Source organism: Arthrobacter sp. SO5, from assembly GCF_020532805.1.
Lineage (GTDB): Bacteria > Actinomycetota > Actinomycetes > Actinomycetales > Micrococcaceae > Arthrobacter.
In genome coordinates this window covers 1-50,819 of sequence record NZ_MQTQ01000001.1, presented here as the reverse complement: position 1 = coordinate 50,819, position 50,819 = coordinate 1, and the positions used below count along the sequence as shown (strand labels likewise).

Here is a 50,819-nt window from a genome sequence, read left to right as displayed (position 1 = left end):
CCCCCACCCCCCAGAGCACGGCCCCGGCCGTGGCCAGCCAGAGGTTACCGGCCAGCACGAAGAGGCCCAGCCCGGCGGCGGCCGCGGCCATGCTGGCTCGGAGCACAACCACCCTGCCCCAGGCGTCAATGGCACGGCCGCCGAAGAAGCGCATAGCCGTCATCGCCAGGACAAAGGCGGCGAACAGCAGGGCACCCGTGGACTGCGAAGCACCCAGTCCGTCGACTGCGGCCTTGGCGATCCAGTCGTTTCCGGCGCCTTCGGTCAGTGTGGCGCCGAGGACCACGACGCCGATCAGCAAGGTCCGCCCGTCCCGCCACGCCGAGCGGTCTTTCACCGGCGCCGCTTCCCCGCCCGCCGGAACTTGTGCGGGCAGGTGCGGCAGGAAGTAGCGCGGGGCAAGCATCGTCAGCACGGCCACGACGGCGGCTATCACCAGCAGGTGGACCGGGAGCCCGATGCCGGCGGTGGACAGACCGGCGCCGATCAGGGCACCCAGAAAGGCGCCGCCGCTGAACGCGGCATGGAACTGCGGCATGATGGTGCGCCCCAGCTTGTGTTCGACGTCGGCCCCTTCGATGTTCTGGGACACGTCCCACAGCCCGATGCCGATGCCGAAGAAGAACAGTGCGACAGCCGTCCCGGGCACCGATTCAGCCTGGAGGGTCAGGGCGATGCCGGCCCCGGCAACTGCCGCCACGAGCCCGGCACTGCGGACGGCGTTGGCCGTCCCGATCCGGCCCACCACGAGGCCGGCGGTCGGCAGGGCGATGAGGGAGCCAAGGGCAACGGACAGCAGCAGTGTTCCCATCTGCCCGGAACTGATGTGCAGGATGTCCGTCACAGCCGGGATGCGTGCGGCCCAGCTGGCAAACACGAGACCGTTGATCCCAAAAATGAGGAATGTCGCCGAGGCCGCGGCCTTGAGCTGCGGACGGGTTGCGGTGCTGGTCATACGGTCACTACTTCCACTGACTTCTGGGCGAGCTGGGCGAGTTCATCAGGTCCGAAGGTCCTGTCCGTCACAATCGCGTCCACGGCGTCCAGGTCCGCGACGAGTGCGACGGCACTGGCGTTCCACTTGGAGCCGGCGCACGCGACGATCACCCGTCCAGCGGATTGCAGGCCGGCACGCTTCACGGCCGCGTCTTCCAAGTCGTGGGCGAGCAGACCGTCCCGCAGGTTCATGGCGCAGGGCGTGATGACCGCCGTATCGAAGCGCAGTGAGCGGATATTGGCCTCCGCCATCGGCCCGCGGAAGGACAGTTCGCCGGGGACCAGGCTACCGCCGGGCAGCAGCAGCTCGGGGCGGTGGCCGGCCGGTCCGTCGTCGGCGGTCAGGACGCCGATGGCGCGCAGGGACATGGGCATGATGGTCATTGCGCGCTGCCGCAACTGGCGGGCGATTTCCGTGGCGGTGGTGCCGCTGTCCAGCCAGACGTGCCCCCGGTCCTTGAGCAGGAGCGCCACTCCGGCGGCAATTCGCCCCTTGGCCGCGTGCTCTTCCAGTTCGCGTTGGCCGTACTCGGGGTTTTCGCCGCCCAGCACCAGGCTCCGCGCCCCGCCGTGGACCCGTCGAAGGACGCCGTGGAGGGCAAGAATGTCCAGGTCGCGGCGGATTGTTGCGCCGGAGGCGCCAACGGCGGTCATGAGCTCATCCACCGTCACATGCTCTCGACGGCGCAGCAGCTCGCCGATCAGGCGGTGGCGCTCCTCAGTACTCATGCTCAAATGCTAACCAAATATGATCGTTTAATCATTCCGTGCGCAAATGCGGCGCGTGCTCCAGAAGGGCACCTTCCGGGACGTCATGCAGTGTGGATTCGGTGGAACGGCCACGCCCCAAGCAACGCGGGGTCACTTAGCGCCCAAAAACACTCCCGGAATGGGCGCCAAGTGACCCCGCGTTGCTGTGTGGGATCCACGCTGGGGCCTAGCGGGCGCGCTCGACGCGCTTTTCGTCCCAGACCGGCTCGCCGGACTCGTAGACCTTGCCGTCGGAGCCGAAGACCAGGAAACGGTCAAAGGTCCGGGCAAACCAGCGGTCGTGGGTGACGGCCAGGACCGTGCCCTCGAAGTGGTCGATCGCCCGTTCCAGCGCCTCGGCGGAGTGCAGGTCCAGGTTGTCCGTGGGCTCGTCGAGCAACAGCAGCGTAGCGCCGGAGAGCTGCAGCAACAGGATCTGGAACCGGGCCTGCTGGCCGCCCGAAAGCGACTCATACTTCTGCTCCGACTGCGCGGCCAGGCCATACCCGTCCAGCGCCCCTGCCGCGGCTTCCCGGCCCATCCCGGAGCGGTGCTCGTCACCCCGGTGCAGGATTTCCAGCAGGGTCTTGCCCAGCAGGTCCGGACGGACATGGGTCTGGGCGAAGAACCCGGGCCGGATGCGGGCGCCCAGCTTCACCGTGCCGTCGTGCGGGACTTCGGCGATCTCGACGTCGGACACCGGCAGGTGCTCCCGCTCCGGATCGGTGCCTCCGGTAGCGAGCAGGCGCAGGAAGTGGCTCTTGCCGGAGCCGTTGGAACCCAGCACGCCGACGCGGTCGCCGAACCACACCTCGGTCGAAAACGGCTTCATCAGCCCGGTCAGCTCCAGCTTTTCGGCCACAACGGCGCGCTTGGCGGTGCGGCCGCCCTTCAGCCGCATGTGCACATTCTGCTCGATCGGCAGCGCCTCGGGCGGACCGGCCTCGAGGAACTTCGCCAGCCGGGTCTGCGCCGCGTGGTACCGGTTGGCCATGTCAGAGCGGAATGCGGCCTTGTTCTTGTACATGTTGACGAGTTCCTTGAGCTTCACGTGCTCCTCGTCCCAGCGCTTGCGCAGCTCCTCAAAACGGGCATTCCGGTCCGCGCGGGCGTCCACGTAGGAGCCGAAGCCGCCGCCGTGGATCCACGCGCCGGCGCCGTTGATGCCCGGCTCCAGCGTGACGATGCGGCCCGCGGCGTTGTTAAGCAGCTCGCGGTCGTGGCTGATGAAGAAGACGGTCTTCTTCGACTCGTTGAGCTTCCCCTCAAGCCAGCGCTTCCCCGGCACATCAAGGTAGTTGTCGGGCTCGTCAAGAAGCAGGAGCTCGTCCGGCCCGGCGAAGAGCGCCTCGAGCACCAGCCGCTTCTGCTCGCCGCCTGAGAGGCTCGACGCCGGGCGGTGCTGCGCGCGGTCAAAGGGCAGGCCCAGCGCGGCCATGCAGACCTCGTCCCAGACGGTCTCGACGTCGTAGCCGCCGGCATCCCCCCAGTCCACGATCGCCTGGGCATAGGTCATCTGGGTGGGCTCGTCGTCGTGCTCCATCATCGCCAGTTCCGCCTCGTCCACGGCGCGTGCGGCGGCCGCGAGGGCAGGCGGCGCGGCGGAGACCAGCAGGTCTCGGACCGTCGAATCGTCGCGGACCTGGCCCACGAACTGGCGCATGATGCCCATGTTGCCGGAGCGGCCGATCACGCCTTCGTCCGGGATGAGGTCGCCGGAGATGATCCGGAACAACGTGGTCTTGCCGGTTCCGTTGGGTCCGATCAGCGCTGTTTTGCTGCCGTCCGGAACCTTGAAGGTCACGCCGTTGAGCAGCTGGGTGCCGTCGGAGAGGAAGTAATCGATGTTGGAAACGTCAATATGGGCCACGCTTCCATCCTCCCACGGCCCGGCCGCGCGGCCGCGGCATTGGGCCGCCAGCGGGCCGCCCCTGCGCCAGCACTTAGCCCGCGGCGGTCAGGAACTCCTTGAGCAACGGACCGGAGGTGGTGGCGCCGAGGCCACCGTCCTCCACGAACACGGCGACGGCAAGGTCACCGTGAACGGCCACGATCCAGGCGTGGGTCTTGGGCGGATTGTCCTTGCCGAACTCAGCCGTCCCTGTTTTGGCACCCACTGGCGCGCCGGGGACGGAGGCCAGGAAGCCGGTATGTCCGGACGTCACCACGGCGCGCATCATGTCCGCCAGCGAGGCTGCTTCCGCCGCGGTCACCGGCGTTCCGGACGTTTTCGCCGGCGCCGGAGCTGACGACGACGGCGCTGCAGCGGACGCCGTCGGCCCGGCTGCCGGGGTGGCCGGGTCGCTGGCGTTGGGTTTCAGCACCAGCTGAGGCGTGACCGGGGCGCCCTTGGCGACGGACCCGGCCATGATCGCGGCGGCCAGCGGGGACATGAGCACCTTGCCCTGACCGATCATGGACGCCGCATGCCCGGTGCCTTCGGCGGTTCCCGGGACGGAGCCCAGAAAGGCGCCTGCCCCCAGCCCGGGGGCTTCCACCGCGACACCCAGGGAAGTGGCCGCGGATTCCAGCTGGGCCTGGCTGACCTGGTCCCGGGCGTTGATGAAGGCGGTGTTGCAGGAATGCGCGAAGGCGTCGCGCAGGGTCACGGAGCCCAGCGAGGAGACGGGGTACCCCTCGGCGTTCTTGAAGGTCCGGCCGTCCACCGTCAGGGTCGCCGGGCAGTCCACTGCTGATTCCGGGGTCAAACCATTGCGGAGCATTGCCAGGGCATCCACGATCTTGAAGATTGACCCCGGGGCGTACTGTCCCAGCATGGCGGTGTCATAGCCGTTGCTTCCCGGCCCGGAAGCCGCTGCGAGCACGGCGCCGGTGGAGGGCCGGAGCGCCACGATGGCCGAGGCGGGACCGACCTTGCCGAGGATGCCCTCGGCCAGTTGCTGCAGGTTCGGGTCCAGGGTTGTCTTCAGCGCGGTCCCCGCCTTGATCTCCAGCTGGAACAGGACCCGGCGCCCGCCGTTGAGCAAGGCCTGCTTCTGCTCGGTGGTGAGGCCGGGCTTCTCGACGTAGACCTGGATGCCGTCGGTGCCGCGCAGTTGTGCGTCGTATTGCTGTTGGAGACCGCCGGTTCCCGTGGTGTCCCCGGCCTTGAGCGCCCCGCCTGATTTCTCGATCTGTTCGGCGTTCGCCTCGGCTGCGGTGCCCAGCAGCGCGCGGGCGAAAGTGCGGGTCGGTGCAAGCGGGAGCTGGTCGGCGATGGCGCGGGCGCCGGGGATCTCGGCGATCTGTGCGTCGGTGATTGTTCGGCCGTCCTGGCGCAGGGTGATGGCGGCGACGAACGCCTCGGGCCCGGCCGCCTGCACCTGCTGGGCGTAGGCGGCGGGGTCAGCTCCCACTAACTGGGCGAGCTTCGCGGCGGACGCGGCCGGATCGGCGGAGGCCAGCAGGGGCTTGTCGATGCCCACATTCACAACAGGCCGGTACGTGACCAGCTTGGCGTCACCGGCACCGAGGATATCGGCCCGCGGCGGCGTCTGGCTCGCCGTGCCAAGGATTTCCCCCTCGGCCAGGTCCGGCACCAGGGTGGCCGGATTCCATATGGTCAGCCACTTGTCACCCGACTTCTTCAACTGGGCGGACGTGGTGTACTTCCACTCGCCGGAACCGATCTTCCAGCTGTAGGTGAGCGGGACCGTGGCGGTGCCGGAATCGAGCGTCAGATCGCCGGCCTCAACGGCGGGCTTCGCCGGATCGAGCGCCTTGAACACTGCCCTGAGCTGGTCGTTGGCCGCGCCGGAATCCTTCCCGTCAAATGCGACCGAGCCGACGTCGAGCGCCTCCACGGCGGACGCAAGCTGCTTCGCGGCGTCCTGCGCGCCGGCGCGGCCGTCGGAGCACCCCACCAGGGAGGCGCCGAGTATGAGCCCGACAAGGGCAAGTGAAAGTTTTGATGAGTTCCCCATCGCGCAATTATGCACCGAGCACCGGACAATCTCCTTGTCACATGAATCCTGCCGGCAGACCAAAGCACTGCGCCCGGCCTGGCGTTCCGGCCCGGTTACCCTACATGCAGTCCACAAGCGGGCTAGAGACGCCGGATGATCCGCCGCTGGGTGGCAACGGAAATCGCGGCAGTGCGGTTGTCCACCCCAAGCTTTCCGTAGATATGCCCGAGGTGGGTCTTGACCGTAGCTTCGGAGATGAACAGCTGCTTGGCGATGGCCCGGTTGCCCAGTCCGGTGGCCAGCAGTTCCAGCAGCTGGATTTCCCGGGACGACAGGGCCGGTTCGGGGTTCCGGATCCGGCCCATCAGCCGGGCGGCCACCTCCGGTGCCAGCGCCGTCTGCCCGGAAGCTGCGGAGAGCACCGCCTGCCGGATCTGCTCCGGCGGCGCGTCCTTGAGCATGTAGCCGCTCGCGCCGGCCTCCACCGCGGCGAGGATGTCGGCGTCGGAATCGTAGGTGGTCAGGATCAGCACCGGGGGCGGCGGCTGCCCGGCCGCGCCGGCCTTGATTTTGCCCGTCGCCGTCACACCGTCCATCCCGTCACCCATCTGCAGGTCCATGAGCACGACGTCGACCGGTTCGCCGAGGGCATGAAGCCGGGCCAGCGCAGCAAGCGCGGCGCCGCCGTCGGCCGCTTCCGCGGCCACCGTGATGCCCTCGAAATCGCTCAGCATGGCCCTCAATCCGGCCCGAACAACCGGATGGTCGTCGACGAGCAGCACACGGATGGCGTTCATGGTGCCTCCTTCTCCGGTTCTTCCGCACCGATTCCCGCGCCGGCAACTGCAAGCGGCAGCCGGATCGCCACCACGGTGCCCTCGCCCGGGGCAGACTCGATGTCCAGGCTGCCGGACAGGGCGGCAACCCGGTCGCGCAGGGACTTGAGCCCGTACCCCGACCCGTCGGGACGCCCCTTCCCTGCAGCGGCGGCAGGGTCGAATCCGGCGCCGTCGTCGTAAATGTCCATCGCCACCTCGCTCCCCAGGAAGGACAGGGTCACGACGGCGGTCCCCGCCTTCGCATGAACCCACACGTTCGCGAGGCTCGCCTGCGCGGCGCGCAGCAGTGTGGTGCGGTAGGGGTTGGGGAGCTCCACGGGCGTCCCCTCCAGATCGAAGCGGCAGCGAAGACCTGCTCCGCGGGCGGCCGCCTCGGTTTCGGTCTTCTGACAAAGCCGGCGGAGGCTGTTCACGAGAGAGCTCTCTTCGAGCGCAGGCGATTGCAGCCCGCGGACAAAGTTGCGCGCCTCGGCCAGGTTGGCCGAGGCTGTCTCCTGGACTGTCCGGAGCCGGGCACGAGCGGTGGCGGTGTCTTCGTCGTCGAGGGCCTTCTCGGCGGAGCGGCCCATCAGCACGATGCTGGAAAAACCCTGGGCAAGGGTGTCGTGGATTTCGCGGGCCAGCCGGGACCGCTCGGCGAGGGTTCCGGCGTCGTGCTGGCTCCGGGCGAGTTCCTCCCGGGTGCGGCGGAGCTCCTCGGCGGCCAGCCGCTGGCTTTCCGCCTCAAGGTAGAGCGCGCGGTACGCGAGCCCGGTGACCACGGCAAACGCCGCCCCGAACACCGGTCCCAGCACCATCGGCAGCTGAAGCGGACCGCCGTCCCCTCCGCTGTTGTGCAACCACAAAGCCCCGATCAGCAGGACGGTGCTCAGCGCAATGGCCGGCAACGCCACACGCCGCGGCAGGACGTGCAACTGCAGGAAAAAGAGCGGGAAGGCCAGCCACACGAAGTCGGCGCTGGCCCAGATCAGCAGCAGCCAGAGCAGGCAGACGACGGCCAGCCACCACGTGGAATAGGGCCGCGGATCGAAGCGCGACGGATCGGCGGAGTGGCGCTTCTCCAGCACCGTCCCCAGCAGGTAGACGGCCGCGAGTAGGAGAGCGGCGGCCACCGTCAGCCACGCCACGCCCTCGATCCCGGCACCGACCTGCCGGACCAGGGCCACGAGAAGCAGTCCCGCGAAGCCGACGTGGAGGCTTACCCGCAGGAGCCGCAGGATGGCGGAGGCACCTGTGGACGCCGTGTCCGCACCACCCGCTTGGCTATCCATAGCTTCAGCGTAGTGCCGGGCAGGCGCGGATTTGGCTGAAAACGGCGCAGCACGGCGACGATCAACCTTTTGGTTGACCGGAGGTCCGCCGCCAGGTCGCCGACAGGTTCCACGTCGCGTCGGTGATGCGCGTGCATGACATACAGTTCGTGGCGCTGACGGCTGCCGTGGCGCCTAGCGCCCCAGCCCGGGCACCGGCAGCCCGAATATGTCCTTCAAGGCATATTTTGCGGCCTGGAACCCGGGCATGCCGGTGACACCCGGACCCGGCGGGGTGGAGGAGGAACACAGGTAGACGCCGCGCAGGGGGGTCCGCCAGGGCACGGGACTCAGGACCGGCCGCCGGACCAGGCCGCGGAGGTCCATGAGGCCGGCACCGAAGTCACCGCCAACGTAGTTCTCGTTGTAGTCGGCCAGCCCGGCCGCGGTCGTCACCTTGCACCGGAGCACAAGGTCCCGGAAGCCGGGGGCAAAGCGCTCGAGTTGGGCGGTAACTGCCTCACCCATGTCCACCGTGGAACCGGCCGGGACATGGCAGTAGGTCCACAGGATGTGCCGGCCAGCCGGTGCCCGCCCGGCGTCGAACCGCGACGGCTGGGAGACCAGGACATAGGGCCTCTCTGGGTGCCGGCCCGCAGCGACCAGGTTCTCGGCCTCTGCCGTCTCCGCCCGCGGACCCCCCACATGCACCGTCCCGGCGTCGGCGAGCCCGGGCGCTGCCCACGGAACCGGTCCGGAGAGGATGAAGTCGACCTTGCAGGCAGCATTCCCGAAGCGGAAGGCTTCCAGCGCCCGGCGGTAGCGCGCGGGGAATCGTCCCTCCGCGAGCCGGAGCAGTCCGGGCGGGGCCACATCCAGCAGCGTGGCCTGGACGGGGGGAAGCTCGGACAGCGACTGAATGCGTGCTCCGGTTTCCACCACCCCGCCGTGGGCTTCGATATCCGCCACCATGGCCCGGGCAATCGCCGCCGATCCCCCCTCGGGGATGGGCCAGCCACCGGTGTGTCCCAGGACGCCCAGCATGAGGCCAGCACCGGCCGCCGTCAGCGCGGGCAGCCTCGCCACGGCGTGTGCCGCGACACCGGTCAGAAGCGCCGGTGCCAGGTCCTCCCTGAATCTGGCGCCCCAGAGCCGGGAGCCCTGTTCCAGAGTCCGGAGTCCGAACACCGTGGCCGCAACCGGATCCTTCGGGATCCGCAGCAGCTGGTTGAGGGTGAACTCGGTGATGCCCTCCGTCCGCTGCACCAGCGGCGCCATCAGCCGCCGGTATGCGGGGCCGTCCCGCCCCAGCCCGGCAGCGGTCCGCTCCAGTGAACGGTAAGCAAGCGCGGCGCGTCCGCCGTCGAGCGGTGTGCCGTAGGAGACCTCCGGCACCGCCAACCGGATCCGCCGGGACAGCTCGAACTCCCGGAAGAAGGGGGAGGCGAGAACCATCGGGTGCACCGCCGAGCAGACGTCATGGAGGTGGCCGGGCTCAATGAGTTCCGTGGTCCGCAGTCCGCCGCCGGGGGTGTCCGCCGCCTCGTAGACGTGTACCCTGAGCCCGGCCCGGGCCATCGTCACCGCGGCAGCGAGACCGTTCGGGCCCGATCCGATGACCGCTACGTCAGGCATCCGAAGGCACCTTCCGCCAGGGCAGCCGTGACGCCGAGGGGTTCATCAGATTCACCCGAAGCCAGTCCGGTGCACGGTCGAAGGGTCCGCCGTGCGGATCGTCCAGATCGTGCCGACGGATGACGTCGTACCGGGGATCCCAGACGTCCCAGGCCACGCGCGCCATCAGGTACGCGGTGGCAAGCATGTGGAAGACGACGGCCAGGACGTAGTAAGGCATGTCGATATTGTGCTGGGTGGCGCCGCCGCTGGTCACCTGGCCAAGGTACATCCAGACCGCAGCCCAGTGCAGCCCCTCGAAGGTCTGCCAGACCAGGAAATCCCGCCACCTGGGCCTGGCAAGTGCCAGCAGTGGAACGAGCCAGATGACGAACTGCGGTGAATACACCTTGTTGGTGAGGATGAAGGCGGCCACGATCAGGAAGGCCAACTGGGCGAGCCTGGGCCGGCGGGGCGCCGCGAGGGCCAGCACCCCGATCAAAATACAGGCCAGGACGAAGAGGTTCAGGGCCAGCGCGTTGACGGCCTCGGCCTGCAACGGGACCCAACCGACCCGTCCTGCCACGAGGTTGTAGGCGAACCACGGCGAGCTGTAACCGGCGGGCCGTTCCTCGGTGAACTGGTAGAAGTACTTCCAGCCGGCCGGATCCAGGGCAGCCATCGGAAGGTTGACGGCCAGCCATGCCGCGGCCGCGGCGCCGGCGGTGACCAGAATGGGCCGGATGCGTCCGGTCCGGAGGGCGAGGAGCAGGATCGCGCCGAGGATCAGCAGGGGGTAAAGCTTAGTGGCCGTTCCCAGGCCGATGAAGATCCCCGCCAGCACCGGCCTGTTCCGGGAGAAGAAATACATGCCGAGGGCCAGCATGCCGACTGCCCAGATGTCCCAGTTGATGGTGCCGGCCAGGACAATGCCGGGAGCCACTGCCACCATGGCGGCATCCCAAGGCCGGCGGGGCGTCATCCGGGCGGTAGCCAGCACCGTGACGATCCAGACCGCGGCGACCAGGGCCGCATTGACATCGAAGTAGGCAAGGATGCGCTCGCTCGTGACGCCTTCGCCGGGCAGCACGAGCGCCGTGCCTCCGGCGATGAAGCCCATCAGCACGGGGTATTCGAAGAACGTTCCCTGCGTAATGAACGGGAACGCCCCGGTGCCGAGCCCACGGTTCCTGAAGAGTTCGGGAAAATCCGAGTAGCAGGTGGCGTAGAACTGGCCGGGGGTTTCCCAGCCGTTGCTCCGGCAGTAGGACTTGAGGAGCATGCCTGCGAGGGCCGCAAGGACGGTGAGCAGAATGAGGACGCGTTCCACGGTGAAGAATCCGGGGGAGACGATGCCCGGTGCCGAGCGGCGGCCCATGGGTCCGCCGATGAGTTCCGTGAAGTTCCTCAGCAGCAGGTCGCTGCGGCTTGGTATGACCAGTCGGGCCCGTCTGCGGTGCTCCGGCGGCTTTGTCTCCTGCATGCCTTCGAGCTTACCGGGGCGGCTCCGGCTGGGAGTGCTGCGCCGTGCAGGCGGATCTGGAACGGGGAAGGGAACCGTGAACAGGGAGCCCACGCGCCGCCGCGTGGGCTCCCCGCGGATCAGTTCCGGGGTCAGTCATCAGTTCTTCTTTCTGTGGCTGTGACGTGTCCTCAGCGGATGAGGCCCATCTGGTGCATAACGACGTAAACGTCTTCACGCTTCTGGTCCAGGAGTTGTCCGTTGAACAGCGTCGTGTGCCGTGGGGCGGGCTTGAGGCTCAGGCGCACGAGCGACTGCAGTTTCTGCTTCATGGTGGTCACCTCCCTTCGGTGTCGAGTGCTGCGTGTACGGGCTGTGGTTCTGCCAATAGTCACGGCGGACCTTTCATTGGCACTAATGGGAACGGGTAGTAATTGGGCATGCCAATTAAGGCCTCTGTGAATTGAGGAAGAAAAGGCCGTAATTGGGCACGAAAATGCCCGGCATTAATTAATCGATTTCGCAAAGCGAAAGGATGGCCCCTGAACGCATGAGCGCCGCAACCCCAACAAGAAGCTGGGTTCCGATCTTTGGGGGTGCTGCGCAACCGCGTGGTTCCGCCTGGGTCAGGCCGCTGTCACGGGACTCCCGGGAAGGGGAGTGCCGGTATCGCCGTGGCTCGGGGTCCTAAGTCAAAAACCAGGCCGTGAGCGGAAGGGTCAGGAGACAGTCGGGCCAAAATTTGGGCGCGGTTCAGAGGCAGAGGCCGGGGTGGCGGCGATGCAATACATCCATCCGCTAGTCAAAGTAATCATTTCTCCCAACCTCCTTTTCTGTTATGACGTTGCACCGGCTGACTGGCCGGGCGACGTGCGCCTCGACCCCGGCAGGACGCTCTGGGGTCAGAAATAAAAATACACCATGAATGCGGCACTTGACTACCGCATTTATAAACTTTCTTAAAAGTATTTTCTAAACCGCATTCACAGGCCCCAGCGAACTACTGCCGGCGTCTTCTTATCCCAGCCCAGCGTGCAGACTTTGGCGGTCCCCAGGACGAAATGGCGGCCCTCATGGGCGTCAAGCCCCAGCCAGCGGGCCGTCAGGATCCGGGAGAAGTGTCCGTGAGCTACGACCAGGACATTGTCCAGGCCGGATTCCAGCACGCGCGCCACAATCTTGTCCGCCCGCGCCGCAACATCGTCGAGCGATTCACCGTTCGGCACACCGTAGGTCCAGATCAGGTATTCAGGGTTGTCCTTGCGGATGAGGTCGGAGCTGATGCCCTCATAGTCGCCATAGTCCCACTCGACCGCCAGCGGCTCCAGCTCGGCGTCGGGAAAGCCTGCAAGTTCCGCGGTCCGCCGCGCCCGCCGCAGGGGGGACGTCAGCACCAGTTCGAAGTCGACGGCGTCGAGCACCTTGCGTGCCTCCACGGACTGCTGCTCGCCCTCCACAGTGAGTGGAAGGTCGGTGAGCCCGGTGTACTGCCCGCTCTTGGACCATTCCGTTTCGCCGTGCCGCAGGATCCACAACTGCGGACGCGGGCTGTTGGAAGCATCAATCACTTAGGACTCCTCAGTGGTGGACAGTTCGACGGCGGACTCCGGCTGGGATGCCCACCACGCGTGCAGCCGTGCCTCGGCCACGGCGGGATCCAGCGGCCCGTGTTCCATCCGCTCTTCAAGCAGGAACTTGTAGGCGCGTCCCACGACGGGGCCGGGCTTCAGCCCCAGCAGCTCCATGATCTTGCCACCGTCGAGATCGGGGCGGACCGCCTCGAGGGATTCCTGCTCGCGCAGCGCCGCGATCCTGGTCTCAAGGTCGTCATAGGCGAATGCGAGGCGCTCAGCCTTGCGCTGGTTCCGGGTGGTGACATCGGACCGGGTCAGCCGGTGCAGCCGGTCCAGGAGCGGCCCCGCGTCGGTGACATACCGGCGGACGGCGGAATCGCTCCAGCCCGCATCGCCGTAACCGTAGAACCGCATGTGCAGCTCCACGAGCTTGGCCACGGCCTTGATGGTGTCGTTGTCGAAGCGGAGCGCCTTCATCCGCTTGGTGGTCAGCTTGGCGCCAACCATGTCGTGGTGCCGGAAGGTCACGGCGCCGCCGGACTCGAAACGGCGGGTGGCAGGTTTTCCGACGTCGTGCATCAGTGCGGCGAACCGCAGCACAAAGTCCGGGCCGGGCACGGCGCCGTCGGCGTCAGTCTCCAGGGACGCTGCCTGCTCCAGGACCTGGAGCGAGTGCTGGTAGACGTCCTTGTGGCGGTGGTGTTCATCCGATTCAAGACGCAGCGCGGCTACCTCGGGCAGGACGAACTCGGCCAGACCGGTGTCCACGAGCAAATCGACGCCTTCCCGGGGCCCGGCGGCGCAGATGAGCTTGACCAGCTCCTCACGCACGCGCTCGGCTGAAATCATGGTGATGCGTTCAGCCATGCTGGTCATGGCGGCGCGGACGTCAGGCCTCACCGTCACGCCCAGCTGGGCGGCGAAGCGGGCGGCGCGCATCATCCGGAGCGGGTCGTCGGAAAAGGACGCCTCGGGAGCCCCGGGGGTGGCCAGCATCGACGCGTGCAGGTCCCGGACGCCGCCGAACGGGTCCACGAGCTCCAGCGTCGGAAGGCGCAGCGCCATCGCGTTGATGGTGAAGTCACGCCGGAGGAGGTCATCCGTCAGGGAATGCCCGAACGCCACCACCGGTTTGCGGGAGTCGGGATCGTAGGCCTCGGCGCGGTAGGTGGTGATTTCGATCTGGAAGCCCGCCTTGCGCATCCCGATGGTGCCGAAGGCGCGCCCGATCTCCCAGTAGTTATCAGCCCACTTTTTGATGAGTGCAACGGTCTGGCCGGGGGTGGCGTCGGTGGTGAAGTCAAGGTCGGGGGATATCCGGCCAAGGAAAAGGTCACGCACAGGCCCGCCTACCAGCGAGAGCTCATGCCCGGCGTCGACGAACCGCTGTCCGAGCTCCAGGACCACCGGGTCCACCTGGAAATCAACAGTGTGCGGGTCAGTCTTGTGATGTGGATGCGCCATGGTCCCTTAAGCATAGTTTCTCAAGCCCGGCAGAAATCCCGGCAGATCCCGCACAGTGGCCCTCCTCGATGCGGAGCCGGTGGACGCGCGGGCCCGCAACGGCAGCAATCGACTTTCCCCGCCGTCCACTTTCCTGTCATGTTTAGGTCATCAACTGCGGACAAGAGTCGTTAGAGTGGACTTCATGGCCCATCCCGTACCGAGCGCTCCCGGCAGGAGGACAAACGCACCGTTGCCTTCGGCAATCGGTGCCAATGTTGCGCCCGTCCAGCACTCGGGACAGGCCTCCCTGCCCACGGTCGAGGAGGTCTCCGCAGGCGGCGTCGTGGTGGACACGTCCGACGCCGAACTCCGGGTTGCGATCATCGCCCGCCTTAACCGGGGAGGACGCCTGGAATGGTGCCTGCCGAAGGGCCATCCCGAAGGCGAAGAAAGCAATGAGGAAGCAGCCGTGCGCGAAATCGCGGAGGAAACGGGCATCGAAGGCAAGATCCTCGCCCCGCTCGGGAGCATCGACTACTGGTTCACTGTCAGCGGGCACCGGGTCCACAAGACCGTCCACCACTACCTCCTGCAGGCCACGGGAGGAGGGCTGACCATTGAAAATGATCCGGACAAGGAAGCCGTCGACGTCGCCTGGATTCCCATCCATGAACTGGCCCGCAAGCTCTCTTTCCCCAACGAGCGCCGCATCGCCGATCTCGCCAAGGATGTCCTGCCGGGAACCCGTTGAGGGCACAGGGAACCGGCCATAACCGGCCGCGGATTACCCCTTTTGCCCTGCCCGGGTGAGACGATGAAGACGATGTCATCTGCCAAACCCACCCCAGCGCACTCCGGCCCCGCCGATTCCACGGCCGTCCAATCCGGAGAGGCCCGCTCCAGCGCCATCATGGCCGCGGGTACGCTCGTGTCGCGCTTTTTGGGCTTCGGCAAGACCTGGATGCTGGCGGCTGCCCTGGGCCTGGGCTCCACTGTCAACGACACCTTCATCAACGCGAACAACCTGCCGAACCTGATTTTCCTGCTGGTGGCGGGCGGCGTGTTCAATGCGGTCCTGGTGCCCCAGATCATCAAGGCCAGCAAGGCGCCGGACAGGGGAGCGGACTACATCAGCCGGCTCCTGACCCTGGCGGTGCTGGTGCTCGTTGTCCTCACGCTCCTGGTGACATTGCTGGCACCGTGGGTCATTGAACTGACAACGCAGGGCTACTCGCCCCAGCAGAAGGCGTTGGCTGTGTCCTTCGCGTTCTGGTGCCTGCCCCAGATCTTCTTTTATGGCCTCTATGCCCTGCTGACCCAAGTGCTGAACGCCCACGGCGCCTTCGGCCCCGCGATGTGGGCTCCGATCCTGAACAATATAGTGGCGATCGCCGGCCTCGGCATGTTCATCGGCATCATGGGAGCCAACGCGGCTAATCCGCACACGATCGAAAGCTGGGATTCGTTCCAGACCTTCCTGGTGGCCGGGTTCTCCACCATCGGCGTCATCGCCCAGACCGCCATCCTGCTGGTTCCGGTGTTCAGGCTCCGGCTGGGACTGCGGCCGCGCTTCGGCTGGCGCGGCGTGGGACTGGGTCATGCCGCCAAGCTGAGCGTCTGGACCCTGGCCACGGCCGCCGTCGGGCAGCTGGCCTTCCTTTACGTCATGCGCATCGCCACGATTCCGGGCGCGGAACGGCTCCGCCTCGAACAAGCCGGAGATCCGGGCGCCGCGGCGCTTCCGGGCAACGCCGTGCTGGAGGTGGCCAGCCAGCTGTACCTGCTGCCGCATTCCATCATTGCGCTGTCCCTGGCCACCGTGCTGTTCAACCGGATGACCCGGGCCTCCCAGGATGGAGACAAGGCGGCCCTGCGCAACGCGCTCTCCCACGGGCTGCGGACCATGGCGGTGGCCACGGTTTTCGGTGCCCTGGCACTGTTCGCGCTGGCCGGACCGCTGGGCATGTTCTTCTCCGGCGGGGTGCGCCAGGACGGCGTCATGCTGGCCCAGACGCTGACCATCCTGGCCCTCAGTACCCCGTTCATGAGTGCCAACTTCATGATGTCCCGCGTGTTCTACGCCAACGAGGACGCCCGGACCCCCTTCTTCATCCAACTGGTGCTGGCCCTGGTCAACGTCGTCGCGGCGTTCATGATCCAGTTCCTGCCCTTCGACCAGATCATCTTCGCGATCGCCGCCCTCTACACCGGCGGCAACATCCTGTCCGTGATTGTCAGCGCGGTCTTCCTGCGCCGCCTCCTGGGCCATCTGGACGGTCCCCGCATCGCGAACTCTTACATCGGCATGGGCTATGCGGCCCTGGGGTCGGCCCTCGCCGGGGCCGGGGCGCTATGGCTGTTGGGGGGCTACAATCCGGACGGCTTCGCCTGGAGCACCCCGATCGCCGCACTGGTGACGATCGTCGTCGCCGGCCCGGTTATGCTGGCCGTCTACGTGCTGTTGCTGAAGCTTTTCCGGGTGACTGAGCTGCAGGATCTGCTGCAGCCTCTGCTCGGCCGGCTCCGCCGCGGCAAGGACGCCGGGCCCGACGGCGGCGGGGATGCTGAGGTTCACGCCGGTACCCGTCCCGAAGATGCCGCAGCCGGACGTATGCGCCCGGAACGTGCCACCGTCTCGGTGGATACGGGACTGATTCCCAGAATTTCCGGCGAATTCGATGCCGCCTCCTTCCGCGCCGGTCCGGACCTTGGCCTGCGGGATGAATATGCCGACAGTGGCAATGGACCGGAGGGCGGCTACCTCCCGGACGAGGAAGTGCCGAGCACGGCCCAGGGGGGTCTGGGCCGCGTGGACGTTCCATTGCCGGGACGCCGCACGTATCAGGGCCCGGTGGGGCAGAATCCGTACTTCCCGTTCGGCCGTAAGAAGAAAAAGTAACGTCCGCCCGGTTCACGGCGCCGTGCTTCCGCAGCAGTGACACCGCATCGGCTACGATCGGATACTAACAAGGGGAGTTGCAGACCAGCGGTCAACCGGCTTTTCCGGGGACCTGCGGTCACTCATGAAGTGATCGGCTCGGCAGCCCCCGGACAGTCTAGGAGGAGCCCGTGTCCCACCCGATCGATGTCGGAGCAGTACTTGGTGGCCGCTATAAGGTCACTGCCACAGTACTGACCTCGCATGACCAGGATCTGGTGCTGGACGGCGTGGACCAGGTACTGAACCGCGCTGTCAGCATCCTTGTAGCCGGTCCCGGCAATGCCGATCAAGTAGCCCAGAGTGCCCGCGAGGTGGCCACCGGCGCGCGTCCGGGCACCGTGCAGATCCTTGACCTCGGCGTCAGCGACTCCACGACGTACCTCATCACCAACCATGCCTCGGCAGCTGACTTGCTGGACCTCGTGGTGTCTTCCAACCCGCCTTATGTGGAGCCCTTCTTCACGGACACGCTCGGCAGCGAGATCTTCGGGCAGGTGCGTTCCAAGGAACCCGAAACGTACGACGGCCTCTATGACGACGAGGAAGGCGACGCCGAGTTCATCAACTACGAACCGACCCGGGCCCCTGCCTCCCCGGCGCCCGGTGGCACGCCTTCTTCGCCGTCGCGGGTTCCGACGCGTCCGGCTGCGGCACCGGCTGCTGGAGCTGGCGCTGCCGCTGGCGCCGGAGCGGGAACGGCTGTGGGCGCAGCAGGAGCCAGCTCGTCGACTTCTCCGGATACGGCACCGCAGGAGGCCACCGCGCGTGTGACGGCATCCCAGCCGGTCCAGGGCGAAGCTGTGAACAGCGGCGCTTCCGCCCGTGGAGCCGGACCGTCCACGCAAACCCCCGAGACCCCGAAGGTGTCCCTGTGGGCCGACGACGACTATGACAGTCCGGAGGAGCGTGGGGGCAGCCGCCAGGGACATGCACCCGAATATGCCGGTGCAGCTGCCGCCGGCCGGGGTTCCGGCGACCGCAGGCCCGGGTTCTTCCCGACTTCCGCCCGGAACAACGAGTCGACGGCGGCGGACGACGAGTACTACGACAAGGACGAGGAACCGCCGCGCGAACCCCGCTCCATGCGCTGGCTGGTAGGCGGGTTGCTGGCCGCAGTCCTGGTGGTTGGCCTGATCCTTGCCGTGACCAATTTGGGCGGCCTCTTCAAGAGCAGCCCCCAGTCCAAGGCCGGTGGAACCACCGCCGCGAGCACCCCCGTCCCGACGTCGGCGGAACCGACAGGGAGCGCCAGCTCAGCCCCCGCTGCAGGCCCTCCGGCCATTGAAGGAGTGACCAGGCTGGGAAACTTCGACTTTGCGGCGACCTACGACGGCGACCTCGTCAAGACCTTTGACGGCAACGGCGCCAGCTACTGGTCGGACATGGAATTCGCCTCGGACAACTGGGGCGGCCTCGCCACCGAGGTTCCGCTCGTGATTAAGCTGAAGAGCCCCGCCAAGGTCTCCTCGGTCACCCTGGGCCAGCTGGGAGCATCCGGCGGAAGCATCAGCGTCTTCACCAACGACCGGCCTTCCCTCGACGGTGCCAAGCCCGTGGGAAACAACAGTTTTACCTCCCCGGATCTGACGATGCCGTTGCAGGAACCGGTCACCGCCCAGTACGTGATCGTCTCCATCAAGACCCTTCCCAAGCTCGCAGCACCAAAGACCCGCTACGGATTCGGTCTGCGGCTGGCCGAGATCAAGGTCCAATAGCTCCGCGTCAACCACGGCTCTGCCCGTTATTTGACGCAGCCCGGACGGTGGGCCGGGGCGCGGCGTCATCCTGTGGTTGCCGGCTCGACCGGAATATTCAGCCCCCAGTATTAGTTGTGCCATGTGGCCGGCCACTCAGGCAGGTCCAGCGACAAAGGAAGAGGTTCACCGTCCAGTGAGCAACGCAGAAAACACCGCGTCCGAAGTACGTGATGTCATCATCGTGGGCTCCGGCCCCGCAGGCTACACGGCCGCGGTATACACGGCGCGCGCGAACCTCAAGCCGCTCATGCTGGCCGGTTCCGTCACTGCCGGCGGTGAGCTGATGAACACCACCGACGTCGAGAACTACCCGGGATTCCCCGACGGCATCATGGGTCCGGACCTGATGGAAAACTTCGAAAAGCAGGCTGCCCGATTCGGCACTGAAATCCAGTTTGAGGACGTCACTGACCTTGACCTCGAGGGCGACATCAAGACCGTCACCATCGGCACGGGGGAGACCTTCCGCGCCCGGTCCGTCATTCTTTCCACCGGTTCGGCTTACCGCGAGCTTGGCCTACCCAATGAAAAGCGCCTTTCAGGCCACGGCGTAAGCTGGTGCGCAACCTGCGACGGTTTCTTTTTCAAGGACCAGGACATCGCCGTCATCGGTGGCGGCGACTCAGCCATGGAGGAAGCGCTTTTCCTTACCAAGTTCGCTAAATCCGTGACCGTGGTGCACCGCCGCGACACCCTGCGTGCCTCCAAAATCATGGCCGACCGCGCCCAGGCTCACGAAAAGATCAGCTTCGTGTGGAACACCGGTGTGGAAGACGTCATCGGCCAGGACAAGGTCACCGGCCTCCGGTTGAAGAACCTTCTCGACGGCTCCGAGACCGAATTGGCCGTCACCGGCGTCTTCGTGGCCATCGGAAACGATCCCCGCACGGACCTCGTCAAGGGCAAACTGGAACTGACCGCCGACGGCACTATCGCCGTTGAGGGCCGGACATCCAGGACCACCATCAAGGGCGTATTTGCCGCCGGAGACGTCATTGACCCGACCTACCGTCAAGCCATTACCGCCTCGGGGTCCGGCTGTGTAGCCGCTCTCGACGTCGAGCACTACCTCGCAGATTTCCACGCCTAAGGGCGCGCAGCAACCAACCAAGAGAGAGACAGGGTTTATGAGCAACGCAAAAGATGTAACAGACGCAAGCTTCGGCGCCGATGTACTGGCATCAGAGAAGCCGGTCATCGTGGATTTCTGGGCGGAATGGTGCGGGCCCTGCCGCAAGCTGGGACCGATCCTTGATGAAATTTCCGTCGAGTACAGCGAGAAGGTGGATGTCGTCAAGGTAAACGTCGACGACAACCCGGCCATCGCCGCCCAGTACGGCATCACTTCAATCCCTGCCGTCTACCTGTTTCAGGGTGGCGAGGTCAAGGGCAGCGTCATTGGAGCCCGGCCGAAGCAGTTCTTCGAGAAGGAATTCGCGGACGTTCTGTCCTAGCATCGCCGGACTGTGCCTCGACGCAGTCCATGCACGGTGGCTCCACTTCCTGGAAGTGGGGCCACTTTTTTGTAGTCTCGCCGTAGGGGTCTCTGCCCTTGAGAGGCCGTGGCGGCCAACTGGATGCCTGAAACTTCACAAAACAGCCAATTCACGTTGTTTTCGATGGCGAGGTTCTGTCTCTGGCCCTGAAATTTCGCGGCCAAGCTCTGGCTGACGGGGCTAGGGCGCCGAATTGCCGTGAATGGCAAATTTCGGATTCTTCGATCAGTTGACGCATGTTTCACGTGAAACAGAAAGGAGGATTGGGCGATGCGATCGTCCACTGGATCAAGTCGCTCAAACTCCATGCTCAATTGCCGGGGGTACTTGAAGCGCCCGCTGTGTTACACGTGAAACATGAGGCCGATTGATCTCAACTCATGGATGCTGCGACGACATGGAGGGGTCTGTCTCCTTCCCACGCGCGAAGGAAGGCACATACGCTCCATCCCTGAACCCGAGTCTTCCAATGGATGGGCACTCCGAATCCCCATGCGGAGGATCGCCCGAAGACGGAAATCCCTGTGCGGCATGCGGCATGCGGCATTGCGGACTCGCCGCAGATCCAATCCCTGCTGCGCAGGTTTCACGTGAAACATCACCACCAGCCTGATATCGCCCCGCGCCCGACGGCAGCCGCTAGGCAGAAGGAATGAACAATTGATATTCAACTCTCAAATAGGCCGACTGAAGACCTGCTGGTGTGCAGTCAGCATCCGCGCCGTGTGGTGAACGATCCCTGGCCGCTCCGCAGCCCCAGCAATGACAACGCCGCGTTAGCTCTAGCCGGCGGGACAATCACGGTTTGACTACGGGAGGAGGTCCCCACATCACTCAGTGCCCACTGCTGATCGCCAGCCGGAACGCCACGGGTGGTTCCCGCAACGGGCACATCCCCGGGTCTCCTTCCCACCGAAGGAGCTCTCTCTGCCGCACGGAGGGTAGCCGGGACGGGACGTGCATCAGCGGCTGGAGCTTGTCCTGGGACCTAGTCCACCACACCAGTGACCGCGGGCAGCCCGTAGACGCCAGCTGGCGTGCCCGCAGGTCAGCTGTGCGCTACCAGGGCGTGGGTGGCGACCTGAGACGCTCAACGGTTTGAAGTGAGGCAGGGGACCGCCAGCAGCTGGATCGGAAGACTGCATGCTCACATCGGTCTTTTCTTTGATCCGGGTGCCCCGTGCCGAAGAACACGGCATGCCCAGGAACCGAAACATAAGACCCAGCGACTGACCGATGCCTGTGGCAGTAGCGCACAGTCGAAGATCCCTGCCCTGGTGCGCGTGTTGGAGCGGGCCGATCACCGGGCATGACCGCTTGCCGATAGCCGCCCCCCTCCCTCCGTCCAATGCGGAATGAAGCTGCGCCCCTCGGGACGAGGAGTCCGCCCGGGTTGTGCACAAGCGCCGAAGCCTTCCTTCGCACGCGAGCGTGCGGAGAATGGGCGCCAGCGCCGCTGTGCCAGTAATCCGTGTCCGGAGGGTGGGGTGCATGCCACGTGGCGTTCCTGTCCAGGAACTCACTAGGCAGACCCCAGCCGATTACCGAAGCACCGCAGCCCCGCAGCCCGCAGCAGCGGCAACCCTGGGCGGGGACCACCCTAGCCCCACCCAGCCCCGCATTCGGCTACCGGGCAGAAGGCTGGACGGGAAGGACCGGGGGCGGTCGAGTAGTCGTTTCCGTCCCCACAAGACCAGCATCACTCGCCATTTGGCTCCGTCAAGGATCCTTGCCCGCGCAGGTAACCCCGCGCGGCCGGGAGCCAGCAGGGAACGGCTTCAGGCACTTCTGAGTCAAGATTCGGAGAAGACCCCCAGTGCAGACAACACAATCCAACGATCACTTCCAAGCTGCTTTTCGGGCCCCCACCAGCAGCTTCCGCGACGTTCTCCACAGAACTTATTCACACCGTTATCCACAGGAGACTAGAGATATCTCACAGCCTCGGGAGGACGCGTGGTGCACTGCAAGGTCCGCTGACCACAGGTTCCGCCTGTGGAATCCGCGGGACCTCGGCCATCCCGCGAAGGACGACCTGCCCACCGCAGTGGCTTCGCCACAGGGGTCCAATCCAGGAAAAACACTGAATACTGCAGAAAATTAACCGCCTGCGGGGGATTTTTTCATCGCAACCGGGCTGCCGGAATCCCCGGCAACTTTCACGCTGACGTGTTTCACGTGAAACGTGCGATGTGCTGTCCCCGGGCGCCTGGGAGGACGAGACACCCTGGGGGCATGCCACCGTGCGGGACGTGGAGTTGTCAGTACGTGTGCCGGCAAATAATCCACAACGTTATCCACAGCGATATCCACCGGACACTGCATCATCCGGTGCAAGTCCCACCGAGTCCCGAGCCAGCCCACAAATCCCCAGCAGGTCTTCTGAGGTCTGAAGTTCAGACCGGGCTCATGCCGGCACCCGTAGCTGCCGTTGCTCCAGCCACCGCTTCCAGGCCTCTCCCTCCACTGGCATGGCCGAGATCACGCTGCGCGCACAAACTCCTCCAAGCGGCCAACCCGATGTCGGACTGCTCTGGAGATTCGTCTGAATAGCCATTCCGGGAACGCGGGGCTTCACCACGCCCCGGTCTGCCTTGTTGATCTCGTCCCCGAAGAGCACAGTGCCGCGGGAAAGCAACGGGGAGCGGCGCGTTCGCCAGCGCTGCACGCTGCGACCCCGGGGGAGTGTCCGCTCCCAACTCTTGGCGATGCGGCTGGCTCGCTCTCACTACGCTGTGGTGGGCCCACCAGAGACGGCAGCTCTGCACCTTCAGGTATCTGGCACAACGATCACAGCAGCCCGGAGGGCCGCCAGGGAAGGGCAGGTTCCCTTTCGTGCCGATCCTTTGGGCACCGGGCAGGTGGCTGACCCCCGGCTTGTTCCCTCGTGACCGGTAAAGACCCCTCGTAACCGGATGCGGCCCCGTGTTCCATTCAATGCGTCTCCGTAGCCGCTGAGGTCTTGGGGCGGAACCCGGTGTGCCGTGACCGCATTTCCAGTCCCGTCCCGCCCGCCTTAGGGGCTGCCAGGCGCCACCGGAAGGCACCAGGACAGCCGCTATTCCCGCGGACCGCTCGGCATCACGTAACAGCGGCCACGGGCTTCGCAGGGCCGCTGTGACGACCTCCCATCACGGCGCGGCCTGCGATGTTTCACGTGAAACGGCCGAGTCGAGCGGCACCCAGGTCCGCTCCAACCATGGTGGCGTTGATGACCGCTAGGCCAGCGTCGACGTCGGCACGCACCACAGTGTCCATTCCCGTGCGGCGACTGATCCCAGGCGGGCCAAGGCCAAACGGTTCGGGGGAGACACAATAGCCGTCCCGACGCGGGCTGCGGAAGCCGATCTGGATTCCGCACGAGCTACCGTCGCCAGACGTCCCGCTATTCCTGCCGGCGGGACAGCGGATGCCGGCGGGACGGCGGAATCCGGCCGGACGGCGAATTCCACCCGGACGGCGGAATCCGGCGGTAAGCGGCTCCCTACGTCTTAACGTGCCGGCCGACGGATCCACAGCTGGTGCCGTCCGCGGACGGGTCAGTTGCTCATCCGTCCCGCGATGCGACACTGTTTCACGTGAAACAGTGCCCAAGGACGCCCAACATCCAGCCGCTACAGGTGCCATTGCCGAATCGGCGGAAGTCCGCACCAGTGCGAAACCCAGATGAGCAGGCCGAAACGGCAATGACCACAAGGAGTGGGGAGGCCATCAGCTAGACGCGCTGGCGCGAAAATACGAGGCACCTGAGCTCGGCCGCCTCCATGGAGCTTCGACCGGCCCTTCAAGGTCTAGGTCCTGCCCCTGAACCAGCCATGGTTTGCGGGAAAATTGTTCTTCCCCTGCACACACTGGACACACGGCGCGATCAACTGCCACGTCCGCCGGGAAGGGTTTTGCGGAGAAGAAGTATTCTGAGCGGAAAGCGGCCAGCAGCGTTGGGGATTGCCCGTCCGGCGTCCGTCCCGAACCAATCCAAGAATCGAAGAATCCGACTTCGCGGCTCGGGTTAAGCTGTTCCTTGCCCCCAATACCGCCCCCTTGTCCCGAACGTCCCTCAGTATGGCCCAAGGCGCGCGTCCACAAGAAGCAGGCTGGAAACGCCAATGGGGCCTGTTTCACGTGAAACAAGCCCCATCCCGGTGGTGACGTGCTGGCTAGCTGGGTGCTCCCGGTGTCAGGACATCCATGATCCTGTTCAAGTCCTCCACGCTGGCAAATTCGATGCTCACGCGGCCCTTTCGCGCACCCAGGGAGATCTTAACGTTGGTGTCCAGCCGGTCGGAGAGCGATGACGCCAGATAGTCCAGGCGTTCGTGCCTCGCACCCGGGCGGGGAATGTTGCTCTTAGTCGACGCACCGGGGCTCTGGTACAGCGTCACAGCCTCTTCCGTGGCCCGCACAGACATTCCTTCGGCGACAATCTTCTGTGCCATGCGTTCCATGGCGGCCGCGTCCGGGAGGGCAAGGAGCGCCCGCGCGTGGCCGGCCGAGATGACACTCGCAGCAACGCGGCGCTGAACGAGAGGCGGCAGCTTGAGCAAGCGAAGGGTGTTAGATACCTGAGGACGCGACCGGCCGATGCGGTCAGCTAACTGCTCATGGGTGGTACCGAAGTCCTCCAGCAGCTGCTGGTAGGCGGCGGCCTCCTCGAGAGGATTCAGCTGGCTCCGGTGCAGGTTTTCAAGCAACGCATCCCGAAGGAGGTCGTCATCCGTCGTGTCGCGGACGATGGCGGGGATCGTTGTAAGGCCTGCGGCCTGCACCGCCCGCCAACGACGCTCGCCCATGACTAGTTCGTACGGTTCGCCACCCTTTTCGGTTGAGGTACGGACCACAATTGGCTGAAGAACGCCAATTTCCCTCACCGAGTGAACGAGCTCAGCCATATCGTCCTCATCGAAGACGGAGCGGGGCTGTTTTCGGTTGGGGTGAATAGCCGTAACCGGGATCTCAGCGAACCGTACCCCCGGCACCTCGATCAGCTCGACGCCGTCGTCCTCAACATCCTCCGCGGAACCACTGTCACGGGGAGCCGGCGAAACGCCCGTTCCTGCCTTAGCTTTCGGGGCAGTGCGGGGCGCGGCAGCCTTGCGGGCGGGCGCCTTCTTGCCCGCCGGGGCCGCCGCTGCCGGCTCCTCCGTCGCGGAAGCATCCGCAGTCCCGGCGCCGACGGATTCCAGGGGTAAAGTGGCAGCGTTCTCCTGCGAGCCATCAGCGGTGGTCAGGTTCGTGACCGGCACCTCTGCGGCAGGGGTTCTCTTCCTGGCTTCAGGAAAAAAGAGATCCACGGGACGCGACGGCGCAGAACCGTTGCCAGAGGCCGAGGCGGAACTTGGAATGAGTGCCCCAAGTCCACGGCCGAGGCCGCGTCGCTTATCGCTCATGGATAAATCCCTCCATTGGAAGAGCCGGGCATCACCGGACTCTTGCTAGTGCAATTCTCGAAAAGATTCTAACGCTGCGCGATTTCCGCTGCGGCTTCCAAATAGGACAGGGCACCCGTGGAGGATGGATCGTACGTCATCACGGTCTGCTGGTAGCTGGGTGCCTCTGAGATGCGCACGGAGCGGGGAACCACCGCGCCCAGCACCTGCTCCGGGAAGTGTTCGCGGACCTCCGCTGCCACCTGCGCCGCAAGATTCGTGCGGCCGTCGTACATCGTCAGCAGGATGGTTGAAACAACCAAGTCAGCGTTCAGATGCTTCTGAATCATCTCTATGTTCTTCAACAACTGGCTGAGTCCCTCCAGCGCGTAGTACTCGCACTGGATGGGGATGAGCACTTCGTTGGCGGCGCAAAACGCATTAACCGTCAGCAGGCCAAGGCTCGGGGGGCAGTCGATGAAAATATAGTCCAGCCGCTCCTCCCCGTTCCTGGCCCGTTCCTGGGCGTAGACGTCGATGGCCCGGCGCAGCCGCTGTTCACGGGCTACGAGGCTGACGAGTTCAATTTCCGCACCGGCAAGGTGAATCGTGGCAGGAGCGCAGATCAGCTTGTCGATATCCGGGCAGTGCGCCACGACATCCTGCAACGGCATGTCATTGATCAGCACGTCATAAATGCTGTCAACGTCGGCGTGGTGTTCAATTCCGAGGGCCGTGGAGGCGTTTCCCTGCGGATCGATGTCGATAACCAGTACGTTGAGGCCGGCGGCCGCCAAGGCTGCGGCAATGTTGACCGTCGTGGTGGTCTTGCCGACTCCACCCTTCTGGTTGGACACCGTGAAGATTCGGGTCTTTTCAGGCTTCGGAAGTTCGCGTCCCAACAGACGCTCACGGCGCTTGTTCTCGTGGGCTAGCTCCCGGGCAATCGGGCTGGAGTCATCGATGGAGTCCAGGACGTTGCCAGCCGACACAGCCGATGTTTCACGTGAAACACTCGTCCGGCTGCTGTTTTTTGCAACTGTAATCGGGTGATTTCGGGAGTAATTGTAGGCAACGGCGGGTGCGGCGAAGGCCCGTGCGGACCCCAGGGACACAAACGGGGGAATCCGCTGTGTGGAGGCTTCGCTACTGGTCACTGTGACACACTCACTCTCATTCGGCTCTCGCTGCCGGTTACTAGCCTAACCGCTTACCGTCGGACTCAGAGGGCAACGGGCTGATGCTAGGAAATCTTTTGAGGCTTATTCACGACGATGCGAACAACGGTCGTGGGTTCTTCGAGGAGGTCCTCGCCCACCAGTACGACGGACGTCTCTCTGCCGCCAAGCTTCCGGATGACTTTCGCTGCCTTCTCGATTTCTTCTCCGGCGCTGCGGCCCTTGATGGCGACAACGACGCCCTTGCCCGCCAGCAGCGGGATAGTCAGGCCGGCCAGGTTGGACAGCGCGGTCACGGCGCGCGCCGTGACGACGTCGGCCTCCACCATTCCCACAGCAAGTTCCGCGCGGGTCCGCATGATGGTCACGTTTTCCAGGCCCAGATCGTCCACGACTTCCTGAAGCCAGATGACCCGCCGCTCCAGCGGTTCAATAAGGGTCAGTTCCAGATCGGGCCTGGCGATCGCCAGACACAGGCCGGGCAGTCCCGCGCCGCTGCCGACGTCGGCCACGTGGCTTCCCTGCGGAATCTGGCTCTCGATGACGGCACAGTTCAGGACGTGCCGGCTCCAGAGCCGGGGCACTTCGCGCGGACCAATTAAGCCGCGCTCTGTGCCGGACGTGGCCAGATGCTCCACATAGCGTTGCGCAAGGTTCAGGCGGTCACCGAAGATCGTCTGTGCCGCCTGCAATTCTGCTGCAGTAATGTCCACCATCAAGCGGTCCGTCACGCTAGTCAGCGGAAACGACGATGTGCCGGTCCGCGCCTTCACCTTCGGACTCACTGACAAGCCCAAGGCCCGCGACGGCGTCGTGCACAATCTTCCGCTCGTAGGCGCTCATGGGCGCCAAGGCAACGGCTTCACCCGAATCCTTGACGGAGGCGACGGCGTCCGCGGCAATCTTCTCCAGGTCCCCCGCCCGCTCGGCACGGTAGCCGTTAATGTCCAGCACCAGGCGGGAACGATTCTCCGTCGCGGAGAGCACAGCCAGTCGCGTGAGCTCCTGAAGTGCCTCTAGGACCTCTCCGTCCTTGCCCACCAGGTTCTCAAGACCCGCCGCTTCTTCCTCGGCAACGATCGAGATGTAGGTGCGGCCGCTCCGGACCTCAATATCAATGTCGCCGTCAATATCGGCGATATCCAGCAGTTCCTCGAGGTAGTCCGCTGCGACGTCGCCCTCTTCTTCCAGGCGGCTGGCGGAAATCCCCTTCTCCGGGTTGCCGTCTGCGTCCGGTTCCGAGTCCAGTTCAGCGTCCTGGTTAGCGGTCCGTGCGGGATCCACGCTCTCGTCCTTGAGGTCGACGGAAATCTCGGCGGAAATAGAGTGTTCGGTGCTCTCGGCGGACATTATTTCCTCTTCCTGTTCTTGCGTTGTGGCTGGACACGCTGGCTCTTGGCCTCAACAGCAGCAACAGCGGCGATTTCGGCTGCCTCGGCGTCGGCCTTCCTTGCACCGGTCAGGGGCAGCGCAGGCAAACCCTTGGAAGCACGGCGTTCCGCAAGGGCCTTGGCAGCCGGTGATCCCGGCGTCGGCATGCGGCGGATCACGAAGAACTGCTGCCCCATGGTCCAGAGGTTCGTGGTGGTCCAGTAGATCAGCACACCGATCGGGAAGTTGATGCCACCCACACCGAAGACAACGGGCAGGATGTACAGCATCAACTTCTGCTGGCGCATGAACGGGCTGGCCAAGGCCTCTTCGGACATATTCTTGGCCATGATCTGCTTTTGCGTGATGAACTGCGAGGCTGTCATGGCCAGGATCATCACGATGGAGAGGATCCACACGGCCGTTTGGTTGCCGCCGCCGCCGTGGAGCAGGGACGCGGACAGCGGGGCACCGAAGATGGTGGACTCGTCGAATTGCTTGACCTGTTCGGCGCTCATGGCTCCGATACCCTGGCCGCTGGTGACAGCCGCCGTGATCCCTGAGAGCACCTGGAAGAGCGCGAAGAAGAAGGGCATCTGGATCAGCATGGGCAGGCAGGCCGAGAACGGGTTGGTGCCGTGCTTCTTGTACATGGCCATCTGTTCCTGCGCCATGGCCTGGCGGGACAGCTGGTCGGTCTTGCCCTTGTACTTGTCCTGCAGCTTCTTCAGGTCAGGCTGCAGGAGCTGCATCCCGCGCTGGGCCTTGATCTGCTTGACGAAGACGGGAATCAGGGCAGCGCGGATAACCAGCACGAGCCCGATGATGGACAGGGTCCAGGTCCAGCCGCTTGCCGGCGACATGCCGATGGTGCTGAGTCCGTCATGGAACCCCACCATGATGGCTGATACCAGCCATTTAAATGGGGCCAAGATTGTTCCAAAGATGTCCATACGATTCCCTATTCGTTAGGCCGCAGAGCGGCCTTCTTCATCAGTCTGAGCAGCCAGGTACTTGTCCGGATTGTTCATCACAACAATTGTGGGGGTGTGGTCTGCGGGCCACTCGCATTTACCGGCGGGGACATGGTCCACTCCGCCGGCATTCCAGGGATGGCAACGCACCAGGCGCCTGGCAGCCAGCCAGCTTCCTTTCACCGCGCCGTGGACCGTGACCGCCTCGAGGGCATAGGCCGAACAGCTGGGAAAGAAGCGACAAACCTGGCCATACAGCGGCGAGATCACCTTGCGGTAGGCCAGCAGGAGCACGATGAGGATATTGCGTGGCAAATGCCAGACGGCCCGGCCCAGCCAGAGTGCTGCAGTTCTCACGCCGGAGGTAGGTACGGGGACGACGGCGGCCGTTGAGTTACGCACGCGGTGTCCCTTCCTGTGTTCTCTCGTCAGAAACTGAAGAAGCAGCCTGTGGAAGGCGGCTGCCCAGCCGTTTCATCGTGGTTTCCAAGGCGGCGTCATAGTCTGAGAGCAGTTGGTCCCAGCTGGCTCCGGCCGCGGCGGGCAGGGCCCGGACCACAATCGCAAACCCGCTGCCGTATTTCTGCAACGACAAAGCGCCGGCTTCTCTCAGTCTCCTCTTAACGAGGTTCCTGACCACAGCGTTCCCGACACTCTTGGAAACGATGAATCCGATCCGGCTTGGTTCATCGGCAGCGAGGGCTGCCGTATATAACACTACGTTCCGGCGTCCATTGCGGACACCGGAACGTACAGTTTTTGAAAAATCGGTTGCTGTCCGCAGACGGTTCCGGGTGGCTAGCACCGTTAAACTCGCACAGGGAGGTGGACCGACGAGTCAGTATTTAGGCCGACAGTTCGGTGCGGCCCTTGCCACGACGGGCTGCCAGGATGGCACGGCCGGCACGGGTACGCATACGAAGGCGGAAGCCGTGCTTCTTGGCTCGACGGCGGTTATTCGGCTGAAAAGTCCGCTTGCTCACGTTAGTTACTCCAGTGGATCAAAGGTGCGCCCACCCGATCAAGGGGAAGAACTGGCCGACGCTAAGTTGTGTATGTGCCGCTTCCCTCGACTCGCAAGACGCGGGGCGTCGGGGAGAGATTGGATGAGGGCGAAAAGCGGACACAAAGGACTTCACAACGTTAGGGCTTTATCGCCCTCGGAGTCAAACCGGGGGACGCTCCGCAGGCTTTCCCCAGCTGTGGCTAACTTCCGTTGAAGCCTGTGGATGAAGTGGGTCACGACCCCCGATTTGGAACTACACTGGTGTCATTATCCACAGGACAGATCCCAGCTATCTTCTGGCGTTTCGTTCACCTAGAGTGTCCCAGTAGCCGATTATCCACGGACTGTGCATAACCCTGTGGATTAAGCCGGGGCCAGCGCACTGGTTCGGGACTCGGGGCTGCAGATAACGCAGGCAAGCAAGTTTGAGGAACTGATTGATGACAGTAGACGAAGCCAACCAAGCCAACACTGTCGGAAGTTCCTGGCGGCGGGTCGTGAGCCTGCTGGAAAACGACCACCGTGTCACACCGCGGCAGCGCGGCTTCGTCATCCTCGCCCAGGCCCAGGGCCTCATTGGTTCCACCCTCCTGGTTGCCGTGCCGAATGAGCTGACCCGTGAGGTCCTCCAGACCCAGGTGAAGGAAGCCCTCGACGACGCTCTCCGGAACGTCTTTTCCGACGAGATCCGCTGCGCGATCGACGTGGACACCGATCTGGTGCCCCTCCACACCGAGCCGGAACCCGCCGTCGAACTCTCTCTCGCCGCCGATCCCACCGTCGAACTGAAGCCGCAGCCGATGCTGCCCAGCACGTCCCACGAGTTCGGGCGTCTCAATCCGAAGTACGTCTTCGATACCTTCGTGATCGGCTCCTCCAACCGGTTCGCCCACGCGGCTGCCGTCGCCGTCGCCGAAGCACCGGCCAAGGCCTACAACCCGCTGTTCATCTACGGTGACTCGGGACTGGGCAAGACGCACCTGCTGCACGCGATCGGGCACTACGCCCGCAGGCTCTACAGCGGCATCCGTGTCCGGTACGTGAACTCCGAGGAATTCACCAACGACTTCATCAACTCCATCCGTGACGATGAAGGCACCAGCTTCAAGACGACATACCGCAACGTCGACGTCCTGCTGATCGATGACATCCAGTTCCTGGCCGGCAAGGACCGAACGCTGGAAGAGTTCTTCCACACGTTCAACGCCCTACACAACAACAACAAGCAGGTGGTCATCACCTCGGACCAGCCGCCCAAGCTCCTGGCCGGCTTCGAGGACCGGATGAAGTCACGCTTCGAATGGGGTCTCCTGACTGACATCCAGCCCCCGGAACTGGAAACCCGCATCGCGATCCTCCGGAAGAAGGCGCTCAGCGAAGGCCTGTCCGCCCCGGACGATGCCCTGGAATACATCGCGTCGAAAATTTCCAGCAACATCCGCGAACTCGAGGGCGCCCTGATCCGCGTCACCGCCTTCGCGAGCCTCAACCGCCAGCCGGTCGACGTGGCCCTGGCCGAAATGGTCCTCAAGGACCTCATCACCGACGACGGTGCGCAGGAGATCACGTCTGCCCAGATCCTCACCCAGACGGCCGACTACTTCAAGCTCAGCATGGAAGAGCTTTGCAGCAAGTCCCGCACCCGCACCCTCGTGACCGCCCGGCAGATCGCCATGTACCTGTGCCGCGAGCTGACGGACATGTCCCTTCCGAAAATCGGGCAAGAACTCGGCGGCCGCGACCACACCACCGTGATCCATGCGGACCGCAAGATCCGTGAGCTGATGGCCGAGCGCCGAGTGATCTACAACCAGGTCACCGAGCTGACCAACAGAATCAAGCAGCAGCAGCGCAACTCCTGACCTGATGCCTGACCTGAACAGACGCACACACCTACCTTATTAACAGGCGCCTGTGGACAACCCTGTGGACAGTTAAGGGGACAACTGCGCTTAATGGGCTTAAAACCCTTAAGCCGCCTGTGGACCAGGGCCGGGACGAAAAATGTTATCCCCATCCACACCCTGTTTAAAACCTGCTCCGCCCACAGTCCATGAACAGGGCTTAACCGCGGATCTGCACCGCGAAACGGGGTTATCCACAGTTTCCACAGCAGTTATTAACACTACTAATCCCTAGAAAATGAAGTTCCCTCAAATAACAACTTCGATCCGACCTCCCGCCCGGCCAGGCTCCGTTCCGGAGCGGGCCCGGAAATGTTCCACCGGCAGCCCGGGGCGGGCCGGCCAGAACCACAAGGATGTAACCCGGGGATGGGAGAAACGCACTTCTTGCGGCTAAGCTGTCTGCAGTGTGTCCGTCCTGGACATCTTTTGTAGTTCCCCGCGACAGTGGGACCAGTTTTCGCGATGACAGCAGCAATGAAAGGCGGCACCCTTCCGTGAAGTTCAGAGTCGAACGGGACGTCCTGGCGGAAGCCGTTACCTGGACCGCCCGGTCGTTGTCTCCACGGCCGCCAGTTCCCGTGCTTTCAGGCCTGCTCCTCAAGGCTGAAGCCGGCACAGTCAGCCTCTCCAGCTTCGACTACGAGACCTCCGCCAGACTCGAAATCGCCGCTGACGTCACCACCGAAGGCACCATCCTGGTTTCCGGGCGCCTGCTGGCGGACATTTGCCGCAGCCTGCCCTCCGCCCCCGTCGATGTCGAGACCGACGGAAACAAGGTCACTCTCACCTGCCGCCGAAGCAGTTTCCACCTGGCCACGATGCCTGAAGCCGAATACCCGCCGCTGCCGGCTCTGCCCCCGATCAGCGGCACCGTCGCCGGTGATTCCTTCGCCCAGGCTGTGTCCCAGGTCATCATCGCCGCCAGCAGGGACGACACGCTTCCGATCCTCACCGGGGTCCGGATGGAGATCGAGGACGATCTCATCACCCTCCTGGCAACGGACCGCTACCGCCTGGCCATGCGCGAAGTCCCGTGGAAACCAGTCACGCCGGGCATTTCCACCAGCGCCCTGGTCAAGGCCAAGACGCTCAACGAAGTAGCGAAGACCCTGGGCGGCAGCGGCGACATCCACCTCGCCCTTGCGGATGACGACAGCCGGCTCATCGGTTTTGAGAGCGGCGGCCGCACCACGACGTCGCTCCTGGTCGACGGTGACTACCCCAAGATCCGTTCGCTGTTCCCCGATTCCACGCCGATCCACGCCACGGTGCAGACCTCGGAGCTGGTCGAAGCCGTTCGACGCGTGTCCCTTGTCGCCGAGCGGAACACGCCGGTCCGGCTCGCCTTCACGCAGGGCCAGCTGCACCTTGATGCTGGAACCGGCGAGGATGCCCAGGCCTCGGAGGAACTCGAGGCCCAGCTCACCGGTGAGGACATCGTTGTTGCGTTCAACCCGCACTACCTGATCGAAGGCCTCAGTGTCATCGAAACCAAGTTCGTGCGATTCTCCTTCACGACGGCGCCGAAGCCAGCCATGATCACGGCCCAGCACGATGCCGAAGGCGAAGACCAGGGCGATTACCGCTACCTCGTCATGCCGGTGCGCCTCCCCAACTAGTCCCCACCGCCACCCTCGCCTCGCAAGTCCCCATCGGCTCCCAGCCTTCGCAAGCTCAGGCAGGGCCCCTCGCCGATGGGGCTCCACGGCCAGGGAACCCGGGCGGCGTGGGCCCAGGCTGTTGTCGTTCTGGGCCCCAAAACGACAACCGACACCCAATGCAGAAAGAGAACCCGCACCATGCACATTGGACTGATCGGCCTTGGAAAAATGGGTTTCAACATGCGCGAACGGCTGCGCAATGGCGGAATAGACGTCACAGGCTTCGACCGGAACCCCGACGTCACGGATGTATCGAGCGTCGATGAGCTCATCGCGGCTGTTCCGGCGCCGCGCCTCATCTGGGTCATGGTCCCCTCCGGAACGATCACCGACGCCGTCATCACCGAACTTGGTGAGAAGCTCGAGGCCGGCGACCTCGTCATCGACGGCGGCAATTCCCGCTACACCGAGGACCAGAAGCACGGCGCGGCCCTGGCGGAAAAAGGCATCCGGTTCGCGGACTGCGGAGTATCCGGCGGTGTCTGGGGACTTGAGAACGGCTACGGGCTGATGGCCGGCGGCGAGGCGGCGGACATCGCCAGTGCCCTGCCCGTCTTTGATGTGCTCCGTCCCGACGGTGAGCGGGCCGACAGCTTCGTCCATGTTGGCGGGATCGGTGCCGGGCACTACGCAAAGATGGTCCACAACGGGATCGAATACGGACTGATGCAGGCCTACGCCGAAGGATATGAGCTCCTCGCAGCGAAGGACATCATCACGGACCTGCCGGGAACGTTCCGGGCCTGGCAGAAAGGCACCGTTGTCCGGTCCTGGCTGCTGGACCTCATGGTCAAGGCCCTCGATGAGGATCCCGGCCTGGAATCCATTGACGACTACGTCGAAGATTCCGGCGAAGGCAGATGGACTGTGGAGGAAGCAATCGCCAACGCCGTGCCTGCCCCGGCCATCACGGCGGCACTCTTTGCCCGCTTCTCCTCCCGGGAAGACAACTCCCCGGCCATGAAAATGGTGTCCGCCTTGCGCCAGCAGTTCGGCGGGCATGCCACCCGTCCGGCGAAATAGCCCTGCCCTGAAATACTGAACCCGGCGTGTATCTCGAAAAACTCTCCCTCACGGATTTCCGCAGTTACGCCCAGGTTGACCTCAGCCTGGAGCCTGGTGTCACTGTCCTCGTTGGGGCCAACGGCATCGGGAAGACCAACCTGATGGAAGCGATCGGCTATCTGGCAAACCTCAGTTCCCACCGGGTCAGCTCCGATGCGCCGCTGTTGCGTTTTGGCACCGACCGGGCCCTGATCCGCGCCAAAATCGTCCGCGGCGAGCAGCCCACAGTGCTCGAACTCGAAATCAACAGCACCCGGGCCAACCGGGCGCGGATCAACCGCAGCAACCCTGTCCGGGCACGGGACATCCTCGGAATCTGCCAGACCGTGCTGTTTGCGCCGGAAGACTTGGCGTTGGTGAAAGGTGATCCATCCAGCCGCCGTCGTTTCCTTGACGAGCTCCTTGTCAGTCTTGTCCCGCGCCACGCCGGGACCCGCAGCGACTACGACCGGGTGCTGAAGCAGCGCAATGCGCTGCTCAAATCGGCCCGGGCCGGCAAATTCAGCTCCGGCCAAGAAGCGACGCTCGATGTCTGGGACCAGCACATGGCCCGGGCCGGCGCCGAACTTCTGCACGCCCGGCTTGACCTGGTGGAACGGCTGCAGCCGCACCTCAATGACGCTTACCGGCAGCTCACCGACGGATCCAAGGAAGCCGGCGCGATCTACCGGTCCACCCTGCAGGATGTGGTGGACGATGACGGCGGAGCGTTCGAGGCCGGCGACAAGGGGCAGGAGGATCTGCGTGCGCTTTCGGTTGACGAACTCACGGATCGCTACGTTAAGGCCTTTGCAGCGTCGCGCCGCAGGGAACTGGATCGCGGTATTTCCCTTGTCGGGCCGCACCGCGATGAACTCGAACTCGTCCTGGGCCCAGCCCCGGCTAAGGGCTATGCCTCGCACGGCGAAACCTGGTCCATGTGCCTGTCCCTGCGCCTTGCCTCGTACTACGTCATGCTTGCTGACGCCCGCACGGGCGGATCCGCGCCGATCCTGATCCTGGACGATGTTTTTGCCGAGCTCGATGTCCAGCGCCGGCGTAAACTGGCGGCAATAGTCGCCGGCGCCGAGCAGGTGCTGGTTACCGCCGCCGTCGAGGACGATATTCCGCTTGAACTGGCCGGCCGGCGGGTGAAGGTTATCCCGGGAGGAATCGATGAGCCGGACAATCGGTGAATAAGGATACCGACGGCGCCCTGCAGCCAGGCCGTGATCCCGACGATATCGACGCCGCGCAGTCGGCGCTGAACAGAATGCGCGAGGCCGCCGCTTCCCGCGGTGAAATCCGGCGCAAAGCACCGCCGCGCCCCGGGTCCGGTCCGCAGAAACCGGCCAGGAGTTCCGCGGGAACCCGGGGATTCGGCCAATTCCACGGCACCGGACGCGATCCGCTGGGACTCGGCAAAGTAGTTGGCCGCCTCGTTGCCGAGCGCGGCTGGAGCTCTCCCGTGGCCGTCGGTTCGGTCATGGCGGAGTGGGCAACCCTGGTGGGTCCGGAGATCTCCGCGCACTGCACGCCGGAAAGCTTCACCGATACCACTCTGCACGTCCGGTGCGATTCCACTGCCTGGGCCACGCAGCTGCGTCTGCTGAGCCTGAGCCTGTTGGACAAGTTCCGGACGGAACTGGGCGACGGCGTCGTGACCAAAATCCAGGTGCTTGGACCGGCAGCGCCAAGCTGGCGCAAGGGTGCGAGAACCGTGAACGGACGCGGTCCCCGGGACACCTACGGGTGAGGCCGGCAGGCACCTGGGCCCGCCGGACGTGAAGCACTCCTTGCAAAAGTATTGAAAAATCCGCAAACGGCGTGTAGGGCGCTCCGACCTCCGGGGGCCTTATGGGCACCCTAGGCAGGGACCCCTGGAGCCTTGCAGGGCGGGCCTACGGCCTCCCAGCGGCACTTTCCTTGCCCCTTTGAGGCCCAGGAATGCGGGATATGGCACTCCGACACGGTAGAATTGTGGCTAGATAACTGGGCGCCGGCGAAACGTTGACTGAGTCCGTTTCCGACGCAGTACCCGCGTGCGGCAGACGGATCCTTGAACTGAACAGCCGGGGTAATCAGTGACGTGCCTGTTGGCATAAGCCCCTCCCTTCGGGAGCGGGCGACGGCCGGCCTTCAACGAATACAGAGGAGTCGAAAGCGCCTGTGGCTAACGACAATGCAGATATCACCGACGTCGAACCCGAAGCGGAAGCTGTGGCGGCCGACACGCCCGAGGCCGTGACACCCCACGGCTACGGCGCGAGCGACATCACGGTACTTGAGGGCCTGGAAGCTGTCCGCAAGCGACCCGGCATGTACATCGGTTCCACCGGACCGCGCGGCTTGCACCACCTGGTGTACGAAGTGGTGGACAACTCCGTGGACGAGGCGCTGGCAGGCTACTGCACGCACATCGAAATCGTTCTGCAGGCCGATGGCGGCGTCAAGGTGGTCGACAACGGCCGCGGCATCCCGGTGGACATGCACCCCACCGAGCACAAGCCCACCGTGGAAGTCGTCATGACCATCCTGCACGCGGGCGGTAAATTCGGCGGCGGCGGCTACGCTGTTTCCGGCGGGCTGCACGGCGTGGGCATTTCCGTGGTCAATGCCCTCTCCAGCCGCGTCGATACCGAAGTCCGCCGGCAGGGCCACGTCTGGCGGATGTCCTTCGCCGACGGCGGTAAGCCCCAGGGCGGCCTGATTCAGGGCGAGGAAGCCGACGAGACCGGCACCACCCAGACGTTTTACCCTGACGCCACCATCTTCGAGAGCACCGAATTCGACTTCGAAACGCTGCGCGCCCGGTTCCAGCAGATGGCCTTCCTGAACAAGGGCCTGCGGATCACCCTGACCGATGAGCGACGCTCCCCGGAGGAGCCGTCGGAGGACGGCGACCTGGACCTGGACTCCGTCCCCACCGAAGGTGAAGTCCCGGCCGAGTTCCATACCGTGGTCTACCAGTACGACGACGGCCTGCTGGACTATGTGAAGCACCTGAACTCCGGCAAGAAGGTCGATGTGGTCCACGAGGACGTCATTGCGTTCGAAACTGAAGACAAGGAACGCCACATTGCCCTGGAGATGGCGATGCAGTGGACCAACGCATACTCCGAGAGTGTCCACACCTACGCCAACACGATCAATACCCATGAGGGCGGTACCCACGAAGAGGGGTTCCGCGCCGCGATGACATCACTCATCAACCGCTATGCGCGGGAGAAGAGCATCATCAAGGAAAAGGATGACAACCTCACCGGTGACGATATCCGCGAAGGCCTGACGGCCGTCATTTCGGTCAAGCTGGCCGAACCGCAGTTCGAGGGCCAAACCAAGACGAAGCTGGGCAACTCCGAGGTCAAGGGATTTGTCCAGCGCGTTGTCACGGATGGTCTTGGCGACTGGCTGGAACGCAATCCCGGTCCGGCCCGGGACGTGATCCGCAAGGCAATTTCCGCTGCCCAGGCGCGCATGGCCGCCCGCAAGGCCCGCGACAATGCCCGCCGCAAGAGCCCGCTGGAGTCCTTCGGCATGCCCGGCAAGCTCTCCGACTGCTCCTCGAAGGATCCGGCCAAGTGCGAGGTCTACCTCGTGGAGGGCGACTCCGCCGGCGGCTCCGCCAAACGCGGCCGAAACCCGGAAACCCAGGCCATCCTGCCGCTGCGCGGCAAGATCCTGAATGTGGAGCGGGCCCGGCTGGACAAGGCACTCGGCAACGCCGAGGTCCAGTCCATGATCACGGCGTTCGGCACGGGCATCGGCGAGGACTTCGACCTGAGCAAGCTGCGCTATCACAAGATCGTGCTGATGGCCGATGCCGACGTCGACGGCCAGCACATCACGACGCTGCTGATGACGCTGCTGTTCCGCTATATGCGCCCGCTGATCGAAAACGGCTACGTCTACCTGGCGCAGCCGCCGCTGTACCGGATTAAATGGTCCAACGCCCCGCACGACTACGTCTACAGCGACCGGGAACGCGATGCCAAGCTCGTTTCCGGCCAGGCCGCCGGACGCCGCATCCCCAAGGACAACGGCATCCAGCGCTACAAGGGCCTCGGCGAGATGGACTACACCGAACTGTGGGACACCACCATGGATCCGGATCACCGTACCCTGCTGCAGGTCACCATGGACGACGCCCTGGCAGCCGACCAGACCTTCTCGGTACTGATGGGCGAGGACGTCGAATCCCGCCGGAACTTCATTCAGCAGAACGCCAAGGACGTTCGGTTCCTGGATATCTAGCGGCGCCCCGCACCTAGATATTCCCGAACCGATATATACCTGAAACGGAAAATATAGACTATGAGTGACGAAACACCCGAGGTTCCGGCCGGCTCTGAGCCCGTACTCGAGGGCACTGTCCTGGCTACCGACGTGCTCACCGACCGTGTCGAGCAGGTGGACCTGCAGACGGAAATGCAGCGCTCCTACCTCGACTACGCCATGGCCGTGATTGTGGGCCGTGCCCTCCCCGACGTCCGTGACGGCCTGAAGCCGGTCCACCGCCGTGTGCTGTACGCGATGTTCGACGGCGGCTACCGTCCGGAGCGCTCCTTCAACAAGTGCGCCCGCGTGGTCGGCGAGGTCATGGGCCAGTACCATCCGCACGGCGACACCGCCATCTACGATGCGCTGGTCCGCCTGATCCAGGACTGGACCATGCGCTACCCGCTGGCGCTCGGCCAGGGCAACTTCGGTTCGCCCGGCAACGACGGCGCGGCCGCCCCGCGGTACACCGAAACCAAGATGGCTCCGCTGGCCATGGAAATGGTCCGGGACATTGACGAGGAAACCGTCGATTTCCAGGACAACTACGACGGCAAGAACCAGGAACCCACCATCCTGCCGGCACGGTTCCCGAACCTGCTGGTCAACGGTTCCTCGGGCATTGCCGTTGGCATGGCCACCAACATCCCGCCGCACAACCTCCGCGAGGTGGCAGACGGTGTGCAGTGGTACCTGGCCAATCCGACGGCCAGCCGCGAGGAGCTGCTCGAAGAACTGATCGTGCGCATTAAAGGCCCCGATTTCCCGACTGGTGCCACAATCCTGGGCCACAAGGGCATCGAGGACGCGTACCGCACGGGCCGGGGCTCCATCACCATGCGCGCCGTGGTCAACGTGGAGGAACTCCAGGGCCGGACCTGCCTCGTGGTCACCGAGTTGCCGTACCAGGCCAACCCGGACAACCTGGCGATCAAGATCGCCGAGCTGGTCAAGGACGGCAAGATCTCCGGCATCGCGGATCTCCGGGACGAGACTTCCGGCCGCACGGGCCAGCGCCTCGTGATTGTGCTCAAGCGTGACGCCGTGGCCAAGGTGGTGCTGAACAACCTGTACAAGCACACCCAGCTGCAGGATAATTTTGCGGCCAACATGCTGGCAATCGTTGACGGCGTCCCCCGCACGCTGAGCCTTGATGCGTTCATCCGCCACTGGGTCACGCACCAGATGGACGTCATCGCGCGCCGGACCCGCTACCGCCTGCGCAAGGCCGAGGAGGAAGCGCACATCCTGCGTGCCCTGCTCAAGGCGCTGGACATGCTGGATGAGGTCATTGCCCTGATCCGTGCCTCCAACACCACCGAGGCCGCCCGCGACGGCCTCATGCAGCTGCTGGATATCGATGAACTCCAGGCCCGCGCCATCCTGGACATGCAGCTGCGCCGGCTTGCTGCCCTGGAGCGGCAGAAGATCCAGGACCGCCACTCGGAACTGGAGGCCATGATCACCGAATTCAACGCGATCCTGGCCTCCGAGGAGCGCCAGCGCGGGATCATCAGCACCGAGCTGGGCGAGATCGTGGCCAAGCACGGCGATGACCGCCGGACCAAGATCCTGCTCGGCTTCGACGGAGACATGTCGATGGAGGACCTGATCCCCGAAGAGGAAATGGTTGTCACGATTACCCGCGGCGGCTACGTCAAGCGCACGCGCAGCGACAACTACCGGTCGCAGCAGCGCGGCGGCAAGGGTATCAAGGGCGCGCAGCTGCGCGGTGACGACGTCGTCGAGCACTTCTTCGTTACGACGACGCACCACTGGCTGCTGTTCTTCACCAACCTGGGCCGCGTCTACCGGGCCAAGGCGTACGAACTCGTCGAAGCGGGCCGTGACGCCAAGGGCCAGCACGTGGCGAACCTGCTGGCCTTCCAGCCCGACGAGCACATCGCCCAGGTGCTGGACCTGCGGGATTACCAGCACGCGCCATACCTCGTGCTGGCCACCAAGCGCGGCCTGGTGAAGAAAACCCGCCTGGAGGACTACGACACCAACCGCTCCGCCGGCGTGATCGCAATCAACCTGCGCGACGGCGACGAACTCGTCTCCGCCCAGCTGGCTTCGGAGACCGATGACCTCATGCTGGTCTCCCGCATGGGCCAGTCCATCCGTTTCACCGCTACCGACGAGGCCCTGCGCCCCATGGGACGGGCAACCTCCGGCGTCACCGGCATGAAGTTCCGTGAGGATGACGAACTGCTGACGGCCGACGTCGTGACGGACGGCTCGTTCGTCTTCATCGTCACCGAGGGAGGCTACGCGAAGCGGACGGCCGTGGAGGAATACCGCCTCCAGGGCCGCGGCGGACTCGGCATCAAGGTGGGCAAATACCAGGAGGAACGCGGCCACCTCGTCGGTGCCCTGATTGTCCAGGAAGAAGATGAAGTCCTGGTGGTCATGGAAGGCGGCAAAGTTGTGCGTTCCTCGGTGGCCGGTGTTCCGGCCAAGGGCCGCGACACCATGGGCGTCATCTTTGCCAAGCCGGACAAGAATGACCGCATCATCGAGGTCGCACGCAACAGCGAGCGTGGCCTGGAAACCGACGATGCGTCCGAAGGACAAGATACGGGCGACGATGCAGGCGACGATGCCCAAAGTCAGGCATCGGCCCCGGATGACGTAACGTTGGCTGAAGATACCGGATCACACGAGGGGTCCGCAGCGGCAGAATCAGCACCGGCCCCTGAGTCCGATGAATCATTGGGGCACGCCGAGCTGGACGAAGACAATACCGGAGGTAACGAGTGAGTAATTCCGACTCATATCCCACGCCGAACAGCGGCGTTCCCGGCGGAGCGCGGCAGCCTGCATCCGCCCCGCGGGTGGGCGCCCCGTCGAGTCCGCAGCAGCGACCCGCCGACTCTGCAGGAGTCGCCGGTCCAGGGCAGCGGCCGCCGGCACCCGGGCAGCGTCCCGTGCAGGGCCGTCCCGCGGAGCCGGGCCAGCGTCCGGCTGTTCCCGGTCAGCGTCCGGGACAGAACCGTCCGGGTCAGAACACTGCGGGTCAGAACCGTTCGGGTCAGAACACTGCGGGCCTGATCAAGCCTGCCCCCAAGGCCAAGGTGCGGCGTGCGCGGCTGCTGGTGAGCAAAGTGGAACCCTGGTCCGTCCTGAAGATGGCCTTCCTGCTCTCCGTGGCCCTGGGCATCGTGACCGTGGTGGCCGCGATTGTGCTCTGGACGGTCCTGGACCTGACAGGCATCTTCGATCAGGTGGACGGCCTGCTGGGAACGCTGGCGGGCTCCGAGGGCGGCGGCTTCGAGCTCAAGAAGGTCGCTTCTCTTGGTCAGGTGGCATCCTTCGCGGTGATCATCGCCGTGATCAATGTGGTGCTGCTGACGGCCCTGTCAATGCTCTCAGCCGTGCTGTACAACATCTCCGCGACGCTTGTGGGCGGCATCGGCGTCACGCTCACGGACGACTAAATCCCGTATTCTTCCCCGGTTTTCTTCGGGGAATTGCCTCGATTTGAGATCGGGCCGGGATGTACTGTACAGTCGTATCTCGGCCCGATGAGGCATCGGGGCGTATAGCTCAGGCGGTTAGAGCGCTTCGCTGATAACGAAGAGGTCCCAGGTTCAAGTCCTGGTACGCCCACGGAACCTGTGCAGGTTTCTGGTTGGAGTAGTGATGGTGCGGGTTTACCCGAACCGGAACGGGGTGCATGTGAAGAAGTTGCTGGTTCTTCTAGCCACGATCGCAGGCGTTTTGCTCTACCGGAAGGTGCAGGAGTCCGAAGCCCGGAAAGTAATCTGGAGCGAGTCGACCGACACGGTTGACTAGCCCGGAATCCCGGTGTGGAAGCTGGAAATCAGCTTCCCGAATCGGGGTATGATTGTCGGGTTGCTTCTTATGGGGGCATGGCGCAATTGGTAGCGCACCTGCTTTGCAAGCAGGGGGTTCGGGGTTCGAGTCCCCGTGCCTCCACCATAAGGGAAGGCCCCGGATCGCGGTAACGCGGTCCGGGGCCTTTTGCATGTCCGCCCCGGATCCCGGTGCTTTTGGGGCGGGCTCACACTGTGGACTTCCCCGCCGCACTACTGTTGGACCGTGAACTTCTTCCTTGCCGCCGTGGGAGTGCTTGGTGTGGCCTCATCCGGCCCGCTCATCGCCGCCACCCTGGGTGCCACGTCCGTGAGTGCCCTCGCCATCGCCTTCTGGCGCAACGCCATCGGGGCGGCGGTCATGGCCGGTCCTGTGCTGGCCCGGAACCCGAGGCAGTTCGGCCGGGTCACCGGCGGGGAGTTCCGGTGGTCGCTGGCGGCCGCCGTCGCGCTGGCACTGCACTTCGCCTGCTTCATCACGTCGCTGCAGCTGACGTCCGTCGCCGCAGCCACCGCTCTGGTATGCCTGCAATCGGGGTGGATCGCCCTGTTCCAGATGTTCCGGGGCGTCAGGCACCGCTGGCCGGTCCTGGTCGGGCTGGGCATCGCCTTCGGCGGCGTCGTGGCCATCACAGGGTTCGACCTTGGGACGTCGCCCCAGGCGCTCCTCGGCGACCTCCTCGCCGTAGCTGGCGGGGTATTGGCGGGCATCTACACCCTCGCCGGTGGCAAGGCCCGCCAGACCATGGGAACAGGCGTCTACACAACGCTCTGCTACGGTATGTGCGCTGCCGTTGTGGCGGTGCTGGCGCTGGTGGCCCAGCAGCCGCTGGGAGGGTTCGAAGCTGCCGGCTGGCTGGGCATCCTGGCTATCACCGTCTGCGCCCAGCTGATTGGCCACACAGCGTTCAACCATTTGCTGGCCACGATGAGTCCACTGCTGGTGTCCATGATCATCCTGCTCGAAATTCCTGGGGCAGCGCTGCTCGCGGCGGCGTTCCTGGCCGAGACGCTGCCGGCCGGAACCTACGCCGGGCTGGGGATGATCCTGGTGGGGCTCGCGGTGGTCGTCCTGGGACAAGGTAGTTCACTGGTGGCGAAACGAAATGCCAGCCGGCTCGCGGATATGGGAACCGATTAGGACTACTGGCCGCCGCGGCGGACGTTCTGGGCGGTGTTGACCGTGTGAATGGCACGCAGCAGCTTGGCCGGGAAGTAGACGGAGAAGAACACGACCATCGGGGCCTTCAGGGCCATCTTCTTGACGTTGTGGGCCTTGTACGTGCGGTCGAAGCGCGTCACGTAGTAGCGGTAGTCGCGGGGCGAGTCCTCGAGCCTCCGGGCGGACATGCCGGACACCATCTGCGGCCAGTACTGGATCCGGAGTTCATGGTCGGCAAGGTGCAGGGATAGATCGATGTCTTCATGCATCTCGTCCTTCTCATCCCGGCAGGTCTCGCCGCGGATGACCTCCCAGGCGGAGCGTCGGAGGGCCATGTTCGAGCCAAAGAGGAAGTGGTACTGGTGTTTAGCCAGCTTGAGCATCAGCTGCCGCATCTTGTCATCGGCCCTGAGGCCGAAGCGGCGCATCGGCATGTCGTAATAGACCACCGGTCCAGTGGCAGCATGAACCGCCTGATCAGCGAAGGCCTTCTGCACCTGCTCCACCCAATCCGGTTCGAGCACGGAATCAGCGTCGATCCGGCCGAGGATGTCGCCGGTGGCGTGGTCGAGTCCGAAGTTGCGGGTGGGAATCAGGCCCTGGTGTGCGTCCTGGCTGAGCAGGATGATCGGGCTCTCCGGGTACTCGAGCTGCATTTGACGCACGATCCCAGCGGTTCGGTCCTTGGAGAGGTTGTCCACGACGATGATTTCGTGGGCCGGAACGGACTGGTACACGGCGGCGATCAGGCACTGCCGAATGACGCTTTCCTCGTTATATGCCGGGATGACAATGGAAACAGCCGGCGGGGGCACAGCAAGGTGCGGGGAATCCTCGGAGGATCTATCGGGTGACATCCCCATCAATTTAGCACTTGCCCTGCAATCCAGGCCGCCGGGGGGCCCTTGGCCCCGCAAAAAAGGAGGGACCCCGCCACTGGCGGAGTCCCTCCCTCATCGACTGCGCGAACGCAGGCGACGGGCCGAGCTACTTTCCGTTGTTCTTGTCCGCTGCTGCCGCAATATTCCGCACGGCGGTCTTCGCATCCGTGGCAACCTTGGCGGCTGCGTCCTTAGCAACATCCGTAGTGTCCTCGACGGCGTCGGCTGCCGAATCGGCGGCGTCAGCGGAAGCTGCGGCGGCCGCGTCCGCGGAGGCAACCGCTGTGGAAGCGGCCGTTTCTGCCGTTTCCTTGGCGGAGTCCCGGACCTCGGTGACGGTGGTGGCCGGCACGGGCGCCGGGGTTACCGGCGTCGGGGTCTTCCACGGGTCCTCGATGGGCTTGGACGCCTTCCAGGCGGCAACGCCGGCAGCACTCGCTGCGGCGATGATGCCGAAGATCAGGAGTCCGCGGTGCTTCGGCTTTTGCGGCTTGGCAACGCCGGTGACGGCCTTGCTTGCCTCATTGGCTGCGACCTTGATCTGCTTGCCGGCGTTCTGTGCCTGGCCCTGGACGGTGTGCACAAAGCCGGAGTCAGCAAGCCGCTGGGCAACGGCGTCGACCTGGGCCGGCGCATTTTCCAGCGTGCGGTGCACGGCCTCGGACGCATGGCCGATCTGGCCCGAGAGCATAGGCAAGTAGTCGACGACGACGCGGTCACGTGCGCTGGCGATCACCGGGGTCGCCTTGTCCAGGGCTTCATGCAGCCGCGGGGTGGCGCCTTCGACGGCGTAGTGGATCTTCGGCGCCAGCTGGGCCAGGCCGTCCTGGATGCGGGGGGTGAGCGTAGCAACACCGTCCGCCAGGTTGGAGGCTGCCGATTTGAGTCCTTCCTGGACCCTGGGGGAAGCGCTATCCAAGCCCTGCTGCAGACGCGGAACTGCCCAGCCGACTGCTGCTTCCACCCGCGGGGCTGCCCAGTCCCTGGCGTTCTCTACTCCGGCGCTGACTGACTGCTCCAGCTCACGGGCAATACGATCCGTCTTCTTCACAACTACCTCCCGATTAATGTGACAGTTCTGGGGTTAGCCTACGTGGCCCAGACCTGACCGGCTATTCTTCAGCCCGAATTTGCGCCGATTTCACCCAGCGCGGAACTCGCTGGCCGCCCCTGTACGGATTGGCCTGACATGGAAGAATAGGGCCCATGACTGCCATCGCAACTGCAAAAGCAACCATCCACACGAGCCTGGGCGACGTCGTCGTCAACCTCTACGGCAACCACGCGCCCAAGACCGTCGAGAACTTCGTAGGCCTGGCCACGGGTGAGAAGGCCTGGACCCACCCGGAAACCGGGGAGGACAAAACCGGTACGCCGCTCTACGACGGCACCATCTTCCACCGCATCATCAAAGACTTCATGATCCAGGCCGGAGATCCCCTGGGCCGCGGCGTCGGCGGACCCGGCTACAAGTTCGACGACGAAATCCACCCGGAGCTGACCTTCAACGAGCCCTACAAGCTGGCCATGGCGAACGCCGGCATCCAGATGGGCCGCGGCACCAACGGCTCCCAGTTCTTCATCACCACCATTCCCACCGGCTGGCTGCAGGGCAAGCACAGCATCTTCGGTGAGGTTGCCGATGAGGACTCCAAAAAGGTCGTTGACGCGATCGAGGGTGTCCGCACCGGCGCGGGCGACCGTCCGGTCGAGGACGTCACCATCAACAGCATTGATGTAGAAAAGCTCTAAGCCCAGGCCATGAGCTACGGAATTCCGGCGGCTGAGCCGTCCGCGCAAATCCCCGTGTGCCCCCGGCACCCGGACCGGCCCGCCTACGTGCGCTGCCAGCGCTGCGGGCGCCCAGCGTGCCCCGACTGCCAGCGGGCGGCCGCCGTCGGATTCCAGTGCGTTGACTGTGTCAACGAAACAAAACGTACTACGCCGGACGTCAGGACCGTCTATGGCGGAGCCGTCGCTACCGGCAGACCGGTCGTGACGCTTACGATCATTGCCCTATGCGGCCTGCTCTACGTGCTGCAGTGGCTGGTCCCCAGCGACGGGATCTACGAGAACCTCGCGTTTGCCACCGTCTACGCCGACCCCTCCTACGGGGTATTCGAGCCCTGGCGCATGCTGACCTCGGCCTTCCTTCATTCCCAGGGCTTCATTCTGCATATTGTCCTGAACATGTACACCCTGTGGATCTTCGGCCAGGCGCTGGAGCCTTTGCTGGGGCGGATCCGTTTCCTGGCCGTGTACCTGCTATCCGCCGTTGGCGGCTCTGTGGGCTTCCTGCTCTTGACGCCGGCCTATGCCCCGGGCGTGCCAGTCACCGGCGTGGTGGGTGCCTCCGGTGCCATCTTCGGCCTTTTCGGCGCCATGCTGGTTGTGCAGCGGCACCGTGGCGGAGATACCCGGCAATTATGGGTCCTCATCGCCATCAACGGCGCCGTCGGTTTCATGGTCCCCCAGATCGCCTGGCAGGCCCACCTTGGCGGCCTGGTCACCGGTGCCCTCTGTGCCGCCGTCATTGCCTATACCCCGCGCGGCAGGAGCCAAGGCCTGATGCAGGCCGGTGGCCTCGTGCTCGTCCTCGCCCTGCTGGTCGCCGCAACCGCGTTCCGGATGGCCACCGCCTAACTGGCCCTGCTCTGCCCGGGCTCCCCAAACCCGATGAGAACGTTGTCCACAGAGGTTATCCACAGTGTTGGTAACTTACATGCCTGTAGTTCACCCCGTCGTCCGTGATCTGAGGGCCAGTGCTGGCGATTTTTCGCTGGAGCCTACAGCTTTCTCCACAATTGTGGATAATGGCGCTGGGTGGGCCTGTGGTTAAGTGGACAACTTCGGGTCCCGCGTGGCGATCGGGTGGGTTGGCTGGCTGCCGGTGCGGGGTCGGCCAGGGGCGCCGCCGGAAGGATCGGTCTGGCAACCCTGGGTCGTATCCGATTTCAACAGGGTTATTCACAGTGTTAATAACGTAGCGGCCACAGTCCCCGCCCGGCGGATACCGGGTTCACGTGCCCGGATGCTCGGGAAACAGCCGGGGCGTCGGAGTTTTCCCCAGCTGTGGATAACTTGTGGGTACCGCGCTGTTGTTAAGTGGATAACTTTGCGGTCCCAGGAGTTTCCGCAGCGGCAGCAGCGTGGCGGCTGAAACGGACCTCGGATTTGGAACAAGGATCGCGACGCAGACTTATCCACAGCCAATCCACAGTGTTAATAACCCACGCGCCGATGATTCGTTGATTAAGCCCGATGGCGTGGGCCGCTGCAAGGCCATGGCACGCCAGCTTGAGCCGGCTCCTGGTCGGAAGCGTCCGGGCTTTATCAACAATTGTGGATAACTTGTGCAGAGTTGTACACAGCAGGCGGACGTCAGTCCGTCCAGACCCCTGACGTGCCACGCCGGTGGCTGTCCAGCAAATGGGTGTCGACCATGCCGATGGCTTCCATCAAGGCGTACATGGTGGTGGGGCCCACAAAGGAGAATCCGCGCTTGCGCAGCGCTTTGGACAGCGCAAGGGACTCCGGGGACGTTGTGGGAATGTGCTCCAAAGCGGTCGGCTCCGGAGTAGCGGCTGGCTTGAACTGCCAGACGAAATCCACCAGACCGCCGTCCTGCCTCAGCGCGATCGTGGCCTGGGCGTTGGTGATGGCTGCCCTGATCTTAAGCCGGTTCCGGACAATTCCGGCATCCTGCAGCAGCCGCGCAACGTCCGCCTCGGTGAAGCCTGCGACAGTGTCAGGGTGGAAGTTGTGGAACGCAGCACGGAAGGCCGGCCGTTTGCGCAGGATGGTGGCCCAGGACAGTCCGGCCTGGAAAGCTTCAAGGCTGATGCGCTCGTAAAGGCCCTGCTCATCGCGGACGGGAAGGCCCCACTCGGTGTCGTAGTAAACCCGCAGCATGGGATCGGCCGAGGCCCAGGGCGGACGCGCCAGTCCGTCCTCGCCGATCACGGTTCCGTTGATGCCCGGGCTCATACTGACAATGTCCGTAGCGCCGGCGGTCAGCTCAGGAGCGCCAGCGGGTGGTCATCAGGAACCCCACGATGGCGATACCGAACCCGGCCATGATGTTCCCGGCCCCCCAGGCTTGCACTGGGAAGGCGCCTTCGCTGATGTAGAACGTGATGATCCATAGCAGGCCGATGATCATGAGGCCGAACATCACCGGCTTGAACCACACCGCGTTGGGCGTGTTCGCCGGCGCGGTTGAAGTCTGCGGCGTTGCGTTGTCAGTCCTCTTACGGGGCTTTGACACGGGCACGGGTCCTCCTAGGCGGGCTGGAACATGAGCGGTGCCGCGGCTTGATATCCTGCAAGAAGGTAAAACGCCGGCGGTCAGCACGCTCATGATCACGTGGGAATGCTTACTCGCAGCCAATTCTAGCTGTAGTTCAGGCCACACGCGTGTCCGCCGCGACCGTCGGAAGGGAGAGGCCAGGGTGCTGCAGCTGCAGGCGGGATCCGCCGCCGGAATCGTCCCCCGCACCGGTACTTTCTCCCGCATCCTCCAGGTTCTGGGGGAGCTGCTTGTCACGGTGGGAGTTGTACTCGTGCTCTTCATCGCCTGGCAGCTGTGGTGGACGAATGCGGCAGCCAATGCCACGCAGCGCGAGGTCGTCAACGACTTTGCCCACGCATTCAAGGACTCCGGAGCACCCGTGTCGCCTATCCGGCCGGACGCCGCCGACGACTATGGTCCCGCGACGGTCTCGCCGGAACCCGCCGCGGGCGGGTCCATCGGCATTGCCTATATCCCTCGGTTCGGGGCGGACTACTACCGGCCCATTGTGCAGGGAACCGCGCCGGCCGTTCTCGACTCCCTGGGTATCGGACACTACGAAGGCACCGCAATGCCCGGAGGCGCGGGAAATTTCGCGGTGGCCGGACACCGGCAGACGCACGGCGCAGTCCTGGATGCCATCGATTCCCTGGTTCCGGGCGACAGGATCTACGTCCAGACCCGGGACGGCTACTATGTCTACGTCTTCCGAAACAGCGAGATCGTACTTCCGGCGCGGACCGATGTGCTGCTTCCGGTGCCGTCGCGGCCGGCGGAAATTCCCACGGAAAGTTACCTCACGATGACCAGCTGCAACCCCCGCTTCGGATCAGGGGAGCGCTTCATCGCCTACTCGGTCCTGGCGCACTGGCAGCCTGCCTCGGCCGGTCCGCCGGCCGAAATCGCCGCCCAGGTCAAGCGCATCGCCGGGGAAGGCTGAGCGGTGTACGCCTGGATCTTCCGCCACCTGCCGGGCCCACCATGGCTTCGGACCGTTACCGCGCTGGTGCTTGCCGCCGGCGTGCTGGTATTGATGGTTCAGTTCCTTTTTCCCTGGATGGCACAATTCACCCAGTTCACTGATTCAACGATTGGTTCGGCAACGCACCCATGAGCACAACCAAAATCCTGGTGGTCGACAACTACGACAGCTTCGTCTATACCCTGGTGGGATACCTCCAGGAGCTCGGGGCGGAGACCACGGTTGTCCGGAACGACGACGTCACCCTCGCCGAGGCGATCGAACTGGCCGAAGCGCGCGACGGCGTCCTCATCTCCCCGGGACCCGGCAACCCCGCAGGGGCCGGGATCTGCATCGAGCTCATCAAATGGTGCGGCAGCCACGACAAACCGATGCTGGGGGTGTGCCTGGGGCACCAGGCGCTGGCCGAGGCCTACGGCGGAACGGTCACTCATGCGCCTGAACTCATGCACGGAAAGACCTCGCTCGTTGAACACCATGGCACCGGCGTGTTTGCCGGACTGCCCTCCCCGCTCACGGCGACCCGCTATCACTCCCTGGCCGCCGTCCGGGAGAGCATCCCGGAGGTCCTGGAGATTACCGCCGAGACGGGCACCGGCGTCGTCATGGGCCTCCAGCACCGCACGGCACCGCTGTGTGGAGTCCAGTTCCACCCTGAGTCCGTGCTGACCGAGGGCGGCTACCAGATGCTGGGCAACTGGCTCGAGTCCCTGGGCATGGCCGGCGCCGCCCTGCGGGCCTCGGAACTGAGCCCGCTAATCAAGCACTGACAGTCCGCGCCCGCGTACTACTTTTTGCCTGTCGGCGTGGGGGTCGGTGTCGGTGTGGGGGTCGGTGTCGGGCTAGGCG

Annotated in this window: 43 protein-coding genes and 2 tRNA genes; 22 read left to right on the top strand and 23 right to left on the bottom strand. The window is 64.6% G+C overall.

The window, feature by feature from the left end; translation table 11 throughout:
* The 11 genes from BJG92_RS00225 to BJG92_RS00175 all read right to left on the bottom strand — a co-directional run.
* Positions 1 to 955: MFS transporter (locus BJG92_RS00225; RefSeq protein ID WP_231961619.1), on the bottom strand; the 955-nt coding region annotated here is incomplete at its 3' end.
* A complete protein-coding gene (locus tag BJG92_RS00220; RefSeq protein WP_231961618.1) occupies positions 952 to 1,725 on the bottom strand; it encodes a DeoR/GlpR family DNA-binding transcription regulator in 774 nt (257 codons plus the stop codon). The genes BJG92_RS00220 and BJG92_RS00225, both read right to left, overlap by 4 nt.
* A gap of 208 nt (positions 1,726 to 1,933) precedes the next feature.
* Positions 1,934 to 3,616 (bottom strand): ABC-F family ATP-binding cassette domain-containing protein, encoded by a 1,683-nt coding sequence (locus BJG92_RS00215; RefSeq protein ID WP_231961617.1) that lies wholly within the window; start codon positions 3,614 to 3,616, stop codon positions 1,934 to 1,936.
* 73 nt (positions 3,617 to 3,689) lie between these two features.
* Positions 3,690 to 5,669, bottom strand: a complete 1,980-nt coding sequence (locus BJG92_RS00210) for a penicillin-binding transpeptidase domain-containing protein (RefSeq protein ID WP_231961616.1) — start codon at positions 5,667 to 5,669, stop codon at positions 3,690 to 3,692.
* Positions 5,670 to 5,791: 122 nt separating this feature from the next.
* Positions 5,792 to 6,448 carry a response regulator transcription factor gene (locus BJG92_RS00205; RefSeq protein ID WP_231961615.1) on the bottom strand — a complete coding sequence of 219 codons (657 nt, stop codon included), beginning with the start codon at positions 6,446 to 6,448 and terminating at the stop codon, positions 5,792 to 5,794.
* A complete protein-coding gene (locus BJG92_RS00200; RefSeq protein ID WP_231961614.1) occupies positions 6,445 to 7,761 on the bottom strand; it encodes a sensor histidine kinase in 1,317 nt (438 codons plus the stop codon). Before BJG92_RS00200 ends, BJG92_RS00205 begins: the two co-directional genes overlap by 4 nt.
* Positions 7,762 to 7,935: 174 nt before the next feature.
* Positions 7,936 to 9,375: an NAD(P)/FAD-dependent oxidoreductase gene (locus tag BJG92_RS00195; protein WP_231961613.1), complete on the bottom strand. Its 1,440-nt coding sequence runs from the start codon at positions 9,373 to 9,375 to the stop codon at positions 7,936 to 7,938.
* The gene (locus BJG92_RS00190) at positions 9,368 to 10,837 is read right to left on the bottom strand and encodes a glycosyltransferase family 87 protein (RefSeq protein ID WP_231961612.1); all 1,470 of its coding nucleotides are present in this window, start codon (positions 10,835 to 10,837) and stop codon (positions 9,368 to 9,370) included. Before BJG92_RS00190 ends, BJG92_RS00195 begins: the two co-directional genes overlap by 8 nt.
* A gap of 170 nt (positions 10,838 to 11,007) precedes the next feature.
* Positions 11,008 to 11,148 carry a hypothetical protein gene (locus BJG92_RS00185; protein ID WP_231961611.1) on the bottom strand — a complete coding sequence of 47 codons (141 nt, stop codon included), beginning with the start codon at positions 11,146 to 11,148 and terminating at the stop codon, positions 11,008 to 11,010.
* Positions 11,149 to 11,799: 651 nt separating this feature from the next.
* Positions 11,800 to 12,381: a histidine phosphatase family protein gene (locus BJG92_RS00180; RefSeq protein ID WP_374199745.1), complete on the bottom strand. Its 582-nt coding sequence runs from the start codon at positions 12,379 to 12,381 to the stop codon at positions 11,800 to 11,802.
* A gap of 3 nt (positions 12,382 to 12,384) precedes the next feature.
* Positions 12,385 to 13,854 carry a CCA tRNA nucleotidyltransferase gene (locus tag BJG92_RS00175; RefSeq protein WP_231961609.1) on the bottom strand — a complete coding sequence of 490 codons (1,470 nt, stop codon included), beginning with the start codon at positions 13,852 to 13,854 and terminating at the stop codon, positions 12,385 to 12,387.
* Positions 13,855 to 14,038: 184 nt separating this feature from the next.
* On the opposite strand from BJG92_RS00175, the gene BJG92_RS00170 reads away from it, so the two are divergent.
* The 5 genes from BJG92_RS00170 (at position 14,039) to trxA (ending at position 19,988) form a co-directional block, all read left to right on the top strand.
* Positions 14,039 to 14,587 (top strand): NUDIX hydrolase, encoded by a 549-nt coding sequence (locus tag BJG92_RS00170; protein ID WP_374199744.1) that lies wholly within the window; start codon positions 14,039 to 14,041, stop codon positions 14,585 to 14,587.
* A 72-nt stretch (positions 14,588 to 14,659) separates the two neighbouring features.
* On the top strand, positions 14,660 to 16,735 hold the full coding sequence (gene murJ / locus BJG92_RS00165; protein WP_374199743.1) for a murein biosynthesis integral membrane protein MurJ: 2,076 nt from the start codon (positions 14,660 to 14,662) through the stop codon (positions 16,733 to 16,735).
* A gap of 170 nt (positions 16,736 to 16,905) precedes the next feature.
* Complete coding sequence (locus tag BJG92_RS00160; protein ID WP_231961607.1) at positions 16,906 to 18,492, top strand: ABC transporter substrate-binding protein; 1,587 nt, start codon at positions 16,906 to 16,908, stop codon at positions 18,490 to 18,492.
* A gap of 175 nt (positions 18,493 to 18,667) precedes the next feature.
* On the top strand, positions 18,668 to 19,624 hold the full coding sequence (gene trxB, locus BJG92_RS00155) for a thioredoxin-disulfide reductase (RefSeq protein ID WP_231961606.1): 957 nt from the start codon (positions 18,668 to 18,670) through the stop codon (positions 19,622 to 19,624).
* A gap of 37 nt (positions 19,625 to 19,661) precedes the next feature.
* On the top strand, positions 19,662 to 19,988 hold the full coding sequence (trxA, locus tag BJG92_RS00150) for a thioredoxin (RefSeq protein WP_231961605.1): 327 nt from the start codon (positions 19,662 to 19,664) through the stop codon (positions 19,986 to 19,988).
* 4,199 nt (positions 19,989 to 24,187) lie between these two features.
* On the opposite strand, the gene BJG92_RS00145 is transcribed toward trxA, so the two are convergent.
* From BJG92_RS00145 to rpmH, 8 genes are all read right to left on the bottom strand, one after another.
* A complete protein-coding gene (locus tag BJG92_RS00145) occupies positions 24,188 to 25,417 on the bottom strand; it encodes a ParB/RepB/Spo0J family partition protein (protein ID WP_231961604.1) in 1,230 nt (409 codons plus the stop codon).
* A 68-nt stretch (positions 25,418 to 25,485) separates the two neighbouring features.
* Positions 25,486 to 26,553 carry a ParA family protein gene (locus BJG92_RS00140; protein WP_308011598.1) on the bottom strand — a complete coding sequence of 356 codons (1,068 nt, stop codon included), beginning with the start codon at positions 26,551 to 26,553 and terminating at the stop codon, positions 25,486 to 25,488.
* 86 nt (positions 26,554 to 26,639) lie between these two features.
* The gene (rsmG, locus tag BJG92_RS00135) at positions 26,640 to 27,290 is read right to left on the bottom strand and encodes a 16S rRNA (guanine(527)-N(7))-methyltransferase RsmG (protein WP_231961602.1); all 651 of its coding nucleotides are present in this window, start codon (positions 27,288 to 27,290) and stop codon (positions 26,640 to 26,642) included.
* A gap of 16 nt (positions 27,291 to 27,306) precedes the next feature.
* Positions 27,307 to 27,924, bottom strand: coding sequence for a R3H domain-containing nucleic acid-binding protein (locus tag BJG92_RS00130; protein WP_231961601.1), 618 nt, complete (start codon positions 27,922 to 27,924; stop codon positions 27,307 to 27,309).
* On the bottom strand, positions 27,924 to 28,898 hold the full coding sequence (yidC, locus tag BJG92_RS00125; protein WP_231961600.1) for a membrane protein insertase YidC: 975 nt from the start codon (positions 28,896 to 28,898) through the stop codon (positions 27,924 to 27,926). The genes BJG92_RS00130 and yidC overlap by 1 nt, the downstream gene beginning before the upstream one ends.
* Positions 28,899 to 28,913: 15 nt before the next feature.
* Positions 28,914 to 29,321 carry a membrane protein insertion efficiency factor YidD gene (yidD, locus tag BJG92_RS00120; protein ID WP_231961599.1) on the bottom strand — a complete coding sequence of 136 codons (408 nt, stop codon included), beginning with the start codon at positions 29,319 to 29,321 and terminating at the stop codon, positions 28,914 to 28,916.
* On the bottom strand, positions 29,314 to 29,724 hold the full coding sequence (gene rnpA, locus BJG92_RS00115) for a ribonuclease P protein component (RefSeq protein ID WP_231961598.1): 411 nt from the start codon (positions 29,722 to 29,724) through the stop codon (positions 29,314 to 29,316). Before rnpA ends, yidD begins: the two co-directional genes overlap by 8 nt.
* 40 nt (positions 29,725 to 29,764) lie before the next feature.
* Entirely contained in the window at positions 29,765 to 29,902 is a 138-nt protein-coding gene (rpmH, locus tag BJG92_RS00110; RefSeq protein WP_003800212.1) for a 50S ribosomal protein L34, read from the bottom strand.
* Between the two features lie 463 nt (positions 29,903 to 30,365).
* Here rpmH and dnaA point away from each other — a divergent pair, with 463 nt between their 5' ends.
* The 12 genes from dnaA to BJG92_RS00050 all read left to right on the top strand — a co-directional run bounded on the left by dnaA (position 30,366) and on the right by BJG92_RS00050 (position 43,795).
* The gene (gene dnaA / locus BJG92_RS00105) at positions 30,366 to 31,787 is read left to right on the top strand and encodes a chromosomal replication initiator protein DnaA (RefSeq protein ID WP_231961597.1); all 1,422 of its coding nucleotides are present in this window, start codon (positions 30,366 to 30,368) and stop codon (positions 31,785 to 31,787) included.
* 539 nt (positions 31,788 to 32,326) lie between these two features.
* A complete protein-coding gene (gene dnaN, locus BJG92_RS00100) occupies positions 32,327 to 33,451 on the top strand; it encodes a DNA polymerase III subunit beta (RefSeq protein WP_231961596.1) in 1,125 nt (374 codons plus the stop codon).
* A 180-nt stretch (positions 33,452 to 33,631) separates the two neighbouring features.
* Positions 33,632 to 34,516 (top strand): phosphogluconate dehydrogenase (NAD(+)-dependent, decarboxylating), encoded by an 885-nt coding sequence (gene gnd, locus BJG92_RS00095; RefSeq protein WP_231961595.1) that lies wholly within the window; start codon positions 33,632 to 33,634, stop codon positions 34,514 to 34,516.
* A 26-nt stretch (positions 34,517 to 34,542) separates the two neighbouring features.
* On the top strand, positions 34,543 to 35,733 hold the full coding sequence (recF, locus tag BJG92_RS00090; protein ID WP_231961594.1) for a DNA replication/repair protein RecF: 1,191 nt from the start codon (positions 34,543 to 34,545) through the stop codon (positions 35,731 to 35,733).
* A complete protein-coding gene (locus BJG92_RS00085; protein ID WP_231961593.1) occupies positions 35,730 to 36,293 on the top strand; it encodes a DUF721 domain-containing protein in 564 nt (187 codons plus the stop codon). The genes recF and BJG92_RS00085 overlap by 4 nt, the downstream gene beginning before the upstream one ends.
* A 413-nt stretch (positions 36,294 to 36,706) precedes the next feature.
* On the top strand, positions 36,707 to 38,791 hold the full coding sequence (gene gyrB / locus BJG92_RS00080; RefSeq protein ID WP_308011597.1) for a DNA topoisomerase (ATP-hydrolyzing) subunit B: 2,085 nt from the start codon (positions 36,707 to 36,709) through the stop codon (positions 38,789 to 38,791).
* Positions 38,792 to 38,851: 60 nt separating this feature from the next.
* Positions 38,852 to 41,578 carry a DNA gyrase subunit A gene (gyrA, locus tag BJG92_RS00075; protein WP_231961592.1) on the top strand — a complete coding sequence of 909 codons (2,727 nt, stop codon included), beginning with the start codon at positions 38,852 to 38,854 and terminating at the stop codon, positions 41,576 to 41,578.
* Positions 41,575 to 42,255 carry a DUF3566 domain-containing protein gene (locus tag BJG92_RS00070; protein ID WP_231961591.1) on the top strand — a complete coding sequence of 227 codons (681 nt, stop codon included), beginning with the start codon at positions 41,575 to 41,577 and terminating at the stop codon, positions 42,253 to 42,255. The genes gyrA and BJG92_RS00070 overlap by 4 nt, the downstream gene beginning before the upstream one ends.
* A 98-nt stretch (positions 42,256 to 42,353) precedes the next feature.
* A tRNA-Ile gene (locus BJG92_RS00065) sits at positions 42,354 to 42,427 on the top strand.
* 33 nt (positions 42,428 to 42,460) lie between these two features.
* Complete coding sequence (locus tag BJG92_RS00060) at positions 42,461 to 42,613, top strand: DLW-39 family protein (protein WP_231961590.1); 153 nt, start codon at positions 42,461 to 42,463, stop codon at positions 42,611 to 42,613.
* A 71-nt stretch (positions 42,614 to 42,684) separates the two neighbouring features.
* A tRNA-Ala gene (locus tag BJG92_RS00055) sits at positions 42,685 to 42,760 on the top strand.
* 120 nt (positions 42,761 to 42,880) lie between these two features.
* Positions 42,881 to 43,795 carry a DMT family transporter gene (locus tag BJG92_RS00050; RefSeq protein WP_231961589.1) on the top strand — a complete coding sequence of 305 codons (915 nt, stop codon included), beginning with the start codon at positions 42,881 to 42,883 and terminating at the stop codon, positions 43,793 to 43,795.
* Between the two features lie 2 nt (positions 43,796 to 43,797).
* Here BJG92_RS00050 and BJG92_RS00045 read toward each other — a convergent pair whose 3' ends face one another.
* Both BJG92_RS00045 and BJG92_RS00040 read right to left on the bottom strand, forming a co-directional pair.
* A complete protein-coding gene (locus BJG92_RS00045; protein WP_231961588.1) occupies positions 43,798 to 44,673 on the bottom strand; it encodes a glycosyltransferase family 2 protein in 876 nt (291 codons plus the stop codon).
* Between the two features lie 130 nt (positions 44,674 to 44,803).
* Positions 44,804 to 45,748 (bottom strand): hypothetical protein, encoded by a 945-nt coding sequence (locus tag BJG92_RS00040; protein WP_231961587.1) that lies wholly within the window; start codon positions 45,746 to 45,748, stop codon positions 44,804 to 44,806.
* A 155-nt stretch (positions 45,749 to 45,903) separates the two neighbouring features.
* On the opposite strand from BJG92_RS00040, the gene BJG92_RS00035 reads away from it, so the two are divergent.
* Both BJG92_RS00035 and BJG92_RS00030 read left to right on the top strand, forming a co-directional pair.
* Positions 45,904 to 46,449, top strand: coding sequence for a peptidylprolyl isomerase (locus BJG92_RS00035; protein WP_231961586.1), 546 nt, complete (start codon positions 45,904 to 45,906; stop codon positions 46,447 to 46,449).
* A 9-nt stretch (positions 46,450 to 46,458) separates the two neighbouring features.
* The gene (locus BJG92_RS00030) at positions 46,459 to 47,340 is read left to right on the top strand and encodes a rhomboid family intramembrane serine protease (protein ID WP_231961585.1); all 882 of its coding nucleotides are present in this window, start codon (positions 46,459 to 46,461) and stop codon (positions 47,338 to 47,340) included.
* 738 nt (positions 47,341 to 48,078) lie between these two features.
* Here the strand turns inward: BJG92_RS00030 and BJG92_RS00025 are convergent.
* Positions 48,079 to 48,684 (bottom strand): DNA-3-methyladenine glycosylase I, encoded by a 606-nt coding sequence (locus BJG92_RS00025; RefSeq protein WP_231961584.1) that lies wholly within the window; start codon positions 48,682 to 48,684, stop codon positions 48,079 to 48,081.
* 31 nt (positions 48,685 to 48,715) lie between these two features.
* Complete coding sequence (locus BJG92_RS00020) at positions 48,716 to 48,970, bottom strand: cell division protein CrgA (protein ID WP_231961583.1); 255 nt, start codon at positions 48,968 to 48,970, stop codon at positions 48,716 to 48,718.
* 178 nt (positions 48,971 to 49,148) lie between these two features.
* Between BJG92_RS00020 and BJG92_RS00015 the strand changes: the two genes are divergently transcribed.
* Genes BJG92_RS00015 through BJG92_RS00005 form a run of 3 tightly spaced genes read left to right on the top strand, consistent with a single transcriptional unit; the run spans position 49,149 to position 50,740 of the window.
* A complete protein-coding gene (locus tag BJG92_RS00015) occupies positions 49,149 to 49,928 on the top strand; it encodes a class E sortase (RefSeq protein WP_374199742.1) in 780 nt (259 codons plus the stop codon).
* A 3-nt stretch (positions 49,929 to 49,931) separates the two neighbouring features.
* The gene (locus BJG92_RS00010; protein WP_231961582.1) at positions 49,932 to 50,102 is read left to right on the top strand and encodes a hypothetical protein; all 171 of its coding nucleotides are present in this window, start codon (positions 49,932 to 49,934) and stop codon (positions 50,100 to 50,102) included.
* Positions 50,099 to 50,740 (top strand): aminodeoxychorismate/anthranilate synthase component II, encoded by a 642-nt coding sequence (locus BJG92_RS00005; protein ID WP_231961581.1) that lies wholly within the window; start codon positions 50,099 to 50,101, stop codon positions 50,738 to 50,740. Before BJG92_RS00010 ends, BJG92_RS00005 begins: the two co-directional genes overlap by 4 nt.
* The last annotated feature ends 79 nt before the right edge of the window (positions 50,741 to 50,819 follow it).

Coding starts and splice junctions, on each gene's coding strand:
- BJG92_RS00210 (WP_231961616.1), bottom strand. CDS start 5,669: ATGGGGAACTCATCAAAACTTTCACTTGCCCTTGTCGGGCTCATACTC.
- BJG92_RS00200 (WP_231961614.1), bottom strand. CDS start 7,761: ATGGATAGCCAAGCGGGTGGTGCGGACACGGCGTCCACAGGTGCCTCC.
- BJG92_RS00220 (WP_231961618.1), bottom strand. CDS start 1,725: ATGAGTACTGAGGAGCGCCACCGCCTGATCGGCGAGCTGCTGCGCCGT.
- yidC (WP_231961600.1), bottom strand. CDS start 28,898: ATGGACATCTTTGGAACAATCTTGGCCCCATTTAAATGGCTGGTATCA.
- BJG92_RS00195 (WP_231961613.1), bottom strand. CDS start 9,375: ATGCCTGACGTAGCGGTCATCGGATCGGGCCCGAACGGTCTCGCTGCC.
- BJG92_RS00175 (WP_231961609.1), bottom strand. CDS start 13,854: ATGGCGCATCCACATCACAAGACTGACCCGCACACTGTTGATTTCCAG.
- BJG92_RS00025 (WP_231961584.1), bottom strand. CDS start 48,684: ATGAGCCCGGGCATCAACGGAACCGTGATCGGCGAGGACGGACTGGCG.
- BJG92_RS00045 (WP_231961588.1), bottom strand. CDS start 44,673: ATGTCACCCGATAGATCCTCCGAGGATTCCCCGCACCTTGCTGTGCCC.
- gnd (WP_231961595.1), top strand. CDS start 33,632: ATGCACATTGGACTGATCGGCCTTGGAAAAATGGGTTTCAACATGCGC.
- BJG92_RS00005 (WP_231961581.1), top strand. CDS start 50,099: ATGAGCACAACCAAAATCCTGGTGGTCGACAACTACGACAGCTTCGTC.
- BJG92_RS00170 (WP_374199744.1), top strand. CDS start 14,039: ATGGCCCATCCCGTACCGAGCGCTCCCGGCAGGAGGACAAACGCACCG.
- BJG92_RS00035 (WP_231961586.1), top strand. CDS start 45,904: ATGACTGCCATCGCAACTGCAAAAGCAACCATCCACACGAGCCTGGGC.
- BJG92_RS00205 (WP_231961615.1), bottom strand. CDS start 6,448: ATGAACGCCATCCGTGTGCTGCTCGTCGACGACCATCCGGTTGTTCGG.
- BJG92_RS00030 (WP_231961585.1), top strand. CDS start 46,459: ATGAGCTACGGAATTCCGGCGGCTGAGCCGTCCGCGCAAATCCCCGTG.
- rsmG (WP_231961602.1), bottom strand. CDS start 27,290: ATGGTGGACATTACTGCAGCAGAATTGCAGGCGGCACAGACGATCTTC.
- BJG92_RS00185 (WP_231961611.1), bottom strand. CDS start 11,148: ATGAAGCAGAAACTGCAGTCGCTCGTGCGCCTGAGCCTCAAGCCCGCC.
- trxA (WP_231961605.1), top strand. CDS start 19,662: ATGAGCAACGCAAAAGATGTAACAGACGCAAGCTTCGGCGCCGATGTA.
- BJG92_RS00190 (WP_231961612.1), bottom strand. CDS start 10,837: ATGCAGGAGACAAAGCCGCCGGAGCACCGCAGACGGGCCCGACTGGTC.
- BJG92_RS00130 (WP_231961601.1), bottom strand. CDS start 27,924: ATGTCCGCCGAGAGCACCGAACACTCTATTTCCGCCGAGATTTCCGTC.
- gyrA (WP_231961592.1), top strand. CDS start 38,852: ATGAGTGACGAAACACCCGAGGTTCCGGCCGGCTCTGAGCCCGTACTC.
- dnaA (WP_231961597.1), top strand. CDS start 30,366: ATGACAGTAGACGAAGCCAACCAAGCCAACACTGTCGGAAGTTCCTGG.
- BJG92_RS00060 (WP_231961590.1), top strand. CDS start 42,461: ATGGTGCGGGTTTACCCGAACCGGAACGGGGTGCATGTGAAGAAGTTG.
- murJ (WP_374199743.1), top strand. CDS start 14,660: ATGTCATCTGCCAAACCCACCCCAGCGCACTCCGGCCCCGCCGATTCC.
- BJG92_RS00145 (WP_231961604.1), bottom strand. CDS start 25,417: ATGAGCGATAAGCGACGCGGCCTCGGCCGTGGACTTGGGGCACTCATT.